The organism is Haladaptatus rarus (assembly GCF_054177585.1).
Window position 1 is genome coordinate 1 of sequence record NZ_JBPEHG010000021.1, and the last position, 57,671, is coordinate 57,671.

A 57,671-nucleotide genomic window follows, 5' to 3' on the forward strand; every position below is an offset into this window, starting at 1 on the left:
ATTCTCCCAACATTCAAGATTCGCCGTCTCTAACGTTTCACTGAGCAGTTCTTGGTTGAGCATGAACACCAAAACCACGGAACTGCTCGCTTCTTAAACTGGCCTAACTAGACAGTGCCCAAATATAGCATATGTCTACACTTCCAGGGGTGGTAGTGGGTCTCACTAAACACGATCGTGTGACTTGTCACTGTTGCCTTGACGGTCGAGAATTCACTGGAAGAATCACGAAAATAGTGAAGAATCAAACTGATGTTCGAATCGAAATATCATGTGATTATAAGGAAGAGCCGTCGCATCGCATCTGCCTCAATCGGTCAAAGACGGGCTGGTTTACGCCATACGTGGAACAGCGAGAAGAGAATGAATGGAAACGGTACGGCCGGCTCGTTGATCTCGAATGACAGCAAGACAGGCAATCTCACTTCGTCGCATCCGGTTCGGAACCACCGAGGAACACAACGTTTTCCCGGCCGATTTGGACACGTGTTATCTCGCCGTTTGCTTCCATCTCCGAGAGTTTTCTACTCACGGATGATTTCGACCATTGTGTTTCGTCCGTGAAAGCGGCCTGCTTCATTCGCCCCCCATACTGCATCAGCAGTGAACGAATCCGTTCTTGGTCAGTAATCATCTCCTCTTCTTCCCTATCCTTGACCGGAGTCTGCTCTTCCTCGATTTCGACGTCCGGCGTTACGGGTGCGGGTTCGTCATCGGGTGCAACTCCTGATTGGTCGTCATTCGACTCATTCCGGTCGAATAGTTTGGAAAGCGTCGTTCGTATCGATGACAATAGGCCATCGCTGGACTGGTTTGTCGATGTGTTGGTGGTTGCGGAGTCGCTCAGGTCTGTTGTATCTGTGTCCGAGGAGACGCCAGCGGTCGGGTTCCACTCGACACTTCCCTCGGACAGTTCGACCACGACGTCGAACAATGGTTTGAGAGCATTCACAATCTCTGGCTCATGGATATCGGGATCCATCTGGAAATAACCGGTTGCATCCGCAGCCTGAATTCGGTGTGTGAGAATGTGGAGATAGCGAAACGTGGTATCGAAATCGACGTATTCGAGGAGGACGGTCAGCGTCTGTACCGACACGACAGGTCGGGTGTCGCCGTCCGCCCACGCTTCTAAGCGATCGCTCAGCGGGGCGATGATTGCCATCGGATCCGTCGGGTCAACGACTTCAGTGCTCACGCGGTCGGGAACCGGTTCGTCGTTCGAGTCGGCTTGGGCCATCCCACTCGCGTGAATGTGGTGTATCTCACCAGGGAACGTTCCGATATTCTGGTGCCAGTCGTCAAGCCACTGCACTGGTGGCTGAGTATATGTGACGGACGCAATGTTCGTGTCTGCTGTTACTGTCGATGCAATGAACTCCATATGTGCTCGATTACCGTCCGGCGTTAACGGTGCGAGCACAAGAACGTTGGACGCTCCACGGAGTTCTTCTGTGTCCTGATTATCCATTCTTCAATTTCCCCATTCTTGATTTGTTTCGTTATTTTAATGCCCGATATAAATATAATATTCTAAGATTAGTTATGTTTCTTTTACAGGCCATTCACTTATATTCGTCCATTTGACAGCCAGTCTCCCATGAACCGGTGAACCATCTCACTCTACAGGCAGCCAAGGCGAATGCCTCGGGGCGTGACCCCGAGGCGGTTCACTCGATGGGTAACGCTGCCTCCCTGAGAAAGGGGTTTCTCTTCAATATTGGATTACAGATATTCAATCCTCTTGCGTTGGTCAGCGAGATATGCGTATTCTTGTGTTTCCTGCAGTTGACATCCTGGAAGCCTCTCTATTGATATTCAACTGTTAATTGGAATTCAAGCTCTATTACCGGGTCAAAACAGTTCGAACGCAAGCTAACGAAGATTGATATTTATAATCTCATCAGTGCTTGTAGAGCTAAGAAAGGGAGGCATCATGGCAGCAAAACATCATGGATTTCAGACGGTTGTCGAACTATGTGAGCCCTGTAGCCGCAATACCTCACACGAGGTTTGGATCGAGATTCGGACGGAGAGCAAGCAAGCTGAGAACGTAAAATTCTCTCGCGAACCATACCGGGTTACGATGTGCAAAACATGCGGCGAGACGACGAGACAGCGGATGAACAACGCGTGAACAAGCCCAGTCAGTAACATGCTCATGTGCAAGTAAGGTGGAGTAGTTCACGTCGTTGCTCCTCAGAGAGTATCCAGTCTGCCGGATCCCAGTCCGTTCCTTCGTTCTATACATCTAGTTTCAATCATAACTTCTATAACTTAGTTGGTGGTTAGAGACATGTTGAATACCTACACTCTCGGAGTCAATAGTAGGACTCGGCGAAAATGAGCGTGTAACCTGTCGCTGTATCGGCGGCCGAAAAGTCACTGGAACGACTACGGAAATCGAGCGGGATCAGGCAGGAGTCCGAATCGAAGTCGCACAAAACAATGAAGAAACACCCGCATTTCGAATCCGCTTGAATCGGTCACCAACGGATTGGTTTACACCGTACGTGGAACGGCGAGAAGAGACTGGATGGGAACAGTACGGTCAACTCGTCAATCTCGAGTGACAGCACCACAGGCGACATTTACCTAATAATGAGTCGTCGGGATTATGGATTCAGATTCGAAGGAGAGTCAGTATTTGCTCGTATTCAACAGGATGCACCTCAGCCTTCTAATCAACAACTAGATGACGACGTTTTTGTATACGTAATGGGGCCGTATACTGCGTTTGATGCAACCTATGTTTACGTTGTCGTTGGAAACTTAGTACTGAATACCTCTCTTATCCTATCTATTCAGCCGAATTGTTGCCGTTCCGAAATCGAGCAGTGAGACATCAATCCTGCACTAGAACCCATCTATTGAGTATATTAACGCCTCTTCTTCCCAATTTACTTCCGGGTGATGGTATAAGAAGTCGAAAAGATTTCATGACTACAATTATATTTTATTTGTCTAATTCGAAATCATGGAGTTCCGTACGGACGAGAGAGGGGTATCAAATCTCGTCGGAACAATGATTCTTGACGCATTCTTAATTATCACACTGAGTCTCTATCAAGCCCAAGCCGTTCCCGCACAGAATGGGGAAGTTGAATTCAAACACAATCTTCGCGTTCAGACCGATCTTCTCGATGTTCGCAATGCCATTCTCCAGTCAAAAGAAACGGGGACGAGTGCTCACGTCACGATCGAAATGGGGACAAGCTATCCAACCCGCGTGATCACTATTAACCCACCAGCACCAGCTGGGCATATCCGTACAACCGATGAAAAACCGTTGAAAGTATTCGATGAGAGCGGTTCGGAAATCAGTACAGACGTCTGCCCTGGCGACTCCGTCACCCGATTGTTCGTCTATGAACCCAATTATCATGCCTATCACAATGCGCCTACAACCGTGTATGAGCATTCGGTCCTCTACAATCAATTTGAGAGCGCGAATGTCCCGCTCTCTGGGCAGACACTCGTAGTGGGAGATACGATTAATCTAATCCCGCTCCGCTCACAGTACTCCCTTGCGACCAGCCAACCGATCGTCTTCGATGCACGGGCTGGGAAACTCAAGTCGTCCAGTGTAACCAATGCGACGGTCGTGCTTCCGACACAGCTCACAGAAGACAATTGGGAAACCCTGTTAGATGGGCAAGTAGACCCAGCAAACATCGACGTTGCAGATAACAAACTGACACTGACGCCGGAAGGAGAGTATACTATCAATTGTGGCCCAGTGGGTGTGAATGCAGTACCACCGTCGGGTGCTCGTGAGAGTTCGAACGTGAAAATCAATCCCGTCGGGCCTGGGGATGTTGAACTGCGCGATACGCGGATTTCCGGTACTGGATCACAAGATAAGACAGTTGAAATTGATCTAAACAACACCGCAGATACAGATGTAACAGTGGAACGCGCGCGGATCAGTTTCTTCTTTGATGGCAACAAAAAAAGTGCAATACCTAGTGAAGCGGACATCCGAGCAACTTTAGGGGGAAATAGTTCTGCAACGCTTCCCGTTAAAGGCGATACGCAAACGTTGAGCCCGAAGATCACGCTTTCTGGAAATGAGACGTCGACAACGGTCTACCTTGAGTTCGATAAGGAAGTTACAGATGCGGACTTTTTCATTATTCAACTCACCTATGAAAATGGGAAGGAAGGGACATATTTCGTCACACCAAATAAGTAAGGTACCTTCCTACCTGAAAGCCGTTAGTATGCGGTCACTGGAAGTGAGAGTTAGGTGTGAAAACGGCTGGCGAGGTGACACGTCCCCCGCCCACGAGTATTTCACCGTGTATTACTGCCGAACGCCGGTCGTCATCAGTAGCCGGCCACCGACATCACTGATAACGTACCAGCACTCACAAATGAATGTAAAAGCAGATTAATGTTTCTACTTAAGAAAGATACGTAGCAAAAATGGGAGACAGGAACCACGAACAGAAGGTGGCTCTATAGCTGTACTTTTGGTATGTGCTGCGGTTGAAAAGAGCGAGACCTAGAGTCTCTTCCAAAGCACCACAGCAACGAGCAATGCGACACCGAGGAGGGCAAATTTTCGATACATACGGCACACTATCTTCTACGTTGATATATATAAGGGTTGTATTTCACCGCCAGGACCCGATTCGCTCGCCGCTCAAAGACTACGCTTTCACTTCGTCCACGAAAACGCACGTCGGGTTCCCGACTGCAGAAGATTCTTGCCAGGGGTGCCATCAAGCCACCAGACGATAAGAGCACCAGCCATGAGCAGAAGTTGGACGAGGAAGAAGGAAGTGACCTCCATCTGCATGAAGTGGGCAACGAAACTCTGTTGGGTTTCGTAGGGCGGTGTCGTCGTCACCGGCCACAGGAGGAACGCGGTATACGCGTACTCACCTGTCCAGAGTGGGTAAAGCGCATCAGCGAAAAGATGAGAGAGATATCCGGTGGCAAAGGCTGCCCAATGTGTTGGATGCATGCGGTCGCTCCGACGGGCATAGACGAATGCAATGCCCAGTAGTAAACTCGCCAGTACCAGCGAGTGTGTCAGTGAACGTCCAGTTGGGAGAACCCCGAACGTCCACGCGAGCGGTTTATCGATGAGATCGGGAAACTGCGTCCCGAATGCGACGAGAATCGCCGCCGTCTCCACTGGTGGTCGCTGCCAGCGAACCCGACAGAAGCCCGAATAGAGCAGATAGCCAACAGCAAGGTGTCCCCAGGGCCACATAATTTTGGTATAGTCGGTTAGTGGGCCAGCGTGGATATGTTCTTCGTTCCAATCTCTTCGAACCGATACTTTGGTATGAGTAACGTGATTTGGCGATAATAGATGCCCACACACCGCCGTCGCCGGTTCATCCATGGCCAGATCACGTGGATGCTCGCATCCCTCCTCGCGCTAACAGCGCTTAATGCCGTCTCTGTCGAACTCTTCTTCGTCATTTCGCTGATCGGCTTTCTCGTCATGATCGAGCTCACGGCACCGTTCAACGTGACACCGAAATGGCGACGGCGGCTGAAGTGGCTCATCGGACTGGGCTTGCTCATCTTTGGCTATATCGTGATTCGACGGATTCTCGCAATCCTCCCGCCCGGGGTGTTCTAAGCAATGCGTGACGCACCCTTTGGCCGGTCGTATCCACAGCTCGTCCTTGCGGGATTGACATGTCTCGCCATCCTTGGGCTGATAGTTGCGGCGAGCACCTCTGCGACGTCATTTGGTGCATACAACGCTGCGTGGGATGGGGCGACTGGACTCCGGACGGTCGCGAGTGACGCTGGTGCGTCACCAGAGATCATTCACAACACGAGTGCATATACCAAGGCCAATCCAAATGAGACAGTCGCCGTCATTCTCTCGCCCGACCGTCCGTATCAACAAACAGAACAACAACACCTCCGTCAGTTCGTCCAGCGTGGTGGCACACTGGTCGTCGCCGAGGATTACGGAGAACACTCGAACGCGCTGTTAGCAAGCATTGGTGCAACAGCACGCATCGATGGGCGCCCCCTGCGTGACGAACGCCATCATTATCGGTCACCGGCGATGCCGATCGCACGAAACGCCTCGAATCACACGCTGGTCACCAACGTCTCGGCACTGACACTCAACCATGGGTCCGCAGTGACGCCAGGAAATGCGACCACTCTCGTCCGGGCCTCCGAATACGCCTATCTGGATACGAATCGAAACGAAGCACTCGATGAAAACGAGACACTCGCCAGTTCACCTGTCGCTACTATCGAACGTGTTGGAGAAGGGCGTGTAATCGTCGTCAGCGATCCGAGTATGATGATCAACGTCATGCTCGACCAACCGGGCAATCACGCATTTGTGACGCATGTGTTCGCACAACAGGAGCACGTTCTCCTCGATTACTCGCATACAGCCCAGTTGCCACCACTCGCACTCGCTGTATTGATTCTTCGTGACTCTGCGTTCTTACAGACAGGCGTCGGTCTTCTCGGCGTTCTCGCGGTATTCGTGTGGTTCCAGCGGCCGGATGTGGTGTCACAACTCCGGTCGACTGTCACCCGCTCATCTGCCGTGGACTCCCCAACAATGGATGACGAAGCGATGATATCGTACCTCAATCGTCATCACCCTGACTGGGAGTCAGATCGCCTCCAGCGCGTCGTCCAATCACTCCACGACCGGCGAAACGAGTAAGATCGCTTTCGGAGGTCCGAACTAGTCAATTCAGAAGCGACGGTGTGCTATTTTTTCAGCGAGAGAATTCTGTCGTGAACGCCATAGTACTCACTCTGCCGAGTCAGCGTCGGAAAGATGGTCACTAGCCTCACCCTTGGTGACGGCTGTCTCCACCGACTCCCGGAATGACCGATTCGCCGTGACGACTGTCTGGAGCGACTCCATCTCTGATTCGAGATCCGTAATCCTGTCACCCATCGCCTCGTGGTGGTCTCTGAGCGTCGCCACAGTCGGTTCTACCTCGTTCATCTGTTCATCGAGGCGGTCGACAGTCTCCGAAACCGTCTCAAACCCATCGAGACGATCTGCCATTGACTGTAGACTGGTCTTTACTGACGTGAGATCCGCCTGCACAGTGGAGAGGGCTTCTCGTGTCTCCTCGACTTCGGTCAGTAATTCCTGTGCGTCCCCAGTTTCATCGAGGAACGATTCGAGCGCCGCCGTATAGGCCTCGAGATCGTTCACAGTCGTCTCGACGTGCCTGAGGCGTGCGACAACACTGCCGTTCACCGGTGCATCAGTATCGCCTTCGCTATGGCCAAAGTGCTCAACCAGAACGCTACGTTCATGCTCCGTGAGATTCCCCTGTTCAAGTTCAGCCACAAGGGTAGCCACTACATCATGTGATTCAGCGCCGAGATCCAATTCCACCGAAGGAGACCGCGGTTCAACGGGCGCTTCAGTGGCCGCCGTCGTCTCACTGACGGCCTCCTCCGAATCTGTCGGTGTCTCTGCCGTCGATTCTGCCGCTTCTGTATCGTCCATCAAGAACGACCGTTCAGACGGTTCCGGATCAATTGGTTCCTGAGCCGTAGAGTCATCGGAGGACTCCACTGGCTCGTCGGCCAAGACCGTCTCTACCGACGTATCGTTCAAAATCGAATCGGACGACGTGTTCGCATCGTCTGGTGTCGCTGGTGTGGACGTATCTTGTGACGCCTCCACAGGTTCGTCACTCAGGACTGAATCTCCGACGACTTCACCGTCGAATTCGATAGTCACCTCCGGGTTGCCGACAAACCGTCGGAGTTCGGGTTTGTCTGTGTCGTTGATTCCATACAACGTTTCAACGCTCTCCGTTTCCGAAACGGATGTCTCGAATGTCACGGATTCGTCGGAGGTAATCCAGCGCTCACGATCGTCTGGGCGAAAGCCAATACGGTCGGTATCGAATCCAGTTGGAAGGCGGTCAGTCACCTGCACCGTGATCTGTTCATCGTGCGTGGAGTCGATGGTGATGCCGACAACACCGATGTCATCATCGCTAATACTGAGTGTCTTCTCGACCGTGACGCCGTTTGTATACGATTCGAACTGTTTGATCTGATTTGTTTCGGTGGGGAGCATGATTCAATATCGGTGTTTAACCACGCGACTCGTGCGTCGTTCGGTGCGCAGGTACGTTTGGGTGGACCCGTGCTGGTGTCGGGCTCCATTTTTCTATACTGTACTCAACCGTGTGACAAATATTACAACAGTATTATATTATATATTTTTCGCAGAGTATAATATTCGAGCCGTGATTTCCTCGCTTGACTACAGTCGTGGGCTTTCTCCTTGCCGTTCTGCCACCTCTCGAGAAACCAATTTCCAAAATATTTTTATAATATATTATATACTATTAAACAACATGTTTGCGAGAGTTGAGAACGAATGTCGTATTCTCACCCGCCATCTTGCTGTGCTAGAGACAATTGCATCCAACGAGCCAATCGGATTGGTCACACTGGCGAATCGAACACGCTACCCCCTTTCGAAAGTCCGGTATTCGGTTCGTGTCCTCGAAGCCGATGGATTAGTCACGGCAAATTCGTGTGGAATCGAGACTACAACAGCGGCGGCGGAGTGGTTCAGCAAGCACGATACCCAGATTGATGCAATTTGCGACCAACTTTCGAATTTCCGGATAAAGCAAGCTGAATACCCGACAATAGTGATAAACGGGGATTGAACGCACGAGCGGTACAGAACGTTTCAGCGAAAATGCCAGACGGAAAGCAAAGAATATGGGGTGTGATGTTGAAGTTAGATTGAAGACAGCGGTATCGCAGATCTCTCTGAAACGAGCCGTTATCTCACCCCCCAAAGAAATGGAAGAGGACAACAATTCACGAACGCCGCTTAGCCCGTCAGCAGAAGAAGCACTCGACCATCTCACACCGATTATCACCTCCGGGGATGACAATCCATCACGTGACGAAGCAGTGGTACAACTCCGTCAACGGGACTTTGAACAAGAATTTGCAACGGCGACTATTGATGAGCTATTGAACAAGGGCTATCTGTACGAAGTTTCGGGTGAACTCAGATTGCCGTGAACGAAATGCCGTCAGTCCGAAGTCTCTCAACCCGACGATATACTGCTTTCAAGCCACATGTCTCCAAGATTCGTTGCGAAACCCATCGATCCGAGTAGTTCCACGTGTCGAACCCATTGATTTATTTTCTCGGCTTCGAAACCTTCGGTATCAATGGACCCCGCTGACCTCTATGCTGATTTACTGACTGAAGTGGACAAGATTCTCATCGGGAACGATACAATCATCGAGGGAATCACAATCTCGCTCCTGACTCGCGGTCACGTCCTCCTGGAAGGCGTCCCCGGCGTCGCAAAGACCACCATCGCTAACGCATTTGCACGCGCGACCGGGCTTGATTCGACCCGCATTCAAATGACGCCTGACCTCCTGCCTGCCGATATTACTGGCACACACGTGTATCGGGAACCGGTGGGTGAGTTCGAACTCCAGCGCGGGCCGATCTTCACCCATCTCGTGGTCGCAGACGAGATTAATCGTGCGACGCCGAAGACCCAGAGCGCACTCTTGGAGGCGATGCAGGAAGGAACGGTCACGATCGAGGGTGAGACCCTTCCGTTACCAACACCGTTCATCGTCATCGCGACGCAGAACCCGATCGAGATGGAGGGAACGTACGAACTGCCGGAAGCCCAGCGCGACCGCTTTCAGGCAAAACTGTCGGTCGACCTCCCAACAAAGGATGATGAGTTAGAAATCATCGACCGATTCAATACGGATCCTGAACTCGGCCCTGACGACATCTCACAGGTCGTCAGTATTGATGCAATCCTCGCAGCGCGCGAGCAGGTCACGACCGTCCACGTGGCCGATTCAGTCAGAAAGTATATCCAATCGATCGTCGAAGCGACCCGAACCAATACTGATCTTGCGCACGGTGGGTCGCCACGGGCAACGCTTGCGTTATTGCATACCTCGAAAGCACGGGCAGCGATTCACGGCCGTGATTATGTGATTCCCGATGACGTCAAGGCACTCGCAGTGCCTGTAATGCGACACCGACTCGTTCTCAGCACCGACGCCGAACTGAGTGACCGCTCGACCGTCGACATCATCGATGAGATTTTGGATTCGGTGACGCCACCAAGTGGGGAAACCAAGATGGCCCCGTCTGAATTTGGATTCGGTGACGCCACCAAGTGGGGAAACCAAGATGGCCCCGTCTGAAGCAGCCGTATCAAGTGATGGTGGGAAGTAGGAATTCCTCAAATTCAGACTAACAGTCTGTATTAATTTCACCCTGCCGCTCGTGGAGAAGCTCACTCGGGTACAGAAGAAGCATCCGCCTCAAAATTTTGATGAATAACCCCGTCTTCAAGCCGAACCACATCGTCGAATCGTGATTGGAGTTGCCGGTCGTGGCTGATGACGACCAGTGCTGTATCCGCAGTATCCTGAAGTCGGAACAAGAGATCGAGTACCTGTTCGGTTGTTTCGGGGTCTAACTGACCGGTCGGTTCGTCAGCCAACACAATGGCCGGGCGATTTGCCAGTGCCCGAGCGATAGCGACGCGCTGTTTTTCCCCACCGCTAAGCGTCGCAGGATACTGATTGGCACGATCGGCGATCTCGAGTTTCTCGAACAGAGTCTGGAGCCAGGCTTCGTCTCGCTCCCCAGTGTGGTCTTGGGGAAGGGCAGCGTTCTCCCAGGCGGTAAGATCGGAGATGAGTTGAAAGTCCTGGAAGATGAATCCGATTGTCTCTCGTCGAAGTCGAGCTCGCTTTCGCTCCGGTAGCGACGCCGTCTCCTCGTCCATGATAGTGACCGTTCCACTCGTCGGTACGTCAAGGAGACCGAGCATGTCGAACAGTGTCGTTTTGCCAGCACCGCTTGGGCCCTGAATCAGGAGACGTGCATCTGCAGGGACTGAAAGCGACACATCGGAGATAATCTCCTTCCCACCCCGAACCACACGAATCGACTCAGCGTCGAGGACGATTTCGGCCATTATTACAGAGATGTCTCCTCCCTTGATAAAATTCCTTCCTAGTCATCGCCGATTTTAGAACGTTGTCCGCCTGTCTTCTGTTCACATGACGATGGTGATGTGGGATTTGTGTGGCGATTTTCACCAACTCGTGCAGAACCTGATGAACCTCGTTGCACCGTCGACGGTTCGGTGATCAGGTACGGAAGCGCGGCGATAAGGACACTCAGACACATGAGCACGAGCGCACTGACTACAGCAAGGAGGAGTACCGAGAGTGGGAGTTGTGTTGTAAGCCGAAGGCCAAACACAGTGAACAACCCAACGAATGCAAGTCCCCGAATCGTCACCAAGGTAATGACTAGTGCAAGGAGGCTTGCGGGAATGGCGATGCGAAAGGCATCAGCAATGAGGGTTCGAAGAACCCGCCACCTCGTCGCACCGGTCGCACGATAGATGCCAAGAGCACGACTGCGGGCGTGAACTGCTTGCGCGAATGTCGCTGTTGTCCCACCAATCGTTGTCAGCCCAGCCAGCACAACCATCACGAGAAGAAGCAGATTGAAATTCCCAAATACATTGCGAACAGCCTGCCCAAGTCCGGTTCCACCCGCGTAATTGGTGTTCTGTGCAAGTGTTGTAAACGAACGGTCGTCACCATGGATGGTGAAGGTGTCCGTCGCCAGGGTGTGACCGTTTGAGACCAGTCGTACTGAATACTCACCTGATGCAATCTTGTCGGATGATCCCGTTCCGAGTTGAGTCGACATGGTCGTCGAGGTTCGTGGGGAGAGCGACACGGTTCGGGTCACTGTTTTCGTCGGCGTCACAAACGAAATCTCCCGTGTGATTGGTCGATTCCAGGGATTAAACAGGGAAATCGTCGCTGTTGGTTGGGTAAACACGCTCGCATTCTGTGGCGAGACCGCAACTGACCCGATGGGCTGTCGGGGAGCGCCAGCCACGACGCGAATCTGTGACGAATTCGTCCGATTCCCCTTTTGAACAGTGAGCGTATAGACACCCTCCCGGCTCGGAAGTCGGATCATCGACAGCCCGTCCTCATTTGTACGCGCAGTTTGATTCCCAATCTGAACAACAGCATCCGGAACGGTATCACCACTCGCCGTGCGAACCGGTACTGCAAGCGTTGCACCCGGTGGTGCAGCCTCGGGCAGAGACGGGATGGACAGTGGTGAACGACGATACACGCCCACAGGCTTTGAATAGGAACCAACGCGGAGTGTGTGGTTCCCGAGTGTACGTGCGGTCACGTTCACCGTCACGGATCGCCGTTCACCAGGGCCGACCGACACGGAACGAGACGTCGAGCTATCCCCGAGTGTCACGGTCAATCGGCGAGTTTGCTCCGTCTGTCCGACGTTCTGTACCGAGATGCGAACTGGAACCGATTGACCGCGCACTGCACTCGATGGGGCTGAGACACCACTGACGATGATGCCGCCATTGTTCGATTGTGAAACCTGCGTGAGACGGTCGTCTCTCCCAGCCGTCCGAATGAAATGGACGATGCCGGGTTTCGTCGAGAGATCGTAGGCAGTCGCAAGCGGGAGGATAAGTTGGTCATCCTGCATGCCGGGAGCCGCGAACATTCCGACGACAGTCACTTGCGTGACCGCGGGTGATGTCGCACCGCCGACCGTGATGGTATCGCCAATAGCGACGCCAAGCGTTTGAGCAAGATCACGGCCGATGACTGCCTCGTGTTTGGTTTGCGGTGTTCGTCCTGCGGTGAGTGTCGCATCGGAGACGGCTGCAAATGCGCTATAGTTGGCACCACGCGCGAGATACGGTTGACCATCCCGCACCTGCACAACGATGATCTCTGGACTGGCTGGTATCCCCTGACTACGAAGCAGGTTCGCGTATCCAGCGTCGATTCGACTTGCCATGGGATACGCCGCTCCGGGTTCGGTGATCGTCCCACCTGACGTCGTTGCGATTGGAGCGAGTGTTCCCACGAGGGCGCCTACGATGACGATGATGAGAATGAAGATGGTGAGAATCGTCGTTGCTGGGACGAATGCCTGCCATCGAAGGAGAGTCGTATCGATGAGGGCTCGAAGTCGAGAATGTCGTTGTGCGGTTGCCGATGGTCTCGAGACTGGATCATACGTCTGCTGGATTCGGGATGGAGGAGTGGTCGTTGCTGGCCGAACAGCGAGGATGCCCGCACCGATACCGACGAGGAGCAGGACGGCGAGACTGGGAAGAATGATTCGAATCACAGCCGGTGTAACCGCCGGATCAAGCGTGATGTGGAGGCCAGCAGCGATGGCAATGGTGACGATTGCTCTTGTGACGATTACCCCAAGCGCAAAACCAAGTATAATACCGGCCGCCGTGAGCAACCCAGCACGGACACCGAAAATCACGAGCAATTGTCGCGGTGTTCCTCCAGTTGCCCGAATCACCGTGATTTCCGGTAGCCGATCGCGAACACCCATCCGGGTGACGTTGTACACCACGACGAGGATGAGAGCACCACCACAGACTGTCACAAGGCCAAGCAAATGTAACACATCCTGCATCCCAGCCGCAAAGTAGCGATAGAGTGAGGGACTCGCAGTGCCCATCACTGCTGGTTGTCCCTGTCCGGCCGACTTCGCAGGTGTCGTGTCGATAACATACGCTCCGGTCACACCCAGTGATCGAACTGTCGATGAATCGCTTATGTACCACGTTTGAGGAAAGATGGAATCGTTTGTAGCATACGGTGTGACCGACAGCGATTGCGTCGTATTCGTCCCAGTAAATTCCTGTTGAGTGCGTTCGTTGACCGGCCCTTTGAGTGTCGCATTCGATGGTGGTGGCGGAATACGGGCCGTACGCCACGACACAGATAGATTTTCGAGAACGGTTGGTGTGTCCGCTGGGACACCGACAACATATCGGTTGGCACCCGAATGGTTCGTGGTGGCGATGGGAAGGATGAGATCCTCATCGGATGCCGAAGCGCTCGCTTCAGAATATGAGTCGTAGTGGGTAACGGACATCGAGTGCGTGTATCCAGCTGCGATCGAGGACGTCTGGGTGTTCGCTGCGACCAAGAATAGTGTCGTCCCGACCAGAAACGCCGTGGCTACTGCGATGATGACGATTGTCAGGCGGTCACGCCGTGACCACTGCGTACAGAGCCCCCGTTGATACCCCATTCGACGGTGTGTCGTCCACTCCGTTGTGGCGTCGCTGGCGGCAAGAGTATAGGCCGCCTGTTGCGTACAGGAGTAGTTGTTGACGCGAATAAACGAAGTCTACCGACAGACACCTCAGATTAAGTGAAACTTGTCACTGAGGATGGTTGAACCAGTGACAACAGTGATGCGGTGGAACGTCGAACTGTGCCTATTGCTTGCACCCACCCCTAAGGGATGGGCTCCCGCTAGCACCGTGTCAATACAGATACCTCGATGTCAGCAGTCGACGCTCCGCTCGAATAGCCTCGACCCCATCAACCCTCGCTGACATAGCACCCACGATACGTACACTCGACACCGATGGAGAAAACGTAGAACGAGCAGTTCTGTGGATAAACATTTCCTCGACGGTCACTCGTCGTCAGTAAACGAGCAGTGGATCAGATAGTCGGTGCGGTCATCATCACTGGCTAATATTTCCAGCGTCACTGGTCGCTCCATCCCTCGTGCAAGACCCACGGCAATGAATGATGCAACTGGATGATCGAATCGGTCGACGGCACCGAATCGACTGCCACTGACGGCAATCGTGACACCATCACCCTCTCCATCGACTTCTGGCGTCGCACTCTCGACTAGTTCGAAGCCTTCGACAAGTGCATCGGCGAGTTGGTCGGCGAGTTCGGGTAGTTGGTCGGCCGTGTCAGTAACCATCGACTCGAACTCCTGGAATAATCCAGCCCCTGTCGGGGGCACCGAGACACCACGCTTGCGTTCATCATCCGTAACGACAAACAGCGTCGCCAACTCACTTGCGTCAGGTAGTTCATACTCCTGATGTTGGGGAACGAATAATCGAATGCTCCTGTCGCCATCAGCAGTCGGTTCCGCTGTGGGGAAGTAGACCGACGTATCTGCCAGTCCAAGCCCGTCGATGAGTTCCTGACCAGTAGTGGCGAATGCAGCGTAGGTTCGTTCTCCGACTGACGCAGCAACAAATTGTTCTGGCGTGAGATAGTATGTGAGGACAGCAGCGAATAACCCAGTGCCACCGAGTGCGAACAGGATGGCCTGCGACGATGGAAACACGAGTCCACCAAGCCCAGCGAGTATCCCAACCGCAGCCATTCCGAGTGCAGTTCGTCGATAGCTCGTCTGTCTGGCACGACGATACTCTGTTCGCAATCGCTGGTTCTCTTCTGTGAGGAGTTCGAGTTGCGCAGCCAGTTCGTCGACCGAAGCGGAATCAGTGTCCGTCCGGCTGTCTGCCTGCTGGTCAGAATCTCGTTCCTCTGTCGATGTCACGGGATTATTACTCATGCGTTCTCCTCAACTAGTCCGAGCGCGACGCGTTCGTAGCGATGCAGTCCGTAAGCGCCAAGAGCAAACACAACGGCGAGAATGCCAATTGCCTGCCAGTACGCTTGATCCAACTGGTAGATGGCGACGATTCCGATGCCGAATACACTGGCGATACCGCTTGTCATCACCACACGGCGGTAGGGGTGATCGAGTGTCAGTACGGGGCCGACGAGCACGCTGATGAGACCGAGTTCCAATGGAATAAGATACCGGAGGGCAACGCCGTCTGCAAATAGCGCGGCAACGAGGAGTTGGCCAAACGCAAATGTGTACAGGGTCGGCAACAGATACCACATAAGAACGAGCATGCCGCCAGCGATGAGACCGGGCAGTCCATTCGCCACAGTATACACAATCGCCACGAGTAGTGCACCAGCGCCATCAAGCCACGTCTTCGTCTCACTGTACATTATTGGCTCCTCGCTTGGTTCCGTCTCGTCTGGCGTGTCGACGCAAGAATCGCTTCGATGCGGTCAGCAGCCCCAACCTCGAACGCAGCAACCCCATCGATGCGTGTGAGGCCGCGGCGGAATTCTTCGAAATCGACGTATTCCTCATATGCCGACTCGATATCCTCTAACCTCCCGCGTTCAAACAGCACCGTCGGTGCCAAGAAGACGAGCACTTGCTCGGAGTGACGTCGGGCCATACGCACAGTCTCGCGGACTTCTTGTCGATGTGTATCATCAGTGAGGAGGACGGTGACGACCGATCCACGTGTCCGACCGAGATACGTTCGAACCGTGTTATAGAGCGGATCGGCTTCGATGTGGTGGAGGTACTGCTGCGTATTGGTGAAATATGGTACCAGTGTCGTTCCGAATGCCGAGTCATCCACTTGGAGTTTGGTCGCCGCTGCACGTGCGTCGCTTGGAGTCCGACGCTGATGTGGCCGCGTTTGGCGATGGATTGCTGTCTGCGCCGGTGACCCTTCTGTCGGCACCAAGTCATGTAAATGCGTGTCGACCTGCGTAAAATGACGCGTGCTCGCGTCCGATTGGTCATGGACGGTCATTCCATCGTTACCGATTCCGTACAACGCGATTGGCTCGGTATTCGACCGTGCATGGTCAGTATACGCTAGGGCGACATGCCGGAGGTAGTCGAGTTTCGTCTGGCCCTGCGTGCCCATGGCCATCGACGAGCGATGATCGAGGACGAGTACCGTCGACAGGTCCGTTTCAGCGTCGTATTCCCGAACGTGTGGGCTTCCTGTACGTGCTGTTGCTTTCCAGTCGATCTGACGTGCCGTATCACCTGGCACGTACTGTCGGATTTCAGCTGGATCCAGGCCGACACCCCGCCGGCCTGTCTTGTGCTCTCCGAACGCTGTTGAGAGTCGTTCACCACCCGCACCAACGTGGAGATCTCGCGGCCGACGGGGAACTACTGTAACGGTTGCAGTTGGGCCACGGGGTACTGTCGACCGAAAGAATCCAGCTGGATCGCGTAGCGTAACCACCGGAGCGTCCAACTCGAACTTTCCTGCAACCGGCCACTGGAGCGAGAACGTCGCTGTCGCCTTCTGGGTACCGGTATCGATGGTAACCAGATGGCGTTCGTCTTCGGTAGTGTGTGCAGCTACGGGTGGCCGTGCATCGACTGTCACATCGATCGATGCAGGATCGGGAAGCATGGCACGCAAAACAACTGGCGTTGTCTCATCAGTGGTTACACGATCGTGAGACACCGATTGGGTGAGTGTGAGGTTATCGGTTGTCTGCAGCACCGCGCGCGTAAACCGATACTGATGGACGAGTAATGACCCACCGAGTACAGCAGCACCAACCAGTAACAGTGGCTCTGCGAGGAGCCAGGCACCACCGGCCAAGAGACCGGCAAGGATGACGCCGCCCCAATATCGGTGAGTCACCTCCATGCTCTTGACAACCTAACCACTCACAATTCAATGTATTGTTTTGATGGGAGCGTCGCGCCCGACAATGAACAACCGAAATTATCATATTATAGACAAAGAAGAACTATATCATGATTGAGACATTGGCGCAAACATACTCTGATGTATTTTCACCGGAGTATTTCGTTCTCCTCTGTGGGATATCCATAATACTGTACGAGTGGCGTGACATTCGTGACAGAAATCGATTCCAACTTGGGGGGCGGGTTAGTGTGCTTGTATTCGCGTGGGCAGTTGCATTCGCGATCTACAACGCCACACCTCAGCTGTTTGCAACCGTTCCTGCCTGGGGGCCAGATTTCGTCGGGAGTCTCGGACTCGGCATTGGTGTTCTCATGATCTGGGGGTTTTGGCGACTCGAAGAATGGGGTTCGATCGTTCCTGAATTTTCGATGGTACTGCTCGTCTTGACAGTATTTCATCTCATCATCACTCCCTTCTGGGATATCTCGAGTCACGTTGCCTATGCCGCTGCACCTGCGGGTCACCTTGCACTCGTTGATCGGCGTTTCTTACCGTATCTCGTGATTCCGATTGGGATGGTATTTAGTCGGCCGCTCGTGGGGGCACACACGTGGGTGCAATCTCTTGGCGGGTTGGTGTTGGCGGCGATCATTCTCATCGGTCTCTTTCACGGCCAAACTGAGCGACGAAGAATCGATGCAAGTGAGGAAATGGAGATGGAAAGCGAGCAACGAAAACAACCACGATTCCGGTAACCCGTGAAACGCACACCCGAATTATTTGACTTCGGCTTCGGTTTAGTTCCTGCATTGCCATTCTGGCAGTAGAGATAGTTAAAGGCGTATTTTCGGATGGATAGACTTCGAGATGGGTAGTTTTTTATCCCTTGTCTCAGTGTATTTGTACATGCCAAGCGATGACACGGTTCCTCCTGATGACGCTCTCTCAGATATACCGGAAGAGACCACGATAGACACTCCTTCCGATGACTCCAGTCAAAAAACCATTCGCGAACTCCTCGAAGAAGACTCCGGCAAATCGGTCTTTGTGAACCGAAACCTCGTCGAACCGGATACCATCATCGACGAAGAACGCATCGTCGGCCGTGATGATCAACTGCAAGCAGTCATCGCGTATCTCAAACCCGCACTTCGTGATGAGCGGCCTCCCAACATGCTTCTCTATGGCCCCTCAGGAACCGGAAAATCGCTGATTGTCAATGCGGTCTGCGGACAAATTGTCGAACTCTGTGAGTCACAAGACATCAATTTCGGAGTCATCAGTCTCAATTGCCAGCCAATCACGACACTCGACCGTGCAGTCTACAAACTCGTCGAGACGGTCGCAAAAGACGTTGGCGTCGACATCGGGGTCCCAGCGACAGGGGTCTCCACCGAGCAAAAGTACGAACGCCTCTACGAACTCATCAACACGTACTATGACTCGGTCATCTTCATCCTCGATGAAATCGACTTACTCGTTGGTCGTGAAGACGAACCTGCGTACTCGAAACTCCTCTATCAACTGTCGCGAGCCGGAAAAACAGACACTATTCACGGAACGGTGTCAGTTGCCGCCCTAACGAACGATCCCAAGTTCATGGAGAACGTCGACGGGCGTTCGGAAAGTTCGTTTAATCCCGAAGACATTCCCTTTTCCGATTATGACGCGAATCAACTTCGAGAAATTCTCGACCATCGTCGCGACGCCTTCCGAAAAGGGGCGCTGAGCGATGATGTCATCCCACTCGTTGCAGCATTCGCTGCGCAAAGCCACGGCGACGCCCGCAAAGGGATCGATCTCTTCCGGAAAGCTGGCGACCTCGCTGATAGGCAAAACGACGATACCGTCACCGAATCACACGTTCGAGACTCACAAGACGAAGTCGATAAAGACCGCATGCTGACCCAGATCGAAGGTCTCTCCACACAAAAGAAGATCTCACTCTACGCAACAGCAGCCGTCGCAGTGCATACAGATCACACCACCATGTCTGTCCCAAGTCCTGTTGGCTACCAGGTCTACAAGTGGATCACCGAACTGCTGGATGCCGACCAAATGACGCGTGAAACCTACATCAAATACGTCAAGGAACTCAACACATACGGGATTGTGGATGCCGAACGGAAAAGCCGCGGCCGTGGGCAAGGAATGCACATGGAGTTTTCTTTCTCGGATAACCCCCGTCCGATTCTCGATCTCCTTGCAGAAGACTCTCGCCTTTCCGCGATTGGGGGTGAAACGGATCATCTCAAGGCTATTGCGCGAACGAAGATGCAGAAATTCAAAAGTTCGTAATCGACAGACGGAACGTCTTCCGGACCCCTGTATCGAAGTGTAACTACAATAGTCTGCTGAAGGCAATCAGCGATAAATACACCAAGATACGCCCCGATATCGAAGTGTATTAACCCTCGAGCAGACTATGATATCAACGGACATTCTAACTCACGATCTGCGTTCCCTCCTGCGATTTCTTGGAACCTACTACCCCTTCATCGAAGTGCAACAATCGGGGGGAGAGACCCCTTCATCGAAGTGTATCTCAAAGGCTTCATCGAGACAAAATCAGTCCTCAGTAACACCTAACAATCATCGAACAAATACACGACCCCACCATCGAAGTGTATAATTATCAATTATATTTTATAAAAATATTGTTGCTGGTGTCGCAACCCCTGTATCGAAGTGTAATTCCTCTCCACAGCGCCTCTTGACGAGAATCATCTAACTTAGTATTTCTTTGCTGGATGGGCAGGAGTGAAATTTCACGGGAGCCATGACAAAGTCATTTTTCTATTCAATGTGAACGTGATTCGACCCCTTCATCGAAGTGTATTGAGAAGGCAAATCCGACTGCATGCTTGCACTTTTTACTTAGTCACTACCCCCTTATCGAAGTGTAACTGTTCGATTGTTCATTAGTTGTGAAACGTTGTGTCGTTGCTTTCAACCGTAATCGAGGGATTTACAGCCCGTGTTTACCGTTCTACCCCGTCGTCGAAGTGTAATAGCCAATTCCCAGGCTGGACAGGCCCAGAGTCACGAGGGATAATAGCGATTCCACTTTCGTCGTTTGCACCAAGACGGACCGATCCACCAGCGAACTTCAGCTTGTTTTACAGACGATCGGACTGATCGATGATATCGACAACTCGGGAAAACCACGACGAAAATCTCCACCCACCCCCCGTTATCGAAGTGTAATCCTCATCTGAAAGGGATGGGGCCGCAAAATGATCTCAAAATCCATCTAGAATCCTACTATTCCGTGTTTCAAAAGCTGGTTTGCGGATACTGTTTAACAAGCTTCTATTTATAGATTTCGATTATAATATACTACTTCAAATTCCCGTGTTGTTGATGTCTTTGAGCCGTATACTCTCGATATCTTCTCAACGCCGCCATCCTCGTGGGTTTGGAGTTTGGGAGCTTATTCTCGTTACACTTCGATAACGGGGGGAGGGGGTTCGGGACAATTCTCTCGACATCACTCTGATCCAATCCGATGAACGAAAACCTACCTGTCCAGTACGAATGTCCGAATCTTGTAGTGAGAGCATTCTTGAAATGAAGCGTTTCGGTGGAGAGTTGCACACACGAACAGGGTGCCAGTCTGTTGCATATCCCTCCGGCACCGCCAAGGATGCTCTATCAAAGATTAGCGCTAGTGCGCCAAAACTAGTATCATCATTATCATATTAATACTTTGTCATTCTTCACGTATTCGGTTCTGAATCACACATATATGTTCGATAGACGCCTGTAGCCGTGAGCTTCCGCTAGCGCCGTGTTATAGAATTGCAGTGCGAGAAAACCTACGACTTCAGTCGTGGGATGAATCGCCGTCATCGGTTTCAAACACTGAAATCAATAGATTTGAGTGCCCTCACCACGTATCTGGGTTTGTCGATTCGATGGTTTCCCATCGGATTCTGACAGTCCGAAAATTGGCAGTTGACTCGGTGTTTGCCGCATCAAAACGTGAGCCCTCGGACATGCAGACCGACACAAAACAATCAGGTACCTCCGAGTCTTTCCCAGGATAGGAGTAACGGGGGCGTGGCACTCCCATCGGCGTGTCGGGTCGTAAACCCGAGGTTCCCAAACCAACGCAACCGGGCGTGGGAAGCCCACGACTTCAGTCGTGGGAGGATGTCACGCAGTCTGCGAGTTAGCGGTATCAACGACGGAATCAAAGAGAACGTTGAGCGTTGCCAGGGTTTTTGAATCGTGTGCATCTGCTTCAAGGTGATAGTGTGCAACGCCACCTTTCGCCTCGATGCGCCCCGTGAGAACATGTAAAAATCTGAAAACACGTTGAACGTCCGAATACTGAAGAAGAGTAGTCAATGAGTCAAAACAAATCACTAATTGTAATCGGCTTGATTCTGGTTGTTCCTTCTCCCACTGTGTGATGAATTCCATAATTTTGATTCCAACACCGGTCAAATCGTCTGGAGCCACTGTTTCGATGGTTGGAGGAGATGCCGAAAGTGAACTACTGTTTTCGTTACTCGTACTCGATACAGATCGCACGTGACCGCCCAGACTGATGATTCCTACCTGGTTGGGACTCGCGTCAATCGAATTTTTCCAGCGAAACAACTGCTTGTTTGGTGACTTTTTTGTTGTGACCAGCAGTACATTCTCGTCTGCAGGATTAGTCACCGTCATTAGATCTTGACACGCTTTATCGGTGTCATCGCTGAATGACGATTCAAGAAGCAGGATATTCGACGGATCAGTTCCTGGCTTGTGAGCACTCATGATAATATCAATACCTCTGTGGACAAATTATGTCAATAAAAACTCATCGGTCAATATCATCATTGGTTTGCTCGTACACAAAGTAAATACAATCTCTCTTCACGTGAGAGTGGCAAGGCAGGGAGATGATGGCGTGTGGTGGCTCTTATGAGCACTATGTGCACACTGCAATTTTTGATGAGGCGTTCTCCCTGCAAATTCTAATCTCTATCCTATAATTAAATACTTTTTGTAAGATTTTAATAATTCTCCTTTGCTGAATACCGATGTCAAAAGGAATCAACGAGAGATCCCATCCTACGATCATGCTGCACGCCTCCATGTGACATCTCCTACGGCTGATGGGGAGTTCACAGGCACTCTCTCTTCACTGGTTTAATGAACTGAATTCGAGAATTAGAAAGAAGGTATTTTTACGGATGACTGAAAGAGAGTAGATGTGCCCCGTCCTGGCGCCTCCACAACCGCCCTCATCGCCCTCCTCGTGTTAGCGCTGGTATCCCCTGTCCAGGCAGTAGCGCTTTCGCCAACTACCGGGTCGGAAAACGTCGCAACGCAGGGCGACCACCTTGCACAGACAGCCACGCCCTCGAACAATTCCAGTGTGCAACACGAAAATCCTGATGATGTTCAGACCGACGGCGATCTCTCGGAGCTTGAGCGATGGTTGGCTGGGCGACTCTCCTCTCAGCTCGGGGGCAGTACGATTCAACTTAGTCAAGGGGAGTATCAGAAGGCACGCTCAATCGTCGGCGATGACTATAACGACATGCTGGGAAAGTATGTCGATGTCGCGGGGGAAACAGAAGGAACACAAGACGATAAGACGGCCAAGACGTTCAAACAGACACAGCAGAATCAACAACAGTTCGTCTCACGTGTTCAGCAGTATCGTACCCTCCACGACCGCTACCAGCAAGCCAAACGCAATGGCAATGACGACAAGGCACGACAAATTGCACGCCGCCTTGAGCAACTTGAGAGGGATATCAATCAATCAAGTGGTAATCTCACTGCGAATTACAATACGATATCCAATGGGACGGATGCCGATTTCGAGCGGGAAACCCAAACCGTGCAGAACATTACGCAAAACATCTCGACGCAGCAAGCCACTGTTCGTGAGTCTGAGTTCGTCCAGACAACGTTGACTGCGACAGCGCGCTCAGAGGACGTGTCGTTTCTGGATCCCTTCGTTGTCACAGGCCGATTGACTACCGAGAACGGCACTGAGCTCGCGAACAAGAGCGTTCAGATTACGGTTGAGGGCCAGCAGACGCAACGAGTGCAAACGGACAGTGATGGAGAATTTTCCATTTACGCTCGACCAACCACAGTCTCGCTCGGGAACCAGTCGTTCCGCATTGAGTATCTCCCCGAAAACGACTCGGTCTACCTCGGGTCGAACAAGACAGTCCACGCGAACGTGACACAGGTTCCGTCGACGGTATCGATTGGCAAACACACCACCACTTCTCGATTCAATGAGACAGTCTCAGTTTCCGGGAGCGTTCAGGCTGGTGGTGTTCGTGCCTCCAACGTTCCGATTGCCATCTTCGTCGGTCAGACACGGATTGGAACGACACATACGACAGAAGATGGCACGTTCTCGTTCCGCCGACGGCTGCCGCCAAATGCACCTGTTGGGGCGCAGGCAGTTCGAGTCACGGTGCCCCTCCAAAACAAGGCACTTGCCTCCTCGTCAACGACGGCACCACTCACCATCGAGTCAACAGCGACAAATCTCACACTCACAGGAACGCCTGGTAACAAACGGAGTGTCGAACTCTCCGGACAGTTGCACACCGCCGATGGGACGCCGATTGCGAACCAACGAGTCGCGATTCTGGTCAGTGGGACGCAACTTACGTCCGTTCGTACGAATGAAAATGGCAGCTACAGGGTAACGCTCGTTCTGCCATCGAACCTCGTTGCGGACGAGGGAGACACAACCTTCGTCACGAAATTTGACGGGCCGGGGTCAAACCTTGAGTCTGCACGCACCTCGACAGCGCTTGCCGTCGGGAGCGACGAACCATTGGATCAGGAAACACGAGGATGGATTGTGAGCTTCGGCATTGCTGCGCTTATTACGCTCAGTGGGTATCTCTTATGGCGCTCTGATGTCTTGGCGAGCATCGGCCTGGGAAGAAGTGCTGATAACGATGGAGTGACAGCAACGGACAGTGGAATGGCTGGTGCTACACCGGGTGCGCAACCCAGTGATTCGTCGTCATCGTCAGCAGTCACACAAGCGTTCCTTGACCATGCACGATCCGCGTTCGAAGCTGGTGATTACGAAAAAGCAGTCGAGTCAGCGTATTCCGCGGCTCGACACCGATTTACATCGACTGTTTCGAAACCAACTTCCACACACTGGGAATTCTACAATGCCTGTCGTGAAGCCAATCTCTCTGATGAGATGCTTTCGACGCTCGGAGACGTGACTGAACGCTACGAACAAGCTGCGTTCTCGACGAAACAAGTGACACGTGAGGCGACGACGACTGTTATTGATGACGTTGCAGGATTGCTCCCCGATGATCGATCGACGGACTAACCTGCAATCGAAGATCCTCAAAACCTCCCTGTTCGATTGTCGACCGGTGTCATATGAAGTTATAGAATTGCAGGCGAGAAAACCCACGACTTCAGTCGTGGGGGATATCATTTCTTCGATATATTGTGCAGAGTGAGCAGACCTGGCAAATTCCAAGGGGATTTCAAGAAGTTGAACTCTATCGGTTCACACACTATATTCCATATTTTTGACTTGAAATCCAAAGCGAGATTACCATTCTTACATTTAGTCGTGGAATAATGTTAGAAATAATGTGGTATGCCACCCAGAAAGCTTATTTCTTTTAACTGGCAAAATCTCATTGATTGAGAACGAGATGGGGAAAAATGACACTATCCACTGCACTCCAAGAACTCGCTGCCGCCGTTGATACACTCGAACCGACGGGCATCGAAGTTCACGATATGACGACCGATGGGGCACAGGGGAGCTTACTGCGAGATGAGCGAATCCGAGTGCGGCTCACCGTGGATATCCCATTGGAAGAGGGCACAACAGTTGCCCAAGAGGGGAGCGAACAGCAAGAACAAGGTGCAAATGTAGATTCATTAGCCAGTGACGAAGGTGACGGGGACGAGTCGTTAGAGATGGACCCTGAGGTGGCGAACTCTACGGCTGTCGCTTCATGTGCACCAAAACCGACACCCGTGGCCCTTGCTTCGGAGACAAAGAGCCCACACCAACCCGAGACCCCTGCTATTGACCGAACCGAGGATCCAGCTGATAACCAAACGAAAGGCGGTAACGCTGAACCAGAAGTGAGAGACGAAGAGCAGAATCACACTGCTGATTCCTCGACCTCGACAGCATCCGATAAGGCGACAGCCGATTTAGATGGTGTGCCTGCTCACCGTGATCCTGAACGTCTCCAGGCGGTCTATGACCAGTATGAGACGTTTGGTGAGATGACGGACGCACTTGATACCGACGTCACGGCCCAGACCGTTCGGTATCATATGATCAAGCAGGGGATTCACAATCCAGGAAATCAAGTGCCGTCGGAACCAAATGGTGACGACGATTCGACCCCGGATTCTGAGAGTACGGAACCACCAAAAGATCGGAGCGATAATAACCGTCCAGTCGACGAACCTGATGAAAAAACGGACGAACAAACAAGGGAGACTGCTGATGATCGTGAAGAGCGAGGTTCTGGTGACATAGAGCAACAGAGTGAGGACACTGAAACGACACCAGCGCTACAGACACCCGATGAACTGAGTCAGGAATCGGAACATGAGGGAGTTGAAGAAGGGGGCCAGACGGATTCGATAACCGATGAGGCAGAAGACGATGATACCGATGACGCTGCAACGGCCGATACTGATGTGACCGATATATCGATTCCATCCGATGTCGAACTACCAAGTCATCTCACGATCGAAGATATCCAAGAGGCAGTCATCGAAGCAAAAACCCTGTATGAGGTACAGCAACGACTTCGAATCGGCCGCAACAAAGCTCGTAAGCTATTATCTGATTTGAATCTCTTAGATTTCGTCGTCGGTCGGGCTGCGACGGTTGCCGATCGCGATGTGAGTAGAGAGGATATCTACAACCGAATTAAGCAAGCGGTGAATTGAATTGCCGACAGAGTCCTGTTTCATTCAGCCGACTCTTGATACCCTATTACGGAGATCCAAGGAGGAACCATACCTCTTCAGTCGGAAGTAGATATAAAAAATATAATAATTCGATAGGGGTGCTTTCATTCCAATATACGGCCTCTATCCCGCATTCCTCTGTATTCAGTCTCTGCTTGTCGACCCAATATACGAATCCAATTGTTTCTGAATGTCTTTCTAGCAAATCACACCTCTGTGTATATATACAGGTGAGAGGGTGGTACCGATATTTGCATCCTCAGCCGGGTGACACACTTGACAACGGTGATGGCGCCACGATTGGGGATTGGTGATAACAATGTCAGACAAACAATTCGAACTGACGCGACGGAAAGCACTGCTCGGTCTCGGCGGCATCGGTGCTGGCGCTGCGCTCGGCGGTGCAGGAACGATGGCGTTCCTGAATGACCCAGAACACATTAAGAATAACACGGTGACGGCGGGGAACCTCGATCTGAAACTCGATTGGTTCACTGACTACCACGGGCCGAACGGACTTGAGTACGGCATTAACTACCCACCCACGAATGACGACAAATTCCCCAAGAAGCCGATGATCAACCTGGGTGACGTCAAACCCGGTGATTACGGCTGTGTTGTCGTCAGTTTCCACGTGTACGATAACCCCGCGTACATCTGGTTCCGTCCCAACAACGTCTCGAGCAAGGAGAACGAGATGAATGTGCCTGAACGGGAAGCTGAAGGCGATCTCAAGGGGCGCGGTGAGCTCGAAAAATACATCAAGTTCTGCGCGTTCCCGCTTGGCTGCTTCGACACCGACAACGATGTTAGCAGCGAATCGATGGTGAAACAGATGGACGACGCCCCGGTGAACCTAGACGCGTTCACTACCGACGAAGCAGTCGCCCAGTCCGGTGACAAACAGCTTTGCCTCGCAAAAGGGACCCTTGACGAGTTCTATCACGACACGAAAAACGGCGTCAAAGTCCCAATGTGGGACCGAGAGAAAGAAAACTCACCTACAAGTTCAAGGCGTCGCACCTCTGCTTCTTCGCGCTTTGCTGGAAACTCCCCAAGTCGGTTGGAAACGTCATCCAGGGTGACTCGTTCAAATTTGATCTTGACTTCTACGCCCAGCAGTACCGGCACAACGACGGCACGATGAATCCATGGAGCAACGCATAAGAGTGCGTAAGAATTGAACTCTGTCGCGCACACTATCCCAAGTCAAGTTGGTTAGTTGGGTTTGAACCCATATTCCCTGGGTTCTGAGAGTTATATTTTTCACCAGTCTGATGTTCATGTTGGACTTCAGGCAGAACGAGTTTGTCAGCAAATACTGGTTTAGGTATTTTTTAGCATTGCTATCAATGTTATCGATGGTGGCATTGTTTTCACTTATATCAATGAAGGCATTGTTACCATGATTGGAATAGCGGCCGGATTCTCATGTACAACATCAGATTTGAGCACAAGAACTCGCTGGTTGAATAGCCAGTCGTCGTTGACGCCCGCAGACTGGGAGGAAGGCCTCAGTGATAAGGCTGCTGTACGTGTTGGAAAGCACGTCTTTGGTCATAACTGGACGGCGACCGTTGACGTTTCACGCGAAAGCGTCCTTGACAACCGAATAAACGCGTAATCTGAACATCCCCGTCGGGGATCCCTCGCCCTTTAGAGCGGGGGGATGTCAATCGTAGCGACGTAGACCCACAAGTGCCAGTAATGCGGCAAGTGCCACGACAATGCCGAATCCAGGCTGGCCATCTGAAGACGTCATGGGTTCATCGGTGGCGATAGTCGTGCTTGAGTGACTAACACTCGTTGTCGATGTTTGCGTCTTTGCATCAGATGTTTGTGTCTTTGAATCAGGAGCGTCCGTTGTCTTCATCGTCGTCGTCCCTTGACCGTCGTTACCAGATTCGACGCCGATGGCCAGCGGCGCGATGCGCGGTTCAATGCCCGTGATGGTCTGCCCGTCGTGGAACGTCCAGACGGGACGCCACTCACCCTCGTGATAGTGGTACACCGTCACGTCGTTCATGCTCGCACCGTCGGGGAGCGCATCTTTCGACACCGTCACACGAACTCGCGACTTATCGATGGTCGAACTCATCACGTATCGCTCGTCAACGCGCAGGTAACCGAGTGCGCCGGCGAGTTCCGACGTTCCCTTCGGCTGGGTCGCCATGGCGTCCACGGTGACCGATGCGCTCGCACCACGTTCGAACTCGATTCCATACCGATCGAAGGTCACGCCGTTCGTTTCGAGCGTGGTCAGGTCGGCCCACGCGGTCTGGCCTGCCGCACCACTGAGGATGTCGATAGCGACCCCGTTCGGGCCAGGTGTGACGTCGACGCTCGCGGATTGGCCGCCACCGCCACCACCACCGCCACCACCACTTGTTCCAGCGATGGCGAACGTGATCTGTCGGAACGCGGTGTGGTCGCCACGGTCAGCCAGCGTCACATTGAATGTGTGCTCCGTTTTGTCTTTCAGGCCAGTCGCGGTGTAGGTTACCGTTTCAGCGGCCATGTCTACCGAGATATCGCCGGAGACATCAACGCCATCGAACGTTGCTTGTACATCCTCTGCAACGACGTCGTTCTGTTCATTATTGAACGACACGGTGATGGTTGCCGATTGAGTACCTGCTGGCAGTTTACCGTCCTGCAACCCTGGATCGAAGCCGATATCGGTGATGACCGGTGCAGTACCAGTCCCGATGACGGCCTGTCGCTCGATGGTACGGACGTTTCCTTCGCCATCGGGCACTCTGACCCGGAATTTGTAGGTTCCCGGTGTGAGTTCGAGTGCCCTGAATGTCGTCCGGTCTCAGTGACAACTGCGGTGTCTGTGACGTCTGTCCAACCGGCACTGTCTAGTTAAGCTCCGCTTCGACAGGTGTTCGGTTGTGGAGCGATTGATGCGGTCGCTGATGGTTATAGTAATGTACAAACTGTTCAAGCCACTGCTGGACGCTCGGCCGACTGCCCACCCACGACGTATGGAAGCGGTCGATCCGCTGTTTGAGCGTGTGAAACCACTTTTCGATCAGGTTTCGCTCGGTGTAGTCAAGCCGACCGCTCAACCCAATTCGAAAGAGGGCAGTCCGATAGCCGTAGCCATCAACGAGAAACACCGCGTCCGAGAGATCGTGTTTCTCGGCTAGTCCAGACAGAAACGCAGCTGCTTGATCAGTACCATGCCGATCAAACACTTTGACATCGAGTAGCAGTTTTGTTTCGGTGTCTATTGCAGCGTACACCCAAGACCATTCGCCATTAATTTTGACAGCGGTTTCGTCCACCGCGACCCGCGTCGGCGTCGCCGACGGCGGGTCGGAAACGCTGTCAGCGAGCCGATGCACCCATTGAAAGATTGCTTGATGCGACCGTTTCACGCCGAGGAGCGCAAGAATCGCTTTTGTTTCTCTAAGCGAACATCCGGTCGCGTGGAGCCGGACGGCAAACGCCCTGACGGGCGTTTCCGTCCGCTCACGCTCCCAACATTCAAGCGTAGCCGTGTCTAAACTCTCTCTGAGCAGGTTTGAGAGTAGCATGAACAACTAGCTCTTCGACCTGCTCGTCCTTATCTAGACAGTGCCGTCCAACCAGATTCGTCATGGAACTCGACGACGACACCACTTGTCGTGACACCGCTCTGCGTGTCACTGTAAGCGACATCGAATGTCACTTCGGTCGTGGTTGCGGGCAGGAGCCCGTCTTCGTTAGGAGTTGGTGACAGCGCTTCACTGTCGATTTGCGGTTTCTCGAGTCGTCCTCTATCGTGAATATCCGAGCAACCGTCTCGATATTGCCCTTCTTGTCAGCCACATCGATAGTGATCGTGTGCTCACCGGACTCGAGGTCGCTCGTGGTGTAGCTGACCCCACTACTCGTTATAGTGGCCGGGTCGGTGACGTCTTGTCCGTCGAACGTAACGACGTAGTGTGCAAAGGAGACGCTTTGCGACTCGTCAACGCCGCACAGTTTGCATACATTGTATATGGTGGGTTCTCAGACCTTTCGTGTCCATCCCGATTCATCTACACCTGACTATCCTCACCAATACCAAGTTCAGGCAGGTTACGTCAAAAAAGAACCGACTGGCAAGTGGTTCGCCACTTTCGGTATTGAAATGGATCGTGAACCGCTCGACTATCCTGTACATTCCCAATAGTGCGTCGGTATCGATGTGGTCTACTCATGTATGTCCACGACGGCACCGCGGTCGGGTCACTACGAATCACCGCCTGTGAAGACTGCGCTCCTTGTGAATACGTTTGCATCTGCAAAGCGCGCCGTTGAAGCAGGAAGATCCACCCTCAAAGAGCTAACGGCGTCGGTCGTGAGCGAGTAGGTTAGGGGTAGTTCACAGCCCAGGAATCAATATTCTGATTCCCTATTTGATATCGATCTCAAATCTCTCCCAGTGTTCTCCCTGTTATCGATGGTGGATTTGTTACAATTGCTGACAATGCAACAAATGATAACAATGTTATCACTGCTAGCGATGTCAAGACGGTGTTCGACTCAACATAGGGTCGCCTTTGAATCCGTGATGTTTTGATTAAGAAGTTAATTTGCTAAAACTGGTGCCATTGGGGATATTGGTTACATTGCTATCAATGCTGTCACTGACGAAAATGTCTTCATTGGGGTTATTGAATACATGCTATCACTGATATCGATTTCATAAATGTTGTTTTCGAAATGCAGGCGAATTGGCTTCTCCCGGTACTACCCCACTATGGCTAACGGCTCGAGATACTGAATCTCACTATGGGGACCTCTTCCTGTCTCTTAATCTAAATACAATGAATCCACCTCAAAAATTTGGGCATTGTCGTCATTGTTGTCATTTTCATCATCGTGATCAATGACCTTGCTCACATTGGTATCAATGACGCCAATGAATCAACACACGTTTGGTCGGATCTGAGCGTTCAGTTGCTGAAAGAGAAGTTCTCACCACTACTCATTGACCGCCATGATAGCAATTGGATCCTCGATAACATTGGCTTCAATGTTGGCATTGCCGACAATGTTGGCATTCACCGCTTTTTCCGCCTTTTGCAGAGACCCGCCTTAACAGCTTCTCCGATCACAGTTCTAAGTGAAATATTCCAATAATCGATATACAAGGCGGTTAAAGAATTGCAGGCGAGAGACCCCACGACTTCAGCCGTGGGGTGGGCCTGACGTTAGTCGTGGTAGGATGTCACCGCGAGGCTCGACAATGGAGCCGGTGCGAAAATTCAGCGTGACGAAGTAAGTTGTCCTACTAACTAACCTGGTGCTATTCACACTGTTTTGACCTAGCATTGTTTACAGTGACGGCATTTCAATCATTGTTGGCATTGTTAGAATTGCAATCACGGCAATCAATGGGGTCAATTTTATCATGTTCCAGTCTGAGCGAGTGCATATGGGATCAGAATCACGCGCGGTCGCACTCCAAGTCCTGAAGGGTGGCTTCGGCAAGTCGACTATCGCGAACGCACTGAGTGACGCGCTTGCGAGACGAGACAATCGAACACTGCTTCTCGACCTGGATCCAGAGGGACACTTGTCGACGGGACTGGGGTATTACGACCGATCGACTGATGGGCTCGATTATCGTGATGTCTTACTCGGCGATGAAGACCCGACCGCGCTTGTCGAGGAGACTGGGTATGGATTCGATCTCGTGCCCGCACAGAATCTCGAAGAGGTCAACAAAGATCTCAGCCGGGATGAAGTGCTACGAAGTGACGAACAACTCAAGACTCATTTCGTCGATCCGTTGCTCGATGACGAGTACGACTACATCATCATGGATCTCGCCGGTAGTCGGAATAAGCTCACGAACAACGCACTCGTCGCTTCACGGAACGTCATCATCCCACTGGCACCGGCCGCTGAAGCGCTTAATGGCATTCGCCAGACGACCTCGAAGCTCATCGGCCCGCTTCGTCAGTACATGGACGTCGAGATTATGGCGGTCGTCCCTAACGATCTGCAGCAACGGCTTGACCAGGATACGACGGATCGCGAACTTCTCGAATCAATAAACACGAGCGAACGGTTTGCTGCATATCTCGAGGCAGGTCGCGGTGCCGATATCGATGCTGGTACACTCCCTGACGGAAAGAGTACGAGAGAAGTACTGGACGACCATATCCCACCGTTCGCCCGAGTCACAGAGGAGGTCTGGGAAGCCATCGATAACGGTGAACGGAAACCCCCTGCCGTTCCGATTCGCCACCGAGCTGCGTTTACGCGTGCCTATCGCGATCGCTGTCCAATTTCGGTGTATGATCCGGACTGTGACCAGCTCCAGTACTTCGATGATCTCGCACGGATCGTCGAAAACGGAGGAATCCAACAATGAGCGACGATATGTTTGATCTTGGCGACCCTGCCGATGATGCCACTGACGATACTGCTTCCGATGCTAGCAATGATGACACTGGTAACAATGATAGCACTGCTGGCGATGCGGCCACTGATCCGGAACGAACGCCAGCCTACGATACCGATTACCGAACCAACCAACACACGGTTGCTGCCTTAGACGAAACGTGGCAGGACGTGACCGATCTCCTTGAGGATGCGCGGGCCTACAGCAAGCTCGCTGGCTATTCCGGGGTAAGTCGACTGGAAGCGTACGAAGCCATGTTTAGGTTACTCCTTGAAGAACACGACGCTGAGGAAGTCGCTGAATCGATTCAGGCTGCTCGACATGAGGCTCACGATGACTGAGATCGGTCAATAGCGCATCCCTGGGTCTTTCGGGGTGAGATCGTGGTGCTAACTTAGTATAATATGATGAGTGGGAGGACAAACACAAGGAGAAAGAGAAGCAGTATCACTATTGCCTGGCTTTTCTTTGTGAGAAAAGGAGCAGTTCCAGTGCCTGTGACATCGCCCTCCATCCAGGCCTCTGTACTGTCTTCACTATCTCTACCCATATCATGTTAACCGGTTACAATATTTATATAATTTTCTCACGTTCAGTTTAGGCTCTGTATTCAGGACGCCATTCCTATCACGTGATAAGGATTTCAACACAGCAGAAATTTTCTTCGAGTACGAGACACAGTTCCTGAGACGGCGTGTGAGTGCGGTACGATCACCCAGATCGGGGGGGATTCACAACACCAATCCTGTTCCGGCAGTCATGTTGGAAAGTATGGGGATGGATATAAACTCTATATCGCTATATGGATTCGATGGTACAGGTCGAATACAGTCTTCTCTTTGACCGATTTTTGACCGACAGTGATTGTAGCGGCTGAGGCCTGTTCGCATTCGGCAGATCGACATCGGTGGGTTGATCGCCGAGTAACGTTGGCTAATTCCTGTTGTTGACCACTGGGAAAGTTTTTAGCAGATTCAAGAGTAGCTGGAAATATGCCACAACCCAACGTTCTCTTAATCTGCTGTGACGACCTTGGATATGGTGATCTCGGTTGCTACGGCGCGGAGTACGAGACGCCGAACATTGATGGCCTTGCAGCAGATGGCGTTCAATTTACGGATTGGCACTCGAACGGGCCGGTGTGTTCGCCTTCTCGTGCTTCGCTCCTTACAGGGAAGTACCCTCACAAGGCTGGTGTTCCAAGCAACGTTGGGAGTGGACGAGCCGAGGAAGATGTTCTTCCTGGCCTTCCGACGAACCAGAAGACGCTCGCGGACTATCTTGGCAGCGCTGGCTACGAGACCGGCGCATTCGGAAAATGGCACCTCGGGATGGCCGATGACGAAGTGCCTAACGCCCATGGTTTCGATGAGTTCTTTGGCTTCTTGTCGGGATGTGTGGACTACTACAGCCACCTTTTCATGTGGCGTCAGGGTGGTGGCGTTCCACCGTATCACGATCTCTGGGAAAATCGAACAGAGGTGTGGCACAATGGCGAATACCTTACCCACCTCATTACTGACAGAGCTGTTGAGTTCGTCGCAGATGCCGCAGAAGGGAGTGACCCGTTCTTTGGGTATGTTGCCTACAACGCACCGCATTATCCGATGCACGCGCCTGAAGAATATCTCGACCGTTTCCCGGATCTACCATCGGAGCGACGCATCTTTGCTGCAATGCTGGCAGCAGTCGATGATGGCGTTGGAAAACTTCTCGCAACACTCGAAGAGACGGGCGTGGCAGAGGAAACCATCGTCATTTTCACCAGCGATCACGGACCCTCCCGGGAGGTTCGTAATCATCTCAACGGCAGTCGCGAACTGTACCGTGGCGGATCGACGGGCGGCCTCCGCGGCGAGAAGGGAAGTCTTTTCGAAGGGGGCATCCGTGTCCCTGCTATTGTCCGCCACCCTAACGTCGATGGTGGCCGCGTCTGCGACGAACTCGCCGTCTCGATGGACGTAGTTCCCTCTATATTGGATGCATGTGCCCTTGACATTCCCAGTGACCGAGATGGTGAGAGTCTTCTCTCGCTCCTTCAGGGTGACAGGGATACGTCGCCTCACGACCGAGTCTACTGGACAAACAGAGAACAGCGAGCCGTCCGTGACGGTGACTGGAAGCTTGTTCTGAATGGGTACGATGTTGATAGCGACCCTGCGGCCGTCCATCTCTCCGATCTTTCCTCAGACCCCGAAGAAAAATCGGATCTAAGCGACGACCACGAGAATCTAGTCGCTGAATTACGAGACGATGTCCGTGCGTGGGCACCAGGTACTTGACCTCCTCCCACGGTTGAAGCCGTGGGCTTTCGCCTCGCACTTCTGTAACGACCTCTACGAACTGTTTTCGATAAAACCTCCCAGTATCTCCTATTTGCCCCATGATTATACAGTACCCGAATATAATTCACATAGATATGGGTATACAACCAAATGTTGTCCTCATTCTGACGGACACGCAGGCCATGAACGCTGTCGGAGCAATTGGATCGGGTTACGTCGAAACGCCGACAATCGATGGACTCGCTGAAGAGGGTGTCAGTTTCGACAATGCCTACGCAGCAGCTCCTGTCTGTACGCCTGCCCGATCGAGTCTGTTCTCCGGTCTGTATCCACACACAGCGGGTGCATGGACGAATGGCCTCTCCCCCTATCAGGGGGTTACGCGGATGGGACAGTTCTTTTCGGAGGCAGGATACCGAACAGCCTACGTTGGCAAGTGGCATCTTGACGGCGACTATTTCGGTGACGGCGTCACGGCCGACCCGTACGAACAGGAATATTGGTATGATGGTGCAGATTACCGCGAGGATGTCGGCGAAGAGTTTTGGGAGTGGTGGCGCTCCGGAATGTTTACTGGAAACGCTGAACCAGATCCCGAAGAAATTCGCGAACAAGGTATAACACGAGAGGATACCTGGGCCGGTCGTGTGACCGACCAAGCTCGTGCATTCATCGAGGATGTTGACGACGAGCCATACTTCCTCGTCGTATCATACGACGAACCTCACGAACCTAGTCTTTGTCCACCCGAATACGCTGAAAAGTATGTAGACGACCCATACCCGCTTCCCGATAACTATGAGAGCCAAGAAACACTCGCGGAACACGGCAAGCCCGCCCACCAACGTAGACGGGCAGAGAAGTTCGCGAACGGGGAGTTCTTCATCGATTCCCTCTCGTCTCCCGAGGAAGGAATCATCCCTCGTCCAGTGTACTTTGGCTGTGCGTCGTTCGTGGACGATGAGATTGGCCGGGTGCTAACGGCAATCGACAACAACGGATGGGAAGAGACAGCGGTCACGTTCACATCCGATCATGGCCATCACCTCGGTGCACTTTCACCGTGTACTTGTATCGTTCTGTGCAGAACCCTCGCCACGTCTCCTCGGCGTACCCACTGTCAGGGCGGTCTTCTCTAACGAATTCGAGAAGCACGCCATTTCGATTCAACGACCTTTGCTCGCCGCGTGCGAGTGGAGTCAAATCTGTCCCTGGTTTGGTATCTTGTGGTTCGAGACCAGCGAGACCAAGCAGTGTCGGATACCAGTCTTCTGTACTTGTCGGGGTGTTGAAGACGCGCCCGTCGTCGATATTTCCATCAGGATGTGACACGATGAATGGTACTCCAGCAGACTCTTCGTATGGATCTTTCTTCCCGATACGGCCGTGGCACCCGAGTAATTCACCGTGGTCAGAGAGGAACACAACGGCAGTCTGTTCGCGCAGTCCCCTCTCGTCAAGTGCTTGCAGGAACCGTCCGACTGCATCATCCAGTTGCTCAATCATCGCGTAGTAAACGCGGTGGTCATCAAGAATCGTCTCCGTTCGAGGTCCACGCCCACCGTCTAATTCATCGCGGTCGTCGAAATTTGGCGGCAGGTTGATATCACGGTGTCGCCACCGCTCGTAGTACTGCTCTGGCACCTGAAACGGCGGATGTGGTGCCTCAATGGATGTAACAAGGAAAAATGGCTGAGTGTCGTCGTGTTGGTCAAGAAATTCGATTCCCAGATTAACGACGCCATCTGTCTGATGCCCATCGATGAGATGTGGGGTCGGATCATCGTCGACATAGAATGCCGTGTCGAAGTGATTGTTCCGAAGTTCGAATCCTCGCCAATACTCGAACCCCCCTTGGAGTTCGGGTGGGACGGGTGTCCGATTTAATCGCCTCGTGCGCTCCGACTGGTCGATTCGACCAGAATATCGATAGGGGTGGTGTCCAGAAAGGTGCCACTTGCCGACATACGCTGTCTGGTACCCGGCGTCGTTGAACTCGTCAGCGATGGTTCGTTCTGTCGGTGGCACACGCCAGTCGATTCCGGGTACACTTCGGGAATGTGCGTAGTTCCCGGTCATGAACGAATATCTGGTCGGGACGCAGATTGGATATGTAGAGTACGACCGAGAAAATCGAACACCGTTTGCGGCAAGGTCATCCAGATTCGGTGTCGAGACGTTCGGGTCACCAGCACAACTTAACGCTCCGCGGCGTAATTGGTCGCAGAGGATGACGGCGATATTGGTTTGATCCGGCATAACTCGAATCTTACAGGTACGTACTAAAAAATGCTTGTAGGAGACGACGCAAAACTCGTTGAATTCTTTGTGAATTGCTTCAGGCTTGCCCCTGAGATGGTTCACCGTTCACTGACTTTCAACCGGGCTTCGATATCGCCATCGCCATCTGGATTACCTGTGACGAGTAGTTGCAACGTTTAAATCATTAGCAACGCTTTGTCCGATCATGACCGACGATTCCCCTTGTTGTTCGGCCGGCCGCGACGCGGGGGTTGATGCTGAAACCGCCAATGACGATCAGTCGACGGAGAGGGATGAAGCGACGGCGACCTCCATGGATGCCGATACTGCTCGAATGGTTCGTCTCGACGGAGGCACTTTTATGATGGGCACCGACGACGATGTCGGGTTTCCGGCCGACGGCGAAGGGCCAGCACGAGAGATCGAACTTGATCCGTTCTATATTAGTCGGTACGCAGTAACGAATGCAGAATTCCTTCAGTTCGTCCGTGATACGGGGCACACGACCGACGCCGAGCAGTTTGGGTGGTCGTTCGTCTTTGAGGACTTTGTTGGCCCTGACGACCAGCGCTATGTGCTGGACTCGGTGGCGGCCGCACCATGGTGGGTAGCCGTCAAAGGTGCTAACTGGCTTCATCCGGAAGGCCCGGAAACAACCGTTTTGACCCGTGAACGCCTAAAACACCCAGTCGTTCACGTTTCGTGGAATGACGCCGTCGCCTACTGCGAATGGGCTGGCAAACGCCTGCCCACTGAAGCAGAGTGGGAGTATGCTGCCCGTGGGGGGCTAGAGGGTATGCGCTATGCATGGGGTGACGAACTATGTCCAGATGGCAAACACCATTGTAATATTTGGCAGGGTGAGTTCCCCGAACATGATACCGCAGAGGACGGCTACCATGGTACAGCACCGGTCAACACTTTTCCGGCGAACGGCTATGGGTTATACAACGTCTCAGGTAATGTCTGGGAGTGGTGTGCTGATTGGTTCAGCTCCGACTACCACACGACCAACGACTATACACACAAGAATCCGACAGGCCCCGACGATGGTGAGGCCCGCGTAATGCGCGGCGGCTCGTATCTCTGTCACCGTTCGTACTGCAACCGCTATCGGGTTGCCGCTCGTTCGAAGAATACTCCCGACTCCTCGACGGGGAATATCGGTTTCCGATGTGCCCTCGATGGCGACCGCTGACGATGCTTTGTCTTCCAAAGTTGGTACTGTCTTCCTCATATTTCGCTTCGTTGCGTGGACGTCATCTACATTCTCGAGTGCATTCCGGAGGTCAGAAGTCGAGATGTTTTCCAAGTGGGAAATTAAGTGGCACCTGTAGAGTATTGTGCAAATAGTTATGAAACATCTTAGAAAATATCCTCCGATAACAGTTGAATATTGTGAACAGAAATCAAACTAACGTGTTTTGTATCGGCAAACTCTCAGAAGACCAATCATTTTTCGCTCGGTGATTTTGTGTTGTATGTCGATCGCCTCGTTATCTGCAATACCTGTGGCCGTTCCTCTTTTGACGATGAACTTCTTAGAACGGTGGATGTGACTGTTCGCCGCATGATGACTGATTCAACTGCGATGCAGTACCGATTGCCTGTGAACTACCTGCGTCCATTACAAGTGTATATCTGTAATGTTTCAGCGCTGAATGTCAACCTAATATAGTGAAGGAGAAAAACGAGCGCGTATGGAATTAGCGCAGGAAGATCTGGCGCAGGTTGACCTGAGCGTCTAAAGCATCGGTGGCAGTGACGAGACAAAAGTTACGCTCTCCCCGGATGTGACCGCTCTTACTGGTCGCAACGCGACGAGTCGAACGTCCTTCCCCCAGGCGATTATGGTGGCGCTCGAAAGCGACCAAACATCCCTGAAAGACGATGCAGATGAGGGGATGGTCGAACTGACGACTGGCGACGAGACCTACACACGGACGCTCTCACGCCAGAATGGAACGGTCACAACGAGTGGTGAGCCGTATCTCGACAATCCCGAACTCGCGGATCTGTTTGCCTTCTTGCTCGAATCGAACGAGGCCCATCGGGCCGTCGCACGTGGTGGCGACCTCCGCAATCTCATTATGCGACCCGTCGATACGGACGCGATTCAGGTCGAGATCGAGCAGTGAGAAACCGAGAAACGCCAGCTCGACGACGAACTCTCAGAACTCGACTCGCTCAAACAGCAACTCCCGAGTCTCGAAGAGGAACGGACACGGCTGGAAACCGAGATCGCATCTGGATCGACCGCGTCGAACGTGACGTCCGAGGGGGTCGGCAAAATGTCACGAAAAGCGTATTCAACTTACATGTGATTCGCAGTACAGAGTCGGGGACAACCTACGAAGATACGACTGACCATCTTAGTGAAAAGGTGCATGGCTGCGGAGATTGAGGGAGATTTCGTGATCTACATCAACGGATTTCGGCTCAACAAGCTCTGGGCATTCCCCAAGTGGTTCCGCGCGTCGCAACACCAATACAATCAGGATGGTTACCACCTCCCATCTCACAGTCCTCCGCGCACCCTCTACCACCTGAACCACCCCATCTTACAGGGACGCTCTTCCACGCCCACAATCCATTGATATGGGCCTTGCTGCGGACGCCGACCGGACGCCCTGATTGAGCGAATACACCGCTGAACGCACGCTACCAAGCCTATTTGCTCCTCTCGGAAGGCGCATCTTTCGCATACGTGGCCACCCTTCCATTACGATGCTATGTCTGTAATGAGAACCAAGCGAATCCACTTCTGTTGAGGCCGTCTCCTTGGGTGAAGTATAATGAAAAATATGCTTGGGCGGGTTCTAGGATTCGCTAAACAGTCAATTTTTGTATGTTTCCATTTACTGGATGCCACGGTACTCCTCAAAACCATTGTATTCGGGTGTTTGAGGTGTCGTATCTATAATGCTCAAAAGATAGATATAGGGCCTTTTTATAAATTATCTAATATATATTTGGTATGCCAATTACCGACAGACTTTCCCCAAAACAGCTAAATTACGGTGTATGAACTCCGATGAGCTCCGACGGGCGCTAGAAAACGCAGATCTCACGAAGTACGAAGCAGAGGCGTATTTGACGCTCATCAAACACGGTCAGTTACCTGCCGTCGATATCTCAAGTAAGTCTTCGATACCGACCTCACAGGTGTACGAGACACTCCGTTCGCTCGAAGAACAGGAATTCGTCGAAACAATAGAGGGAGACCGCCTCCACGCCGAGCCCAACGAACCAGATGAAATCCTCGACGAATTGCGTTTACGCGGTTCATTGCTGACGCAAGCAGCCGAAGAACTCGAAGAACGCTGGGAGGAACCCGAGATCGACCACCACAGGGTCGGCGTCGTGAAGCGACCAGAGACGGTGTACGAGCACGTTCGAACCCGGCTCGAAGAGGCAGATGTAACTGCTGAACTGACGGTGACGTTCGACCAGTTGGAATTACTGCTTCCCGAACTCGAAGCCGCAGCTGACCGGGGCGTTTTCGTTCGTATCCATCTCTACGACGAACCGAACCTCCACGAGAAGGCTGCGTCGCTCGGACTGGCAAACTCGAATCTCAATATTCGGGTTGGCACAATTCCCGGACCGTTCCTCGCGATTATCGACCGCAACCAGACGTTCTTCACTCCGAACACGCGTGCTGATGAGGATTATGGCATCCTGATTAACGACTACATTCTCTCGTTCATTACGCACTGGTATTTCGTCAGCTGTCAGTGGCACATGTGGGAGCCACTGTTCGAGTCGGGCTCACACTGGACGGAATACGACTCCCTCGAGGAGTTTATGCGTGACGTTGTCCCGCTATTCGACGACGGCGCGGAGATCCATATCGCCGTTCGAGGTAACTACATCCAATCGCGAAAAGACTGCATCAAGCGAGGCCGACTTGCCGAAGCGTTCTATCCAACTCGATACACCAGTAAAGACACTGGCCTCTCGTTAGAAGATCTCTCGAGCTACTCGAGCATCTTCCTCGATACCGGAAACGAAGTCCTGTCGGTCGGCTCGTGGGGTGCGATTTACGAGGATATTGAAGCCCACCGAATCACGATCGAGACAATCAATTTCTCCTACGATACCGAAGAAAACGGGTCTACGACGATTGATCTGACTCAGTTGTAGTTCGTCTCGACGGTCAACGTGGCTCGTTGATCCACGATTTCGAGGGTATAGCTGCCTGGTTCGGCGGACCGACTGCCGTCCTCCTGAGCGAGGCCCAGGGAGTCTGCCTCGATTCGGATTACTGCTGTCCCCGACTCACCGCCTTCGAGGGTCACGCGATCGAATCCACGGAGTTCCTTGACGGGCGTCACTCTCGAACTGACGTCGTCGCTGACGTACGCTTGCACCACTGCCGTTCCCTGTCGTTCACTCGTGTTCTTGATCGGAGCGGAGACTGTCGTCGATCCGTGGGGCCTGATCGTCGTCTCGCTCAACTCGATATCGCCGTACTCGAACTCGGCATAACTCTCGCCGTGTCCGAACGCGAACAATGGATCATACGAATCCGGATGTTGGTCGGAGCCGATCGGTGTCGGGTGCCGAAGGTAGTTGAAACGGGTTGGGAGGCGGCCTTCCGACCGCGGAATCGAGATCGGCAGACGACCGCTCGGCTCGTTCTCGCCAAACAGGGTCTCGGCGACTGCCTGCCCGCCCATCGTCCCGGGGTAGTAGGCCATCAAAAGACCAGCGGCGTGTTCGGCCAGCCAGTTCACGGCGAGCGGTCGTCCGGTAACGAGGACACCGACGATCGGCGTGCCCGTCTCGTGGATCGCCTCCAGGAGCTCACGCTGTGCAGTTGGCAGCTGGAGCTGGGACCTGTTGGGGAACTCGTCTTTGTCCATGCCGCTGAGTGCATTCGGTCCGAACTCGTGGAGATACCAGTTCTCGCCGACTGCCACGACGGCGACGTCGGCGTTTTCTGCCGCTTGTGCGGCTGTCTCGACGTCGTCGGTTTCGGCGATTCCAGACCCACGCTCGTAGATGACCGTTCCCGACGCCAGCGACTCGATTCCGTCCCGTATCGTGACGATGTCCGTTCCTTCCGGATCTGGTACGCTCCATCCACCGAGCTGGTGGATCGGATCGTCCGCGTTCGGGCCCGTGACCAGGATGTCAGCATCAGTGTCCAGCGGGAGGCTGCCGTCGTTCGAGAGCAGTGTCATCGACTCGCGGGCGGCTTCAAGCGCCAGCGCTCTGTGTTCGTCGACGCCGACAACGTCAGTCGCGCTCGAGATGTCGACGTACGGATCTTCGAAGAGACCGAGTCTGAATTTCTGCGTGAGAACTCGTCGGACACTCTCCTCGACGATGGATTCTGCGAGTTCTCCCTTTTCCACGAGCGACTGGAGGTGTTCGGCATGTTCGACGGCATCGACGGAGGCGATGTCTAAGCCGGCTTCCCGCGTCAGCTGTACCGAGTCGCGGTGATTGGCTGCGACCCGGTGGTTGGCGTGGAGCATCTGGACGCCGTTCCAGTCGGAGACAATCGTCCCGTCGAAATCCAGGGCGCCACGGAGGGTCTCATGGAGGAACCGTCGCGACCCGTGGGCAGGCTCTCCGTTGATCACGTTGTAACAGGGCATCACCGATTCGACACCCTCCTTGAGTGCGTCGACGAACGATGGGAGGAAGACGTTTCGAAGCATGTACTCGGACGTTTCGACTGGTGAGGCGTCCTCGCCACGGACCGGTTCGCTGTACGCCGGGAAGTGTTTAGCCGTGGCGATCACTGACGATGGGTCCTCGATGCCATCGCCTTGGTACCCTCGGACTTTCGCTGCGGCAAGCCTGCCACAGAGGAAGGGACTCTCACCGAAGGTCTCGAACGTTCTGCCCCAGCGCGGATCCCGGGCGACGTCGCATGTCGGCGAGTAGTTCTGGTGGGCGCCGCTTGCACGCACCTCAGTTGCCGTCACTTTAGCGCCGGACTCGACGAGCGATTCGTCCCAGGTCGCACCCATCCCGAGGCCGTTTGGGAATGCGGTTCCTTCGGCGACGTAGGCGTGCCCGTGGACGGCGTCGACGTTGAACAAGAGTGGGATATTGAGTCTCGTCTCCGATTGGGCGATTTCCTGGAGGTGGTTCACCGTTTCGACAACGTTGTCGAGACGAAGATCGCGTGCTCCTGCCCAGCCAAACGTTGCCACAGCGCCGACACCGTGCTCTGTGATCTCGGCTTCGACGTCGTCGAGGTCTTTTGTCTGGTCGAGCTCGCCGGCCCACGTGCCGACGAGTTGGCCAACTTTCTCTTTGAGGGTCATTCGGTCGAGAAGGTCGTCTACTCGCTGATTGATTTGAAGCGTCTCATCCCTGTAGGGGAGACGCTCGTCTGCGTTCGCCATGTCTCATCTCTCGTTCATACCAGTATATAAAATTCAGGGGTGTGTCAGTCTGGTCCGGCTCTCGCCAGCTGTCGACCCCGGTAGACGACGCTGATACCGGCCTTCGTGCGTCTAAGGGAACAAGAAAAGCCACAGGTCACCCGACCCGTGGTCGTTTACTCCGCTGGTTCGTCCTCAAATTTTCAAACGGTACTTGGTCCCAGTGGGCCATTCGACGTGGACTGTGACCGTCTCTGTCTCCTTGACGCCGACGTGTTTGGTACGTGTCCCCTGTGGGAGGGAATCGGTGGTGTTCGACTGGTGAACGGTCCACGTGGTGTCTGCTGTCGAGACGGTCATGACGGTACCGTGCGTTCTAATGTGTATGCTCGATTAATTCACCGAATGATTTATTACATATGAGAAAAACCGTTTGTACGACCCATGGCAAGCGACAGTAGCGGCTATTGTAGCCTAGTCAGTCGTCGACAGTTCATGCGAGCAGCAGGCGTTTCCGGTATGGCTTCGCTCGCTGGCTGTAGCGGCGGAGATGATGGCAACAGTACCAGTGATGGCACTGGTACCGGTGGTGGCAATGGAAACGGCAACGGCAACGCGACCACAGGTGGGACGGTCTACGACACCAAATTCGTTGCCGCGACCAACAACGGTGTTCCGGCGAACTTACACCTCAATCCGGATGCGACACAGAACTATGACGCCATCGCGGGAGCACATGTCTTCGAGCGGTTCGTCTCCTACAACTTCAATACCCAGGAGTTCGAGATGGCCGGGTTGGAAGACTGGTCCGTGGACGGCAAGACATTCACGCTCACTATCCGAAAGGACTTCAATTGGGACAACGGTGATCCAGTCACGGCCCAGGATCTGATGACGCAGTTCCGATTGCAGAAGAAGACGGACGCGGCAATCTGGGACTTCGTTGAGAGCGTCGAACAGGGCAAGGACGAAAAGACCGTTGTGTTAAATCTCAAGGAGAAGACGAACCCGCGTTTGCTCAAACATGCGATCGGATCACAGGGTGATCGGATTTACGCGCACCATCCGACGTTCAAACAGTTCCTCGACAAGGATGCCTCTGCTCTCCAACAGTTCAAGTACGAAAAGGATGTCGTCGGCAACGGTTCGTTCAGCTTCGAATCCAAGGACAAGCAGTCCTGGGAGCTCACGCGGAACAAGGAGTACTACAACGCGGACAAGGTGAATTTCACTCGGGTCCAGCTCCTGAACCGTGGAGACAACACGGCACTCCAGCAGGGACTGATGGGTGGTAAACTCGATGGCGTCTACAGTATGTTCGCGCCGCCGAATATCGCTAAGAGCATGCCTGGCCACGTTCAAGAGATAAATACGCCTGCGAAGTGGGGCTACGGTATCGTCTTCAACCACAACCACAATCACTTCGGCAAGGTCGCCGTTCGCAAAGCGATCGCACATGTTATCAACCGAAAGGCAGTCGCCGGAAACGCTGGGCCGCGCACAAAATCCACGCCTAAGGTCGCCACCGCAATCGCAGTCGACGACCAGGAATCTTGGCTCGGCGACGACATGGGTAAATTCGAGACCTACGGCGAGTCTGCCTCCCAGACCGACAAGGCTGCTTCCCTGCTTCGTGACGCTGGCTACACCAAGAGCGGCGGCGTGTGGAAAGACAGCAACGGTAACAAGATCAGTGCCCAGTATGTCACGCCAGCAGGCTGGACCGACTGGACGACCGCGACCAACACGGTCGTCGATCAGCTCAACTCCTTCGGGTTTGAGCTCGAAATATCTTCGAAGCCGATGGGTGATTACTTCGATGGCTACATCAACAACAATTTCGCGCTGGGTGCATTCTACTGGCTCCCTGGTGGCGCACGGTCGTCGTTCCCGTTCTTCCCGCTGCGCTGGGAGATGAAGTGCCCTGATATCAACGGCGGCCACCAGTTCCCGACTGGTGAGAAGACCATCCCCGGGATGGACGGTGACGAGATGACAATCAGCCCGCTCGAGGAGATTAAGAAGGTCGCGGCGATGACCTCCGAGAAAGAAGTGACGAATGTCGTTCGCCGTGTCGCCTGGCACCACAACCAGACGCTTCCCTTCCTCGGTGTCACCGAGAAGCAAGAACAGACATGGATTAGCAGCAAGAACTTCAACACCCCTTCGAAAGACGACGACGCATTGGGTGTCAAGTGGGCCACGCAGTGGCTGTCGCGCGTTGGCAAGCTAAGTGCGCAGGGTAACTAGAGCAAACGGTCGGCAAACAGGCAGCCAATCCCCCACTCCGAGACAACCATATAGAATGATTAAATAGTAAGATTATGGGTAACTATTACATACGCCGAACCACCAGAATGTTCGCAACCATCTTCCTGGTCGCGAGCCTGACATTCGGCCTGATTCGACTCCTCCCAGGCGGCCCGTTCACACTGCTCCGAGCGAGATTGCTGAAGAGTGGTGTGCCCGCCTCGGAAGTCGATGCACGCATCGCCAACTTACAGAACATCCAACCGGACGCACCGATATGGGAACAGTACTTACACTACATGCTCTCGGCCATGCAGGGTGACTTCGGACAATCTATCAAGCTCGGCGAACCAGTTTCACAGATCATCGCTGAGGCCGTTCCGTGGACCATCTTCGTCGTCCTCGTTTCAACAGTCCTCATCTTCGTCTTCGGGATCTTCCTTGGTGCGATCCAGGCCTACTGGGAAGGATCCAGATTCGACCAGTTGGTCTCGGGACTCTCGATCAGCCTCATGTCGGTCCCATTCTACGTCGTCGCTGTCCTATCCCTGTTCATCGTCGCCTATCAGCTTCAGTGGCTTCCGACGGCTGGGACGGTCGGAACCGACGTCGAGACAGGACTGACACTGGCGTTTTTCGTGAGTGCACTCAAACACGCGGCGCTGCCGATCTTCTCATACACAATCGGCGGCATCGGGGGACAGGCACTCGCGATGCGCGGCAACAGCATACAGGTGTTGGGGAACGATTACGTAGAGGTCGCCAGACTTCGTGGGCTGTCCGACAGACGCATCGCCACGTGGTACGTTGCCCGAAACGCGATTCTCCCAATGTACACTGGGTTTCTGCTGTTGCTGGGCTTCCGACTCGGCGGGACGATCATCCTCGAACGGATCTTCTCCTATCCCGGTCTCGGATGGTATCTGTGGTCCGCGCTCAAGTCGAACGACTATCCCCTGATGATGGGGACCTTCCTCGTCATCACCGTTGCACTCGTTATTGGTGTCTACATCGCTGACCTGACCTACAGCAAGATCGATCCGCGCATCAGTCGGGGTGACTCCGATGCCTACTAAGGCCGAACAACAGGAGAACATCAGCTGGCGATCAGACAGCACGGAATCGCCGGATGTGACGCTTCGAGACAGGGTCGCGGAGTACTTCGAGGAACGAATCCGCAAACCGGCGATGGTCGCTTGGGCGGACGGCCGAACGCGGCTCGGACTCCTTATCATGGGTGTCTACGTCGGGATGGCGATCGTCGCGATCTTCGACCTCTATCGCACCCCCTCGACCAACCAGGCACCGCGGCTGGTGGGGGCGTTCCAGAGCTGGGATCACCCCCTCGGAACGACGATGTCCGGGGTGGACTTGCTGTCGCTGATCATTCACTCTACACCAGACATCCTCCTAATGGTCGCTGCTGGTGGTCTCTGGGCGACGGTGATTGCCGTCGCCGTCGGAACGCTCGCGGGGTACAAAGGGGGGACGGTCGATCGGGTGCTTATGTCGTTCTCAGACGTCGTGATGGCTATCCCGGGCCTCCCGCTGGTCGTCATTCTCGCAGTGACGTTCAACCCGAAGAACCCGATCATCCTCGGGATTCTCATCAATGTCAACTACTGGGCTGGCCTGGGACGGTCACTCCGGTCACAGGTCTTGACTATCCGTGAGGACAACTACGTTGAGGCGTCCCGAACTATGGGTGTCAGTACGCCACGGATCCTGCTCAAAGACGTCATTCCGAACTTGATGCCGTACGTGACGGTGAACTTCGTCTTCGCAGCCCGGTACGTCGTGTTCGCATCCATCGGGTTGTTCTTCCTGGGTGTGTTGCCCTTCTCGACGCAAAACTGGGGCGTCACGCTAAACTACGCCTACAACGGTGGCGCGCTGTTCACATGGCAGGCAGCCCACTGGCTCATCTTCCCGATGATTGCCATCATGGGACTGTCACTCGCGTTGATATTGTTGGGTCAGGGGATGGACCGCGTGTTCAACCCTCGCGTCCGGACCCGGATGGCAGGGGAATCCGAATCGACCGCGAAGGACGACGACACAGGCATGACGGAGGTGCTCTGAATGGCTATCGAAAGCAAGCAACTGACCGAACTGGACGAAGTCGAAGACCCGATACTGGAGATCAAGAACGCGAGTGTCACCTACGACGGCGGCGAGACATACGTCCTCGACGATGTCACCTTCGCCGTCGAACGTAACGAGATTGTCGGTGTGGTTGGCGAGAGTGGCAGCGGCAAGTCGATGCTCGCATCCGCGATGCTCGACGCCATCCCTGCACCGGGCACACTCTCCGGTGAGATCCTCTATCACCCCGACGAGGACACGACCGTCGACGTGTTAACCCTGAGTGACGACGATCTCAGATCGTACCGGTGGGCCGATGTCTCGATGGTGTTCCAGGGCGCGATGAGTTCGTTCAACCCGACGATGAAAGTCGGGAGTCAGTTCAAGGACACACTCAAAGCACACGATCAAGAGATCGCCGAGGGGATGGTCTTCGCGCGCGAGCTCCTTTCGGACCTCTATCTCGACCCGGAGCGAGTGCTCGATTCGTATCCCCACGAACTCAGTGGTGGTATGCAACAACGTGCGCTCATCGCCTTGAGTCTCCTCCTGGAGCCGGAAGTCCTCGTCATGGACGAGCCGACGGCTGCGCTGGACCTACTGATGCAGCGGTCGATCCTGACGTTGCTCGAGGATCTCAAGGAAAAGTATGACGTGACGATGGTGTTCATCACACACGACCTGCCGCTGGTCGCGTCGCTGGCTGACCGGATGGCCGTGATGTATGCTTTCGAACTCGTCGAGGCCGGGCCGCGAAACCAGATCATCGACGACGCCGGCCATCCGTACACACGTGCATTGCTCAACTCGACACCGAACATCGACGCCCCACTCGAAGAGATGAAACCAATTCCAGGAAAGAGTCCCGCACCCGTGAACGTCCCGGACGGCTGTTCGTACGCCGATCGGTGCCCGCTCGCGACTGAAGAGTGTACCGTCTCCGATCCGAAGTTCGAGATGGTTGAGGACGACCACTCCGTCGCCTGTCATCACTGGGAACGAGCTAAAGACGAGATCGAACTCAACTTAACGGAGGCTAAAACGAGACAGACGGATGGGAGTACCGACAACGCGGGCTTCTATGAGGATAAGGGAGGTCAGCAATGAGCCGTCCGGACGCGACTGCAGGAGTCGCCAGCGAAGTCGACGGTGGTACCGATCCGCTGATCTCTCTGGACAACGTCGAAGTTTACTTCGAGAAAGAACAGGGACTGCTCGAGTTCTTCGAGGAGCCGGACGTCGTCAAAGCGGTTGATGGTGTCTCACTCGACATCCAGGAGAACGACGTTCTCGCGCTCGTCGGGGAGAGCGGTTGTGGGAAGACCACGCTCGGGAAGACGACCATCGGACTCCAGCGGCCGACTGGTGGATCTGTGAAGTACCGCGGTCGGGACATCTGGGAGACGAAAGCCGGGAACACCGATCTGTCGTTTTCTGATATTCGATCGTCACTACAGATCATCCACCAGGACCCCGGTAGTTCCCTCAATCCGAACCGACGCATCGTCGAGATTCTTTCCGACCCAATCACACTGACGCATCCGAGTGTGGATGGTAGTGAGCGACGGGAGCGGATTCATTCACTTCTGGAGCGAGTCGGAATGACGCCTGCCCAGGACTTCGCTGGCCGCTACCCGCACCAACTCAGCGGAGGCGAAAAACAGCGTGTCGCGCTCGCACGTGCGCTGCTCATGAACCCCGACGTCATCCTGGCCGACGAGGCGATCAGCGCGCTCGATGTCTCTTTGCGCGTCGAGATGATGGACCTGATGCTCGATCTCCAGGATGACTTTGACACCTCGTTCGTCTTCGTCTCACACGACCTCTCGAACGCGCGGTATTTCGCTGAACACGGCGATGGTCGCGTCGGTGTGATGTATCTGGGGAACGTGGTCGAAGTCGGCCCAGCAAAACAGCTCATCGAGAACCCAGAACATCCCTATACCAAGGTACTTCGCTGGGCAACGCCGAACCTCTCGTTGGACGCGAAAGAAGCGGGGGAGCCGCCCATGCGAAAGATTGACATCCCCGACCCGATCAACCCGCCCAGTGGGTGTCGGTTCCACACTCGGTGCCCGAAGGCCAGAGAGGTCTGTAAGAACCAACAACCAGGATTGGAACGACGTGATGACTCCCACCGTGTTGCGTGTTTCCGGTCCGAGGAGGATCATGAGTATTGGGACAGCCCCGAACTCGAAGATTGAACCGTCCGATCGCCTGGTCGGGACGATCGGGACGTTCATCACATCCGTCTAATAATATAAGACCATGACACTACGTGACGCGGTGCTCGATGCGATCTGCAGTCAGCGAGACCAGATTCCGATACTCCTGGCTGTCGTCATCGTTATGGGGCTGTTGCTTAGCTTCCCGTTGGTCCTGTTGAATCGTGGATCACAGGGGTACGTTATCGCCGTTATTGACGCGATACTCGTTACTCTCTGTCTGCTCGTCTTCGGGTCGGCCTATTGGTACTGTACGAAACGCGCGATGGAGAACCGTTGACACAGAAACTAGAAGAAGACGAAAGTGTAATTAGTATCTTGTATCGGAGAACGATAATAGACAGATGATCCAGTGCCTCTCGTCTGAGGCTTTTGTTCTCCATACCCTGACTGACTCTATCTATCTCCCAATCACTATCCTGTACACTGACGATATGAGTCTTGTCAGTTGAGGGGTCTTTGGACGTGATTACATTTGGACGCCCCATTGTGGGCAGTACCTCTCCTTCACCCGCAAGATATGAGAGTGCATTTCCAAATAACTGTGAACGGGCTGGAGAGTAAGAGTCATCTGAGGGAGAATGTAATCCATGTCCGATTCCAAGGACACGTCCCTCACCGACCTGCCAATGAAGGAAAGACTTCTGAGTTGGATGACGAACAGAGGATTCTACAGTGGCAGCCAGGACATCGCCATCGTATGGTGTTTGCTTACCATAATACACTACGAATTCATCTGTCTGGGATGCAGTGAGTATCTCTTGCTCGTTGAATCCCTTGAAAACGGGATCTTCGTCGTAAAGTGTTCGAATCAAAAATCCACTGGAGTCCACAGAACGTCCGTGCACGACATCTGGGTGCTGAGTTTCGAGCCCTCTCCAACATTATTTAAGCTTACTAATACGCACCGATAACATCACTGTATTTTTACTGTTTGTATAAATCCGGCAATATTCCAAAATAAGTTACTTATCGTGTGCTAGTAGCCGGTAGGCACTTGTGCGCGAGTAAGTGACATCGAACTGCTCGTCCAACAGCCGTTGAACGAGGGGTATACTCCACTCCTCAGCGTCATATCCGGCGTTTGCAGGTGGCTCATCTAGTAACTGGTAGACTTCGGATTTTTCTTCACGATCGAGTTTCGGTGGGCGACCCGGACGGGCCTTGTCGCTGGCTGCTTTGCGAATCGAGTTCTCCTCGAATCGGTGGAGCCAGTTGTACACCGTCTTACGCGAGAGCCCGTACCACTCGGCCAAGTCCGTTTGAGAGACGCCCTGTTTGTAGGCAATCGCCACCATGAGTCGCTTCGTTGCTTGCACGTCATTCACATTCTCGAGTGCATTCCGGAGTTCGTCAGTTGAGATGTTCTCCAAGTGGGACATTAAGTGACACTACGAATGTATCGTGTAAATAGTTTTGGTACAATCCACAAACCAGCGAGTCGGTAGTAGAGTAATATAACGCACGTATAAAAAAATAATCTACACTGCGGGAGTCCTTTAGGCAAATAGTTCTAAAGTGCAAGAATATCAAGTAAATCTTGATATTCTATATCTTGTTGAATAAAGTGGCTTACACCGACGAACCGCAGAATTGACGAGGATATCGACAATTCAAAGAGTACCGAGCGACGAAGTCAACATAGGAATGGCGAGTAAAGTACAACGAGTGATCGATGACTATGGATTAGGCGATTTCGGAGATACGCTTGAAAAGTACTGGCTTGGTGACGCTGACACGCAATACAGTCTTCGAGAGCTTGCTGATTTGCTTAATCAGGAAGTGCTACGTGCGGCACTAACCGACGCGGGAGTATCAACACTCGATGGAGAGGTCGAAAACATTTACCGCTTATTAACGAGTGATGAGGTTAGTAGCGGGGTACGGACAGAGACAGAAAGTGCACTCACACGTGACGGACTCAATGTCAAACAGCTTAAGCAGGATTTCGTCTCACATCAAGCGATTCATACGTATTTGACGAAATACCGGAGTGTGGACTATCCATCGCAAGACGACGAGGAATCCTCACGACTCGAAAAAGGTACTGAGAGGATTCAACGACTGCGCAATCGAACAACTGTCGTCACGAAGAAGACGCTAGAAGATCTTCGGGGTGCCGATCAAATCTCACTCGGTGATTTCGAGCTATTCGTCGACCTTCGCGTCGTCTGCAATACGTGTGGTAAATCCTTGACTGCTGACGAACTTCTTCAGGAAGGGGGCTGTGACTGTCCCACCGATGGTGACTGACTCTACAGCCCTCTGTCACCATTATAGCTCAACCCCTCCGCAATCCATTACAGGGGTATGTCTGTAATGTAACGTCGCTAAATATGAACTATTAATAAGGGTGGAGGGTAACCATCTTGTATGGAAATAGCGCGACAAGATCTGGCTCAGGTTGACCTGAGCGTTCGTAATATCGGTGGTATAGACGAGACAGAGGTTACCCTTTCTCCGGGTGTAACAGCACTCACCGGTCGCAACGCGACAAATCGAACGTCCTTCCTCCAGGCGATTATGGCGGCGCTTGGATCCGACCAAACATCGCTAAAAGGCGATGCCGATGAGGGGATGGTCGAACTGACGATCGGTGACGAGACCTACACCCGAACCCTTAAACGCCAGAATGGAACGGTCACAACAAGTGGTGATCCATATCTCGATGATCCGGAACTCGCCGACCTGTTCGCATTCCTGCTCGAATCGAACGAGGCCCGCCGTGCCGTCGCGCGTGGCGACGATCTCCGCGATCTCATCATGCGACCCGTCGATACGGACGCGATCCAGGCCGAGATCGAGCAGTTAGAAACCGAGAAACGCCAGCTCGACGACGAACTCTCAGAACTCGACTCGCTCAAACAGCAACTGCCCGGCCTCGAAGAGGAACGGACACGGCTGGAAACCGAAATCGAGGAGAAACAGGCCGAGCTCGCAGAGAAAGAAGCTGAATTGGAAGATGCGGATGCCGATATCGGTGAGACAAAGGCAGACAAGGCCGAACTTGAGACGAAACTCGACGAACTCAGTGATACCCGTTCGCGCCTCGAAGATGTCCGGTTCAAGATTTCGACTGAAGAAGAGAGTATCGAGGCACTCGAAGACGAAGCGACCGAACTGGAAACGGAAGACGCCGACCTCGCCGATACGCCGGCCGAGCAACTAGAGACCCTCGAAGATCAAATCCAGCAACGCCGTGCGCAAAAACAACGACTGGAGTCGACGATGGCCGAACTCCAGACGATCATTCAGTTCAACGAAGAGATGTTGGAGGGGACGAGTCCCGAACTGCGTGACGCACTTCAGACCGATGATGAGTCCACGTCATCGTCGGCTGAGTCGATTACGGATCAACTTGTAGCTGATACAGAGACGATCGGCTGCTGGACGTGTGGGTCGGAAGTCGAGAAACAAACGATCGAGAAAACAGTTGAGCGGCTTCGCGATCTCCGGGAAGAACACCTTGCTGACCGGAAGTCACTTGATGCTGAGATTGCCGAGCTGAAAGATGAAAAGCAGGCGCTTGAGGAGGAACAGCGCCAGCGTGAGCAGACTGAGCGACGACGGCAGCGACTCGAATCCGAACTCGACGAGCGCAAGACTCGTCTCGAAGAGCTCCGTGAGACACGAACTAACCTCACAGACGATATCGAAGCCCTCGAGAAGGAAGTCGAAGCACTCGAAGAAGAGGAATACAATGACGTATTGGATCTCCACAAAGAGGCGAACCAGCTGGAGTTCGAACTTGGTCGTCTGGAATCCGACCTCGAAGACGTCGAAGAAGAGATCACGTCCATCGAATCGCAAGTCGCTGAACGGGAGCAACTCGAAGCGCAACGGGAAGCGATTCAGGAAGAACTCGCGGATCTGCGGACGCGCATCGATCAGATCGAAGCGAATGCCGTCGACCAATTCAACGGCCATATGGAGACCGTCCTTGATATCCTCGATTATAAAAATCTCGACCGCATCTGGATCGACCGCGTCGAACGTGACGTCCGAGAGGGTCGCCGAAAAGTCACGAAAACCGTGTTCAACCTCCATGTGATTCGCACCGCTGAATCCGGCACGACCTACGAGGATACGATCGACCATCTCAGTGAGAGTGAGCGAGAAGTCACGGGGCTCGTTTTCGCGCTTGCAGGGTATCTCGTCCACGATGTGTACGAGAAAGTGCCGTTCATCTTGCTTGACTCGCTTGAAGCGATCGATTCCAATCGAATTGCAACACTCGTTGACTACTTCAGCGAGTACGCGGGCTACCTCGTCGCTGCACTACTGCCCGAAGACGCTACGGCACTCGATGATGAATATGAACGCGTGACCGAGATCTGATTACTTTCTTCCTCACATCACAGTTCTCGATTACATTGTAAAACCGCGCAACAAGGTGTTTAGCTGACTACCTTCCGAGGAAAGAACTCCGTTACAGTAACAGGACTGTAATGGGTGGCGTGAATCTGTTAGCTGCGACACAGCCGACGCATTCAAGACTATCGAATACTGGGTCTGGTCAGGAGTTATAGTGATTCGAGGAGAATACTGGTGGCTTTAGCCACCAGATGAATCCAACAATACATTAACAAACGATACCGTAGAGGGGTTCGTGCGTGGAAAACTGGCAGTTGACTCGGTGTTTGCCATGATGAGAGTCAAAACCAAACAAGTAAGCCGCCCACGCCGACAGTCGTTAAACAATCAGGTACCTCCAAGTCCCTCACCGGATAGGAGTAACGGTAGTGTGGCACTGCCACTGGCTGACTGTCCAGCAAACCTTAGACTCCCAACCTTCAGGATTGACCTGCCCGGCCAACACCGGGTGGGAGGCCCGCGTCTTCAGGCGCGGGAGGATGTCACGAGAGATGGCTCTAGGGGTATTGTCTACATAATCACCTCGGGAGATCGTCGGTCGAGTGCTTGATACGGTCGATTGAGGTAATTATAGCGCCTGAACTGCTGAACCCAGCGTCTTATGACCGGTCAATTGCCAACCCAGCTCGTATGGAAGCGGTCAGTTCACCGTTGTAGTGCCTTAAATCAATTTTCAATGTGGTTTCTGAGGCTGTAGTCAAGCCAATCTCTCACCTTCTTACTAAGAGATAAGAAAAGCTCTACATCACACAGCAGCGAAGAACTACTGGTGAAAACCTAAATAGAAACAAATAACAGAACGGTAATACCGCTTACTACGAGGTAATAGTACCTGATAACGCGGTTGTCATCAATAGGGAGTACGAAGTAGTAGACAGAGTGACCCACAGACTCGCAACCGAACCCGTAGGAGTGCTCCCACGGGTGATTACTCTAATGTTTAAACTTTAACCTTTGAAACAATTATATTGAGGTTGTCAAGAAAAGATTTTTCAAGGTAGTTCGAACTCAGCCACCACTGGTGCGTGATCCGACTCGGGGAAGAGTTTGTCAGATCGGAATGCGCCAGACTCGTCAGGCAGTATCTCGTTGTGGATCTCTGTCCCGCGGTAAAATGCGAGAAGCGGGCGAGAGACAAGGATGTGATCGATCATCTCCTGTTGACCGAGATGGAGCAGCGTATATCGCGAGGGTTCAGGCACCGTCGTCTCGCAGGGTACCATGATCCGAGAGCCCAACTCTGGATTATTCGTCTCCTCAACAGGGCCACGGATGGCGTTGACCGGGACGGAGTCAATGTCTGCGTTGAAGTCACCGCAGACGGCCACGAAGGCATCTTTATCTGTTTGTTCAGCTTCATCGAAAATGCCGTCGACGAGCTGCCTCGTCTCCAACGCCTGCCCAACGCGCTTTATCGAAGAGACGAAGTATCCCTCAGCCCACCCCGGAATCGAGTGCCAGAGGAACCGATCCTCATCATCGCGTTGCCCATTCACATCTGTCGGAATCTTCGACTTCAGGTGAACGTTGACGACGTGGATCGTCTGACCGTCACCGATGTCGAGTTCGGCGTGGAGTATTGGTCGCTCCCAGCGGATAGGTTCAGCCGTTTCGGGTGGGTCGGCTGTCACCTTTCGGTACTCAGGAACTGGTGCGTTGGGTTCGAGGTTCTGTCGGTATTGTGCGACTGATTCAATAGGAAATCGGCTGACTACGACAAGGTTTCGTTCGTTGTATGGGTCGCCGTCGCTCGACTTTGTCGTCTCTATGTGATAGTGTTCGTACCGCGTTCCTTGGAGGAGGCGTTGGAGGGCGAGGAGTTCTCGAGGGGTTCCGTGCGGTTCCTGCGCGTGAACCTCCTGGAGACAAAGCACGTCTGCGCGTATTCGCTCCAGTTGTGGCTTGAGAACTTCGATCCGTTCGTCGAGACTTGGATCCCATCGTGATCCGCCGTCTGTGTCATCAAGGTTTTCGAGGTTGAACGTCGCGATGCGTAGTTGCGTCGACATTTTTCGTTCCTCTATTAGTCTATTCGCTACTCAGCATCATAAACGTATACTGCTCCGGTCAACCTCCAGCACTTCGACCGGTGCTCGTTGTAGGGATAGTCACTCTGCTGGTCTCCTTGATATGGGTCGCTAGCGCATACCTCCGTCTTTAGGCGGAGGTCGAGCGGTAGGCATAGCCTCAGAATCCATGCACATCAGCAGGACTGGATTTCCATCGGCCGTAACGTTTACGTTGAAACAATGTATAAACTGAGCTATGAAGGATCGCTTCGAAATCAATGGTCACGAAGTCATCACGGGCGAGGTCAAACCCACGGGGAATGGCGCACACGTCCTCGTCCCCAAAGACTGGCGAGGCGCAGACGTCAAAATCGTCCGCACCAGTGACCCAAGTACCAACGAATAACTATGACCGAGGAACTCACGGAGACGCTGAAACTCAAACTTGTTGACCCAAATGCGCACAAACAGCGCAAGCTCCGTGAGACCGTCGACGCGTACAACAATGCGCTCCACGACGCGTTCGACCACAACTGCGACACCCAGACCAAAACAAATGACGTGGTCGTGGACTACGACCTCTCCGGGTACGCGAAGAACGCCCTCAAACAGTACGTCCCAAACTTGCTCGACGAGGACACGTATGATGCGGACGAACTCAAAGCGGGCACGCATCCCGTTCGGTTCACCAACGAGGGGCCACAACTCGACCACAAGCCACAGAACGCCATCGAATGGTACGTCAAAATCCCCCACCATGATGACTACCATCTATGGTTACCCGCACAACCTCCGGCGAACAAGCGCGACTGGCTCGAAGCCCTGTACCACGACGACGCGGAGATGGGTGAGTGCCAACTCATCGAATGGGATGGTGAGTGGTACTTTCACATGGTTGTGACGCGAACGGTCGACGTTTCCAGTTCGACGTCTGGTGAAGAACGGACGCCGATTGGGGTGGATATCGGGGAGGCTGCCTTAGCCACGGTGTGTCACCGTGACGAGCGCGGCACCCCGACCACACCCACCATCTGGAGCAATGAGAGTCGTGAAGTCCGTAGACTCCGGAAAACCTACTTCACGGCCACTCATCGCCTCCAACGACGCGAGGCAGACCGCCTCGTCGACGAGTAT

44 protein-coding genes and 1 pseudogene (1 of these 45 running past the window's edge) are annotated in these 57,671 nt (G+C 53.3%); 29 read left to right on the forward strand and 16 right to left on the reverse strand.

The genetic code is table 11. From position 1 onward, the window contains the following. Positions 1 to 421 precede the first annotated feature (421 nt). On the reverse strand, positions 422 to 1,471 hold the full coding sequence (locus tag ACR3FE_RS24770; protein WP_458210518.1) for a helix-turn-helix transcriptional regulator: 1,050 nt from the start codon (positions 1,469 to 1,471) through the stop codon (positions 422 to 424). Positions 1,472 to 1,936: 465 nt separating this feature from the next. Here ACR3FE_RS24770 and ACR3FE_RS24775 point away from each other — a divergent pair, with 465 nt between their 5' ends. Further along, entirely contained in the window at positions 1,937 to 2,137 is a 201-nt protein-coding gene (locus tag ACR3FE_RS24775) for a DUF7835 family putative zinc beta-ribbon protein (RefSeq protein ID WP_458210519.1), read from the forward strand. 840 nt (positions 2,138 to 2,977) lie between these two features. Beyond that, complete coding sequence (locus tag ACR3FE_RS24780) at positions 2,978 to 4,195, forward strand: hypothetical protein (RefSeq protein WP_458210520.1); 1,218 nt, start codon at positions 2,978 to 2,980, stop codon at positions 4,193 to 4,195. Between the two features lie 468 nt (positions 4,196 to 4,663). Here ACR3FE_RS24780 and ACR3FE_RS24785 read toward each other — a convergent pair whose 3' ends face one another. After that, complete coding sequence (locus tag ACR3FE_RS24785; RefSeq protein ID WP_458210521.1) at positions 4,664 to 5,224, reverse strand: metal-dependent hydrolase; 561 nt, start codon at positions 5,222 to 5,224, stop codon at positions 4,664 to 4,666. A gap of 102 nt (positions 5,225 to 5,326) precedes the next feature. Here ACR3FE_RS24785 and ACR3FE_RS24790 point away from each other — a divergent pair, with 102 nt between their 5' ends. Next, the gene (locus tag ACR3FE_RS24790; RefSeq protein ID WP_458210522.1) at positions 5,327 to 5,602 is read left to right on the forward strand and encodes a DUF8044 family membrane protein; all 276 of its coding nucleotides are present in this window, start codon (positions 5,327 to 5,329) and stop codon (positions 5,600 to 5,602) included. 3 nt (positions 5,603 to 5,605) lie between these two features. Beyond that, complete coding sequence (locus tag ACR3FE_RS24795) at positions 5,606 to 6,667, forward strand: DUF4350 domain-containing protein (protein ID WP_458210523.1); 1,062 nt, start codon at positions 5,606 to 5,608, stop codon at positions 6,665 to 6,667. 90 nt (positions 6,668 to 6,757) lie between these two features. Here ACR3FE_RS24795 and ACR3FE_RS24800 read toward each other — a convergent pair whose 3' ends face one another. Beyond that, complete coding sequence (locus ACR3FE_RS24800; RefSeq protein ID WP_458210524.1) at positions 6,758 to 8,056, reverse strand: prolipoprotein diacylglyceryl transferase; 1,299 nt, start codon at positions 8,054 to 8,056, stop codon at positions 6,758 to 6,760. 743 nt (positions 8,057 to 8,799) lie between these two features. Here ACR3FE_RS24800 and ACR3FE_RS24805 point away from each other — a divergent pair. Together ACR3FE_RS24805 and ACR3FE_RS24810 are read left to right on the forward strand one after the other, a co-directional pair. After that, a complete protein-coding gene (locus tag ACR3FE_RS24805) occupies positions 8,800 to 9,027 on the forward strand; it encodes a hypothetical protein (RefSeq protein WP_458210525.1) in 228 nt (75 codons plus the stop codon). Between the two features lie 153 nt (positions 9,028 to 9,180). Further along, the gene (locus tag ACR3FE_RS24810; protein WP_458210526.1) at positions 9,181 to 10,194 is read left to right on the forward strand and encodes an AAA family ATPase; all 1,014 of its coding nucleotides are present in this window, start codon (positions 9,181 to 9,183) and stop codon (positions 10,192 to 10,194) included. A gap of 92 nt (positions 10,195 to 10,286) precedes the next feature. Here the strand turns inward: ACR3FE_RS24810 and ACR3FE_RS24815 are convergent, their stop codons facing one another. The 5 genes from ACR3FE_RS24815 to ACR3FE_RS24835 form a co-directional block, all read right to left on the reverse strand. Further along, positions 10,287 to 10,976, reverse strand: coding sequence for an ABC transporter ATP-binding protein (locus ACR3FE_RS24815; protein WP_458210527.1), 690 nt, complete (start codon positions 10,974 to 10,976; stop codon positions 10,287 to 10,289). 38 nt (positions 10,977 to 11,014) lie between these two features. Then, positions 11,015 to 14,131 (reverse strand): FtsX-like permease family protein, encoded by a 3,117-nt coding sequence (locus tag ACR3FE_RS24820; RefSeq protein WP_458210528.1) that lies wholly within the window; start codon positions 14,129 to 14,131, stop codon positions 11,015 to 11,017. 393 nt (positions 14,132 to 14,524) lie between these two features. After that, complete coding sequence (locus ACR3FE_RS24825; protein WP_458210529.1) at positions 14,525 to 15,433, reverse strand: DUF7982 domain-containing protein; 909 nt, start codon at positions 15,431 to 15,433, stop codon at positions 14,525 to 14,527. Then, the gene (locus ACR3FE_RS24830; RefSeq protein WP_458210530.1) at positions 15,430 to 15,885 is read right to left on the reverse strand and encodes a DUF8163 family membrane protein; all 456 of its coding nucleotides are present in this window, start codon (positions 15,883 to 15,885) and stop codon (positions 15,430 to 15,432) included. Before ACR3FE_RS24830 ends, ACR3FE_RS24825 begins: the two co-directional genes overlap by 4 nt. Next, on the reverse strand, positions 15,885 to 17,354 hold the full coding sequence (locus ACR3FE_RS24835) for a DUF58 domain-containing protein (protein ID WP_458210531.1): 1,470 nt from the start codon (positions 17,352 to 17,354) through the stop codon (positions 15,885 to 15,887). Before ACR3FE_RS24835 ends, ACR3FE_RS24830 begins: the two co-directional genes overlap by 1 nt. 251 nt (positions 17,355 to 17,605) lie before the next feature. Between ACR3FE_RS24835 and ACR3FE_RS24840 the strand changes: the two genes are divergently transcribed. Both ACR3FE_RS24840 and ACR3FE_RS24845 read left to right on the forward strand, forming a co-directional pair. Continuing rightward, the gene (locus ACR3FE_RS24840; protein WP_458210532.1) at positions 17,606 to 18,112 is read left to right on the forward strand and encodes a hypothetical protein; all 507 of its coding nucleotides are present in this window, start codon (positions 17,606 to 17,608) and stop codon (positions 18,110 to 18,112) included. 151 nt (positions 18,113 to 18,263) lie between these two features. Then, positions 18,264 to 19,655: an orc1/cdc6 family replication initiation protein gene (locus tag ACR3FE_RS24845; protein ID WP_458210533.1), complete on the forward strand. Its 1,392-nt coding sequence runs from the start codon at positions 18,264 to 18,266 to the stop codon at positions 19,653 to 19,655. A 1,860-nt stretch (positions 19,656 to 21,515) separates the two neighbouring features. Here the strand turns inward: ACR3FE_RS24845 and ACR3FE_RS24850 are convergent. Then, positions 21,516 to 22,127, reverse strand: coding sequence for a DUF7504 family protein (locus tag ACR3FE_RS24850; RefSeq protein WP_458210534.1), 612 nt, complete (start codon positions 22,125 to 22,127; stop codon positions 21,516 to 21,518). A 439-nt stretch (positions 22,128 to 22,566) separates the two neighbouring features. Here ACR3FE_RS24850 and ACR3FE_RS24855 point away from each other — a divergent pair, with 439 nt between their 5' ends. The 3 genes from ACR3FE_RS24855 (at position 22,567) to ACR3FE_RS24865 (ending at position 27,459) form a co-directional block, all read left to right on the forward strand. Further along, a complete protein-coding gene (locus ACR3FE_RS24855; protein ID WP_458210535.1) occupies positions 22,567 to 24,687 on the forward strand; it encodes a collagen binding domain-containing protein in 2,121 nt (706 codons plus the stop codon). 425 nt (positions 24,688 to 25,112) lie between these two features. Beyond that, positions 25,113 to 26,291: a DUF8073 domain-containing protein gene (locus ACR3FE_RS24860; protein ID WP_458210536.1), complete on the forward strand. Its 1,179-nt coding sequence runs from the start codon at positions 25,113 to 25,115 to the stop codon at positions 26,289 to 26,291. Positions 26,292 to 26,631: 340 nt separating this feature from the next. Next, a complete protein-coding gene (locus ACR3FE_RS24865) occupies positions 26,632 to 27,459 on the forward strand; it encodes a SipW-dependent-type signal peptide-containing protein (protein ID WP_458210537.1) in 828 nt (275 codons plus the stop codon). A gap of 525 nt (positions 27,460 to 27,984) precedes the next feature. On the opposite strand, the gene ACR3FE_RS24870 is transcribed toward ACR3FE_RS24865, so the two are convergent. Both ACR3FE_RS24870 and ACR3FE_RS24875 read right to left on the reverse strand, forming a co-directional pair. Further along, on the reverse strand, positions 27,985 to 29,070 hold the full coding sequence (locus tag ACR3FE_RS24870) for a PGF-CTERM sorting domain-containing protein (RefSeq protein WP_458210538.1): 1,086 nt from the start codon (positions 29,068 to 29,070) through the stop codon (positions 27,985 to 27,987). Positions 29,071 to 29,176: 106 nt separating this feature from the next. Continuing rightward, complete coding sequence (locus ACR3FE_RS24875) at positions 29,177 to 29,857, reverse strand: IS6 family transposase (RefSeq protein ID WP_458210539.1); 681 nt, start codon at positions 29,855 to 29,857, stop codon at positions 29,177 to 29,179. Positions 29,858 to 31,133: 1,276 nt separating this feature from the next. Here ACR3FE_RS24875 and ACR3FE_RS24880 point away from each other — a divergent pair. The 3 genes from ACR3FE_RS24880 to ACR3FE_RS24890 all read left to right on the forward strand — a co-directional run bounded on the left by ACR3FE_RS24880 (position 31,134) and on the right by ACR3FE_RS24890 (position 33,041). After that, complete coding sequence (locus tag ACR3FE_RS24880; protein WP_458210540.1) at positions 31,134 to 31,430, forward strand: hypothetical protein; 297 nt, start codon at positions 31,134 to 31,136, stop codon at positions 31,428 to 31,430. Positions 31,431 to 31,725: 295 nt separating this feature from the next. Then, complete coding sequence (locus ACR3FE_RS24885) at positions 31,726 to 32,670, forward strand: ParA family protein (protein WP_458210541.1); 945 nt, start codon at positions 31,726 to 31,728, stop codon at positions 32,668 to 32,670. Further along, positions 32,667 to 33,041: a hypothetical protein gene (locus ACR3FE_RS24890; protein WP_458210542.1), complete on the forward strand. Its 375-nt coding sequence runs from the start codon at positions 32,667 to 32,669 to the stop codon at positions 33,039 to 33,041. Before ACR3FE_RS24885 ends, ACR3FE_RS24890 begins: the two co-directional genes overlap by 4 nt. Before the next feature lie 53 nt (positions 33,042 to 33,094). On the opposite strand, the gene ACR3FE_RS24895 is transcribed toward ACR3FE_RS24890, so the two are convergent. Further along, entirely contained in the window at positions 33,095 to 33,250 is a 156-nt protein-coding gene (locus ACR3FE_RS24895) for a hypothetical protein (RefSeq protein WP_458210543.1), read from the reverse strand. A 442-nt stretch (positions 33,251 to 33,692) separates the two neighbouring features. On the opposite strand from ACR3FE_RS24895, the gene ACR3FE_RS24900 reads away from it, so the two are divergent. Together ACR3FE_RS24900 and ACR3FE_RS24905 are read left to right on the forward strand one after the other, a co-directional pair. Then, complete coding sequence (locus ACR3FE_RS24900; RefSeq protein ID WP_458210544.1) at positions 33,693 to 34,982, forward strand: sulfatase family protein; 1,290 nt, start codon at positions 33,693 to 33,695, stop codon at positions 34,980 to 34,982. A 137-nt stretch (positions 34,983 to 35,119) separates the two neighbouring features. Further along, positions 35,120 to 36,124: a sulfatase-like hydrolase/transferase gene (locus tag ACR3FE_RS24905; protein ID WP_458210545.1), complete on the forward strand. Its 1,005-nt coding sequence runs from the start codon at positions 35,120 to 35,122 to the stop codon at positions 36,122 to 36,124. Here the strand turns inward: ACR3FE_RS24905 and ACR3FE_RS24910 are convergent. Next, complete coding sequence (locus tag ACR3FE_RS24910; RefSeq protein ID WP_458210546.1) at positions 36,009 to 37,244, reverse strand: sulfatase family protein; 1,236 nt, start codon at positions 37,242 to 37,244, stop codon at positions 36,009 to 36,011. The genes ACR3FE_RS24905 and ACR3FE_RS24910 overlap by 116 nt on opposite strands. A gap of 208 nt (positions 37,245 to 37,452) precedes the next feature. Here ACR3FE_RS24910 and ACR3FE_RS24915 point away from each other — a divergent pair, with 208 nt between their 5' ends. From ACR3FE_RS24915 to ACR3FE_RS24925, 3 genes and pseudogenes are all read left to right on the forward strand, one after another. After that, positions 37,453 to 38,445, forward strand: coding sequence for a formylglycine-generating enzyme family protein (locus ACR3FE_RS24915; RefSeq protein WP_458210547.1), 993 nt, complete (start codon positions 37,453 to 37,455; stop codon positions 38,443 to 38,445). Positions 38,446 to 38,998: 553 nt separating this feature from the next. Continuing rightward, a pseudogene (locus ACR3FE_RS24920) lies at positions 38,999 to 39,490 on the forward strand (archaea-specific SMC-related protein); the annotation flags it as partial. Positions 39,491 to 40,271: 781 nt separating this feature from the next. Continuing rightward, positions 40,272 to 41,393 (forward strand): TrmB family transcriptional regulator, encoded by a 1,122-nt coding sequence (locus ACR3FE_RS24925; protein WP_458210548.1) that lies wholly within the window; start codon positions 40,272 to 40,274, stop codon positions 41,391 to 41,393. Here the strand turns inward: ACR3FE_RS24925 and ACR3FE_RS24930 are convergent. Further along, positions 41,384 to 43,615 (reverse strand): glycoside hydrolase family 3 N-terminal domain-containing protein, encoded by a 2,232-nt coding sequence (locus ACR3FE_RS24930; RefSeq protein ID WP_458210549.1) that lies wholly within the window; start codon positions 43,613 to 43,615, stop codon positions 41,384 to 41,386. The genes ACR3FE_RS24925 and ACR3FE_RS24930 overlap by 10 nt on opposite strands. A gap of 498 nt (positions 43,616 to 44,113) precedes the next feature. Between ACR3FE_RS24930 and ACR3FE_RS24935 the strand changes: the two genes are divergently transcribed. From ACR3FE_RS24935 to ACR3FE_RS24960, 6 genes are all read left to right on the forward strand, one after another. Then, positions 44,114 to 45,844, forward strand: coding sequence for an ABC transporter substrate-binding protein (locus tag ACR3FE_RS24935; protein ID WP_458210550.1), 1,731 nt, complete (start codon positions 44,114 to 44,116; stop codon positions 45,842 to 45,844). 74 nt (positions 45,845 to 45,918) lie between these two features. Continuing rightward, positions 45,919 to 46,920 carry an ABC transporter permease gene (locus ACR3FE_RS24940; protein ID WP_458210551.1) on the forward strand — a complete coding sequence of 334 codons (1,002 nt, stop codon included), beginning with the start codon at positions 45,919 to 45,921 and terminating at the stop codon, positions 46,918 to 46,920. Continuing rightward, positions 46,910 to 47,926 (forward strand): ABC transporter permease, encoded by a 1,017-nt coding sequence (locus ACR3FE_RS24945; protein WP_458210552.1) that lies wholly within the window; start codon positions 46,910 to 46,912, stop codon positions 47,924 to 47,926. Before ACR3FE_RS24940 ends, ACR3FE_RS24945 begins: the two co-directional genes overlap by 11 nt. Next, complete coding sequence (locus ACR3FE_RS24950; RefSeq protein WP_458210553.1) at positions 47,927 to 49,036, forward strand: ABC transporter ATP-binding protein; 1,110 nt, start codon at positions 47,927 to 47,929, stop codon at positions 49,034 to 49,036. Beyond that, on the forward strand, positions 49,033 to 50,133 hold the full coding sequence (locus tag ACR3FE_RS24955) for an oligopeptide/dipeptide ABC transporter ATP-binding protein (protein WP_458210554.1): 1,101 nt from the start codon (positions 49,033 to 49,035) through the stop codon (positions 50,131 to 50,133). The genes ACR3FE_RS24950 and ACR3FE_RS24955 overlap by 4 nt, the downstream gene beginning before the upstream one ends. Positions 50,134 to 50,197: 64 nt before the next feature. Then, complete coding sequence (locus ACR3FE_RS24960; RefSeq protein ID WP_458210555.1) at positions 50,198 to 50,434, forward strand: hypothetical protein; 237 nt, start codon at positions 50,198 to 50,200, stop codon at positions 50,432 to 50,434. A gap of 685 nt (positions 50,435 to 51,119) precedes the next feature. Here ACR3FE_RS24960 and ACR3FE_RS24965 read toward each other — a convergent pair. Continuing rightward, positions 51,120 to 51,536, reverse strand: a complete 417-nt coding sequence (locus ACR3FE_RS24965) for a helix-turn-helix domain-containing protein (protein WP_458210556.1) — start codon at positions 51,534 to 51,536, stop codon at positions 51,120 to 51,122. Positions 51,537 to 51,801: 265 nt separating this feature from the next. On the opposite strand from ACR3FE_RS24965, the gene rdfA reads away from it, so the two are divergent. Beyond that, entirely contained in the window at positions 51,802 to 52,407 is a 606-nt protein-coding gene (rdfA, locus tag ACR3FE_RS24970) for a rod-determining factor RdfA (protein WP_458210557.1), read from the forward strand. 120 nt (positions 52,408 to 52,527) lie between these two features. Further along, positions 52,528 to 54,492: an archaea-specific SMC-related protein gene (locus tag ACR3FE_RS24975; RefSeq protein ID WP_458210558.1), complete on the forward strand. Its 1,965-nt coding sequence runs from the start codon at positions 52,528 to 52,530 to the stop codon at positions 54,490 to 54,492. A gap of 1,028 nt (positions 54,493 to 55,520) precedes the next feature. Here ACR3FE_RS24975 and ACR3FE_RS24980 read toward each other — a convergent pair. Next, positions 55,521 to 56,537, reverse strand: coding sequence for an endonuclease/exonuclease/phosphatase family protein (locus tag ACR3FE_RS24980; protein ID WP_458210559.1), 1,017 nt, complete (start codon positions 56,535 to 56,537; stop codon positions 55,521 to 55,523). A gap of 256 nt (positions 56,538 to 56,793) precedes the next feature. On the opposite strand from ACR3FE_RS24980, the gene ACR3FE_RS24985 reads away from it, so the two are divergent. Both ACR3FE_RS24985 and ACR3FE_RS24990 read left to right on the forward strand, forming a co-directional pair. Further along, on the forward strand, positions 56,794 to 56,943 hold the full coding sequence (locus ACR3FE_RS24985; protein WP_458210560.1) for a DUF2080 family transposase-associated protein: 150 nt from the start codon (positions 56,794 to 56,796) through the stop codon (positions 56,941 to 56,943). 2 nt (positions 56,944 to 56,945) lie between these two features. Continuing rightward, on the forward strand, positions 56,946 to 57,671 hold the 5' portion of the coding sequence (locus tag ACR3FE_RS24990; RefSeq protein WP_458210561.1) for an RNA-guided endonuclease TnpB family protein. 552 nt of this gene lie beyond the right edge of the window; 726 of the gene's 1,278 nt are visible here — the first part of the coding sequence; the start codon lies at positions 56,946 to 56,948; the stop codon falls past the right edge of the window.

Coding starts and splice junctions, on each gene's coding strand:
- ACR3FE_RS24770 (WP_458210518.1), bottom strand. CDS start 1,471: ATGGATAATCAGGACACAGAAGAACTCCGTGGAGCGTCCAACGTTCTT.
- ACR3FE_RS24775 (WP_458210519.1), top strand. CDS start 1,937: ATGGCAGCAAAACATCATGGATTTCAGACGGTTGTCGAACTATGTGAG.
- ACR3FE_RS24780 (WP_458210520.1), top strand. CDS start 2,978: ATGGAGTTCCGTACGGACGAGAGAGGGGTATCAAATCTCGTCGGAACA.
- ACR3FE_RS24785 (WP_458210521.1), bottom strand. CDS start 5,224: ATGTGGCCCTGGGGACACCTTGCTGTTGGCTATCTGCTCTATTCGGGC.
- ACR3FE_RS24790 (WP_458210522.1), top strand. CDS start 5,327: ATGCCCACACACCGCCGTCGCCGGTTCATCCATGGCCAGATCACGTGG.
- ACR3FE_RS24795 (WP_458210523.1), top strand. CDS start 5,606: ATGCGTGACGCACCCTTTGGCCGGTCGTATCCACAGCTCGTCCTTGCG.
- ACR3FE_RS24800 (WP_458210524.1), bottom strand. CDS start 8,056: ATGCTCCCCACCGAAACAAATCAGATCAAACAGTTCGAATCGTATACA.
- ACR3FE_RS24805 (WP_458210525.1), top strand. CDS start 8,800: ATGGAAGAGGACAACAATTCACGAACGCCGCTTAGCCCGTCAGCAGAA.
- ACR3FE_RS24810 (WP_458210526.1), top strand. CDS start 9,181: ATGGACCCCGCTGACCTCTATGCTGATTTACTGACTGAAGTGGACAAG.
- ACR3FE_RS24815 (WP_458210527.1), bottom strand. CDS start 10,976: ATGGCCGAAATCGTCCTCGACGCTGAGTCGATTCGTGTGGTTCGGGGT.
- ACR3FE_RS24820 (WP_458210528.1), bottom strand. CDS start 14,131: ATGGGGTATCAACGGGGGCTCTGTACGCAGTGGTCACGGCGTGACCGC.
- ACR3FE_RS24825 (WP_458210529.1), bottom strand. CDS start 15,433: ATGAGTAATAATCCCGTGACATCGACAGAGGAACGAGATTCTGACCAG.
- ACR3FE_RS24830 (WP_458210530.1), bottom strand. CDS start 15,885: ATGTACAGTGAGACGAAGACGTGGCTTGATGGCGCTGGTGCACTACTC.
- ACR3FE_RS24835 (WP_458210531.1), bottom strand. CDS start 17,354: ATGGAGGTGACTCACCGATATTGGGGCGGCGTCATCCTTGCCGGTCTC.
- ACR3FE_RS24845 (WP_458210533.1), top strand. CDS start 18,264: ATGCCAAGCGATGACACGGTTCCTCCTGATGACGCTCTCTCAGATATA.
- ACR3FE_RS24850 (WP_458210534.1), bottom strand. CDS start 22,127: ATGAGTGCTCACAAGCCAGGAACTGATCCGTCGAATATCCTGCTTCTT.
- ACR3FE_RS24860 (WP_458210536.1), top strand. CDS start 25,113: ATGACGACCGATGGGGCACAGGGGAGCTTACTGCGAGATGAGCGAATC.
- ACR3FE_RS24865 (WP_458210537.1), top strand. CDS start 26,632: ATGTCAGACAAACAATTCGAACTGACGCGACGGAAAGCACTGCTCGGT.
- ACR3FE_RS24875 (WP_458210539.1), bottom strand. CDS start 29,857: ATGCTACTCTCAAACCTGCTCAGAGAGAGTTTAGACACGGCTACGCTT.
- ACR3FE_RS24885 (WP_458210541.1), top strand. CDS start 31,726: ATGGGATCAGAATCACGCGCGGTCGCACTCCAAGTCCTGAAGGGTGGC.
- ACR3FE_RS24890 (WP_458210542.1), top strand. CDS start 32,667: ATGAGCGACGATATGTTTGATCTTGGCGACCCTGCCGATGATGCCACT.
- ACR3FE_RS24895 (WP_458210543.1), bottom strand. CDS start 33,250: ATGGGTAGAGATAGTGAAGACAGTACAGAGGCCTGGATGGAGGGCGAT.
- ACR3FE_RS24900 (WP_458210544.1), top strand. CDS start 33,693: ATGCCACAACCCAACGTTCTCTTAATCTGCTGTGACGACCTTGGATAT.
- ACR3FE_RS24905 (WP_458210545.1), top strand. CDS start 35,120: ATGGGTATACAACCAAATGTTGTCCTCATTCTGACGGACACGCAGGCC.
- ACR3FE_RS24910 (WP_458210546.1), bottom strand. CDS start 37,244: ATGCCGGATCAAACCAATATCGCCGTCATCCTCTGCGACCAATTACGC.
- ACR3FE_RS24915 (WP_458210547.1), top strand. CDS start 37,453: ATGACCGACGATTCCCCTTGTTGTTCGGCCGGCCGCGACGCGGGGGTT.
- ACR3FE_RS24925 (WP_458210548.1), top strand. CDS start 40,272: ATGAACTCCGATGAGCTCCGACGGGCGCTAGAAAACGCAGATCTCACG.
- ACR3FE_RS24930 (WP_458210549.1), bottom strand. CDS start 43,615: ATGGCGAACGCAGACGAGCGTCTCCCCTACAGGGATGAGACGCTTCAA.
- ACR3FE_RS24935 (WP_458210550.1), top strand. CDS start 44,114: ATGGCTTCGCTCGCTGGCTGTAGCGGCGGAGATGATGGCAACAGTACC.
- ACR3FE_RS24940 (WP_458210551.1), top strand. CDS start 45,919: ATGGGTAACTATTACATACGCCGAACCACCAGAATGTTCGCAACCATC.
- ACR3FE_RS24945 (WP_458210552.1), top strand. CDS start 46,910: ATGCCTACTAAGGCCGAACAACAGGAGAACATCAGCTGGCGATCAGAC.
- ACR3FE_RS24950 (WP_458210553.1), top strand. CDS start 47,927: ATGGCTATCGAAAGCAAGCAACTGACCGAACTGGACGAAGTCGAAGAC.
- ACR3FE_RS24955 (WP_458210554.1), top strand. CDS start 49,033: ATGAGCCGTCCGGACGCGACTGCAGGAGTCGCCAGCGAAGTCGACGGT.
- ACR3FE_RS24960 (WP_458210555.1), top strand. CDS start 50,198: ATGACACTACGTGACGCGGTGCTCGATGCGATCTGCAGTCAGCGAGAC.
- ACR3FE_RS24965 (WP_458210556.1), bottom strand. CDS start 51,536: ATGTCCCACTTGGAGAACATCTCAACTGACGAACTCCGGAATGCACTC.
- rdfA (WP_458210557.1), top strand. CDS start 51,802: ATGGCGAGTAAAGTACAACGAGTGATCGATGACTATGGATTAGGCGAT.
- ACR3FE_RS24975 (WP_458210558.1), top strand. CDS start 52,528: ATGGAAATAGCGCGACAAGATCTGGCTCAGGTTGACCTGAGCGTTCGT.
- ACR3FE_RS24980 (WP_458210559.1), bottom strand. CDS start 56,537: ATGTCGACGCAACTACGCATCGCGACGTTCAACCTCGAAAACCTTGAT.
- ACR3FE_RS24985 (WP_458210560.1), top strand. CDS start 56,794: ATGAAGGATCGCTTCGAAATCAATGGTCACGAAGTCATCACGGGCGAG.